Source organism: Brachybacterium sp., assembly GCF_052095815.1.
Lineage (GTDB): Bacteria > Actinomycetota > Actinomycetes > Actinomycetales > Dermabacteraceae > Brachybacterium.
This window is the reverse complement of record NZ_JBQDLF010000009.1, coordinates 68,124-118,131: the sequence shown is the minus strand read 5'-3', so window position 1 is coordinate 118,131 and position 50,008 is coordinate 68,124. Positions and strand designations below refer to the sequence as shown.

Sequence of the window (50,008 nt, the reverse complement as noted above, 5' to 3'; positions counted from 1 at the left end):
GCCTGGGCTCCTACCGCTCGTCCCTCGCAGCACGTCGCCCAGGCAGGACCAGATCGCCTGGGCTCCTACCGCTCGTCCCTCGCAGCACGTCGCCCAGGCAGGACAGGAAGGCGTCGGGCCGCGCCGCCGGGGCGGGTGACCGACGCGGTGGCGCCCTGGCGCTCCGGGTGCGCGGCCCGGTAGGCCTCCAGCCAGCGCTGCCCGAACTCCTCGGCGCCGTCCGTCGGCACCAGCGCCCAGACACTGCCCCCGAACCCTGCTCCGAAGGCGCTCGCTGCATGGGCGCCCAGCTCGCGGGCGAGTCGCTGCAGCGCGATCGTCTCGGGCACCTGGTTGCGCAGGCCCTGCTCAGCACCGGACTGGGACTCGTCGACCAGGCGGCCGAACTCCTCGAGGTCCCCCTCCTCGAGGGCGACCGCGGCGGCGGGGATCAGTCTCTCCGACTCGGTGAGGAACTGGCTCAGGCGGCCTCGAAGGTACTCGTCCTCCGCGGTGAGCTCTCGCAGCCGGGCCACCGCCGCGGGACCGCTCGCGACTGCTTCAGCGAGGGTGCGATCTTCGCGCCCGGAGTCCTCGCGCCAGCGGCGCAGCGTCTCGGTGACGGCGAGGGAGACGCGGTTGTAGGCGCCGAGCGCGGCGCCGGTCTTCGCCGCCTCGACCCCGCTGACGGCGACCACGAAGGCAAGCTCGGGGCCGAACGCGATGGTGCGCTCGTGCCGCACCGGGCAGAAGGAGTACTGCACCAGGGCGTCCTGGACCCCGCAGAGCATGGCGGTGTGGTCCTCGCTGCCACCGAAGGTCCCGACCCCGCGGTAGCCCTCGAGAGCGCCGAAGCTCTGACCGTTCTCGACGGTGCCGAGGTACTCGCCGAGCTGCTCCGGGGTCGTGATCTCGGCGGTGAACGCTTCGTCGTCGGCGATGTCGGCCAGGTCGATCAGCGTCAGGGCGAGCCCGACCACGAGCGCTGAGGAGCTGGACATCCCGGCCGCGAGCGGGAGGGTCGAGCTGATCGTGATGTCCGCGCCGCGCAGACGGCCCGGGAAGTTCGCATCGAGCCGGTCGGCCACGGTGCGGACATAGCCGCCCCAGTGACCGTCGGCTCCGGCGGGGCGTGCCTCGCGGTGGTCGAGGTCGACGGTGACGGTGCTGCCCACCACCTCCGAGTGCACGGTCAGCACCCGATCCGGGCGGGCCGTGGCGGTGATGGTGTGGCCGGCGTCGACGGCGGCGAGCAGTGAGCGTCCCCCCGCGTAGTCGGTGTGCTTGCCGAGCACCTCGATGCGGCCGGGCACGAACCAGGAGACGGAATCCCCCTCGATCCCGGCGGCGAGCTGTGCAAGCACATCGCTCACAGCGCCACCTCGATCCCGGCGAGCGCCGCCTGGACTGCGGCGACGTCGCCGCGGGAGGACATGTCCAGCACACCCACCGCAGCGGGGACCACCGTGAACGCCTCTCCCTCCTCCAGCAGCAGGCGGACGGCGTCGATGATCTCGAGCTCCCCGCGCACCGACGGCTCGATGCGCTCGCAGGCATCGAAGATGGCGGGCGTGAACAGCCAGGCGTTCATCGAGACCGGGGCGTCCTCACCGTAGGCGGCGAGGGTCTCGTCATCGGGCTTCTCGACGATGTCGCGCAGGTGGCCCTCAGCATCGGCTGCAATCAGCGCGAAGGCTCGGATGCGATCGGCGGGGATGTTCGAGCTCCGGACCAGGGCGGCACGGTCGAAGCCGACCAGTGCGCTGCCGGGAGCTGCGGCGAGAGCGGCGAGCGCTTCGCGCGGGTAGTAGTTGTCGGAGTTCAGCACGATCACGCGCTGGTCTCCGGCGAAGTCGCGGGCGGCGGCGACGGCGTCGGCGGTGCCGCGAGGCTCGGCCTGGATCGCGGTGGTCACGCTCACCCGGCCGCCGCTGATGCGGGCGGCGTACTCGCGCAGCATGTCGTGCTCCGGGCCGATGACCAGGCACAGCTCCGTGACGCCGGCGTCGGCGAGGACGGAGATGACGTAGTCGAGGAAGGGGCGACCCACGTCGATCAGGGCCTTCACCCCGCTGGCGGCCACCTGGGCCTGCTGCTCATCGAGCTGTGCGGTGTCGTCCGCTCGGCGCATGCGGGTGCCGAGCCCGCGTGCGAGGATCACGGCCCGGGTGGGGGCATCTGCGGGGATTTCCTGGTTCTGATCAGCCACGCAGGAAGTGTACGGGGGGACTGCGCCGAGTTCTCAGCCGCCCGGGATGATCTGCTCCTCGAGCGAGTCCGCGGGGAGCTGGCCCTCCTGTGAGGCGGCGATGACGTCGCTGGCTCGGGGCACCGAGTCCCAGGTGTTCCACAGCAGCACGCCCTCGACCGCGCCGTCCTCGAGGTAGTACACGACCGCGGCGCTGCGCTCCGCATTCCACACCTCGCGCATCTCCAGCTCGGCGTCGAGTCGTCCCACCGCCTCGTACCCGTCGTCGAAGAGGTCGGAGAAGAACAGCGGCGTATAGGAGTACTCCTCCGGCGCCAGCGAGTCGTCCAGCAGGGCGCGCGCCATATTCCTGCCGGCGACGGTGCCGGAGGCCTCGGCATGGTCGACGTGCTCGACGTGTCGCAGCCCCAGCAGCGGGTCGTCGAACAGAGCGATGTCGCCGGCGGCGTACACATCCTGCTTGCTGGTGCGCAGCTGAGGGTCGACCACCACCGCCCCCTGCTCGAGGTCGATGTCCGCATGTGATGCGAGGGTGGTGTTCAGTGACGCGCCCAGGCCCAGCACGACGACATCTGCATCGAGGCTGCGACCGTCCTCCGCACGCAGCACGAGCTTCTCACCGGCATCGACTCCGGCCAGGCGGAATCCGGGCACCATGGTGATCCCGTGCGCGGTGAAGGTCTGCTGGACATGGTCGGAGATCGAGGCGGGGAACAGATGCTCCAGGAGCCGCTCTCCGGAATGGGCGAGGGTCACCGCAGCACCGGTGCGGGTCAGCGCCGCGGCGACCTCGGAGCCGATATACCCGCCACCGACCACCACGACGCGGGCACCGTCCACCGCGAGCCGGCGCAGATGCCGGTAATCCCCGACGGTGCGCAGGTAGGCGACCCGGTCATCGCGAAGCCCCGGGAGCCGACGGGGCGAGGCCCCGGTGGCCAGCAGCACCTTCCCGAAATGGGTGCGGTTCCCGCGGGCGGTGACCACGCTGTGGGAGGCGGGCAGGAGCTCGGTGACCAGGGTGCCGGTGAACAGCTCGGCGCCGGTCTCCTCCGCGGTGTGCAATTCCTGGCTGCGAGGATCGGGGTCCTCGCCATGCCAGAGGGCCTTCGACAGGGCCGGGCGGTAGACGGGAGCGTGGGGATCCGCAGAGAGGATCGCGATGGTGGCGTCGGGGTCCGCCTCACGGATCGCCCGGGCCGCTCGGTCCGCGGCGATGCCGCCTCCGATGATCACGTGGTCGTAGCGGTGCTTGAGGTCCGACATCGCAGGCTCCTTCGCCGAACGGATGGGTGCTGCCACGATATTCCGCAGCGGTCACTTCAGCAACGTCTCCGGCCCCGGCCTCTCCTCCACAACGCCTGGTCATCCACATCCCGAACCCGGACGCGGCGCTGCGGACGGCTGCGATGGTGCACTGCCGTCATGACCGATACACCGCTGACGGCGGCCGAGGAGATGCTGCGGGATCTCTCGGCTCAGCTGACCGACCCCGTCCCGCCCGAGTGCCTGCTGTGCTACGTGTTCCGCATGCTCGAGCACGGCTGTCGCGGGCTGCGCTGGGCCCGCCGCTACCGAGACCTGCGGGCGCCGCAGGCGACCGCTCTGGTGCGGCGCCTGCGCCAGGTGGGCGCCGGCTGCGACTGCGAGATCTTCTGGAACGGGTACGTCCTGCACGATGAGCATCTGGTGCGCACGATCCAGCGTGACCAGGACGGCCGTGCCCATCCCGGCGAGCTCGAGTACCCCGAGCTGATGCCGGCCTGCCAGGGTGCCCGGACGGGATCGACCCGGCCCTGCGCGCTCTGGAGACGGCAGGGCCGGTACCGGCCCTGGTGAGGTGAGACGATCACAATAGCCATCTGCATACGTGCCCGCGGTGCGGACGTGCTTGGATGAGCGCCATCATCCCGCCACCAACTGGAGGTCACCATGGGACGCGAGATCGGCAGCACCGAGTACACCCGTTCCCAGCGCACGCGCTACCGCCGGGAGCTGCGTCGGAACCTCGACCTCTTCGAGACCTTCCTGGACACGGCCGAGTTCGTGGACGAGGGAACCGTCGGGGTCGAGCTCGAGATGAACCTCGCCCAGACGGACACCATGGCTCCAGCCCTGATCTCCGATCTGCTGCTCGAGGATCTGGACGACGAGGACTACGTCCACGAGATCGGCCGCTACAACCTCGAGGCGAACCTGCCTGTCTCCCGCCCGCAGGGTGAGGGGCTGCGCGCCCTCGAACGCGAACTGACCGAGAAGATCGACCGCGCAGATGCCGCCGCCCAGGCCCGTGGCGCACGGGTGATCCCCATCGGGCACCTGCCCACCATCACCGAGGAGCTCTTCTCGGGCGACGAATGGCGCGCCCCGGGCGCCCGCTACGAGGCGCTCGAGAAGAGCGTCCTCGAAGCGCGCGGGGAAGAGATCTACCTGAGCATCGAGGGCGAGGGGAAGGGCAAGGGCCTGGACGCGACGTTCGACTCGATCGCGCCCGAATCCGCCTGCACCTCGATGCAGCTGCACCTGCAGGTCCCTCCGGAGCAGTTCGCCGCCGCCTGGAACGCCGCTCAGGCGATCGCCGGACCACAGGTGGCGCTCGCCGCGAACTCGCCCTTCCTGCTGGGCAGGCGGCTGTGGCACGAGACGCGCATCCCCACCTTCGTGCAGGCTCTGGACACCCGCCCGCCCGAGCTCGCCACCCAGGGCGTACACCCGCGGGTGTGGTTCGGCGAGCGCTGGATCACCTCGATGTTCGACCTCTTCGAGGAGAACGTGCGGCTGTTCCCGGCGCTGATCCCCGAGTCGCGGGAGATGGCTGAGGAACCCCTGCTCACCGAGGGCTCCTCACCGCGGCTGCATGAGCTCATGCTCCACAACGGCACCGTCTGGCGCTGGAACCGGCCGATCTACGACCCCGGCGTCGACCTCCCGCACCTGCGGCTCGAGAACCGTCTGCTGCCGGCGGGGCCGACGCCCGCGGACATGGCCGCGAATGCCGCGTTCTTCTACGGCATCCTCCACTCGCTGGTCCATGAGCGACGGCCGCTGTGGTCCCGGATGAGCTTCGAGCAAGCCGCCGAGGCCTTCCAGCAGTGCGCCCGGTGGGGCCTCGAAGCCCGGGTGCGGTGGCCCAAGGTGGGGAGGGTGCGCGTGGCGGATCTGCTGCTCGAGCAGCTGATACCCCAGGCCATGGAGGGACTGCGGAACCTCGGTGCGGATGCGGACGTGGTCGAGCGCTATGACGGCATCCTCTCCGAGCGTGCCCGCACCGGCCGCAACGGCGCCCGCTGGCAGATCGACACCGTCACCTCGCTCGAGCTGCGCGGTGCGACACGATCCGAGGCTCTGGCGGAGATGACCCGTCTCTACCGGTCCGCGGTGGACACCGGCGAGCCGGTGCACGCCTGGCCGGTCCCGGCCCGCCAGCGCGGCTGAACCCGGCTCGTCCCGCCGTGGCGACCGATGGGGAGCTCTCCCCATCGCGCCGTCCGCTCGGCGCGCTTACCGTTGCGAACCAGCAGTGGGCGCACCAGGCGCACGCAGGGTTCATCAGGGGGATATACGGACATGGGCGAGTTCTGGGGGCGGACACCGAGCAGCTGCAGGACCTCTACCGCGATTTCGAGCGGGGCTCGGACTCGATGGAGGACGAGTTCAAGCGCGTCGGCAACAGCATGTTCGCCTTCAACCGTCCGTCCTGGGAGGGGCCTGACGCCGATGCGTTCTACGCGGAGTGGGAGCGCATCTCGAACGAGGCGCGCGATCTCTACACCGCCATCGAGGAGATGGGACGCCAGCTGCGCGACGAGGCGCAGGAACAGGACGACGTCTCGGAACCCGAGGACGGCCTCTGGGAGACCCTCAAGGACCTCGGCGGCACGCTTCTGGCCGGCTGGGGGATCCTCACGGACACCGCCCAGGCGATCTGGGACGGGCTCAAGGAGGGCAGGATCGACTGGCCCGCCTTCCGAGAGGGTGGGAGCCGCTTGAAGAACTGGTGGAACGGCGCCGAGTTCGACAAGAAGCTCGGCCGGCTGCTCGAATCCAAGGGATTCAAGCGGATCTCGAAGCTCATCCCGATCGTCGACATCCCCCTCACGATCGACGGGATCATCAACGCCGACGATCCGGTCGAGGCCATCTTGGGCGTCGCCGGACTGGTGGGGTACATCCCCCACCCCGTCACCATCGGCATCGGACTGGTCGCCGACGTCATCTCGATCGCCGACTGGGCAGGCGAGGAGTTCTTCGACTTCGACCTGAGCCGCGAGGTCGGCGACTGGTTCTCCGACACGATGAACGACGGCTTCGACACCAAGCGCTGGAACCCCCTGCTCGTCTGACGAACCCCACCCTCCCGTTCCCACCACCGTTCCCACCCCGACCCCGAGGCAGAGATGACCACGCCGCACACCACCACCGATCACGACACCCTTCACACCCGCCGCTCCCTGAGCGCCGCGGCCTCCGTCCTGCGAGACGGCACGCGCGAGCGCGTCGAGCTCGGATCCTTTCTGGACGAGGAGCTCGCTGTCCTCCTGCAGGAGACCGGGCTCCCCGACTCCGAGGTGTGGATGCCCTGGGCGGAGCAGCATCCCGGCGGGGTCGAGGCCGGTGCCGCGAGCGTGCGACGGATCCTGATGCGTCGCCACCAGCTGGTCCCCGAGGCGGTCGCCGCCGAGCTCGAGGAACGTGAGCCCGAGATCGCCGATGAGGCACTGGTCGCAGATCCCACGACCGCCGGGACGCTCGTCCTGCGCCGCAGCGCCGTCGCGGTGACGACCGCGCTGCGCACGATCTACGTCGAGGACGCACCCCGGGAGCTGCGCTGCTACTTCTACCATCAGAGCGTCGGGGTAACCCTCGAGGAGACGGTGACCGCCGAGGGTCTCCACTCCTTCGCCGTCCTGCCCACGCCTGCAGTCGGCGAACGCCTCGTGCGGGTCGTGGACCCCCGAGGCGTCGCCTCCACAGACTCGGAGATGCGGGAGGTCTCCGCGGGAGCGCCGCCCGAGGAGTGGGGCGCGGGAATCGCCGAGGGCACCCGCCATCTCACCCAGGTCGTCACCTCGACCCCCGACAGCGCGACGGCCCGCAGCGCCTCCTTCCACGCCACCGACGAGGCCGTGCACGTGGTCGTCGCCGACTCCGTCACCGCCACCCCGGATGACTCCGCCGTGCTCCGGATCGCGCAGGTCGGGCCCGAGTCGCTGCGGGATGCCCTGGGCCAGCTCATCACCGGCGAGCACGCCGCGGCGCCCGACCCCGCGTGACCTTCCCCGGCGCCCCGATGCCATACTCGGCTCCCATGGCACAGCAGACTTCTCTCGGCCCTCGGCTGCAGCGATATCGCACGCGGGTCCCGATCCTCGCGGCGATCGGCTGGCTGAGCGTCGGGCCCTTGATCATCCTGGTCACGCTCGTCGTGGCCGGGGTGTGGAGGCTGCCGGAGCTGCTGCTCGTCACCCTCATCGGCGTCATCATCACCGCGGCCATGGCGGCATATCTGCTGTGGAGCGGCTCTGCGCATCTGGATGTACATGCCGGCGGCGTGGTGGTGGGGCGGAGCATCCTCGCAGGCCGTCCCCGGGAGCTGCGGTTCACCGAGATCCACCCGGCGACCCTTCGCGTGCACACGGGGATCGACAGCCTCCAGCCGACATGGGACCGTCGCTTCCGTCGCCCCTCGAGCGCCCACCTCTTCCTGGGGCCGGGGGCTGACCACGCCGTCAGCTTCCTGGGCCCCGACCGCGACTCCGAGCTCTCCGGCACCGCACGGCCCCCGGTCCCAGGACGCGGGATCATCGTGTTCGCCTCCCCCGCAGCGGAAGAGATCGCCGATCAGCTGCGCGCCGGGCTCGAGCGGGCGGGATGTCCTCCCCCTCTGGCCCGGGAGTACCTGCGGCACGGAGTGCGGAAGCTGCCCGGCAACGGGCTCCGCGCGCGGCAGGAGATCCCCGGCATGGAGTATCGCTGACCGCGGTCGGGACCGCGGATCGGTGCCGCAGGCTCGAGTGACGTGATCCACACGCGGCAACTGGTGGTCCACATCATGGGACGCCATCTCATCGGGCGATACCATGCGGGGCATGAGCACTCCATCCCCCTCGACCACGGAGACGCGACCCCCCGCTGCGTCCACCGCCCGCACCTCAGAGGACCGCTCCGCGCGCATCGCGGTGACCGTCTTCCCCGCCCTGATCCTCGCTGCCGCGGCCTTCGGCTTCTTCGTGCCGAGCGTCGATCAGTCGCTGGCGCAGTTCACCAGCATCTACCTGGGCATCATCATGTTCGCCATGGGCCTCACCCTCACGGTGCCCGACTTCGCCCTGGTCGTGAAGCGACCGCTGCCGGTCCTCATCGGCGTCATCGCCCAGTACGTGATCATGCCGCTGATCGGACTCGGCATCGCCGTGCTGCTGCAGCTCCCGACGGAACTCGCCGTCGGCGTGATCCTGGTGGGCTCCGCCCCAGGTGGCACCAGCTCGAACGTCATCGCCTACCTGGCTAAAGCCGATACCGCCCTGTCGGTGACGATGACCTCCATCTCCACGCTGCTCGCCCCGCTGTTCACCCCGATGCTGACCCTGTGGCTCGCGGGCTCCTACCTGCCCGTGGATGCCGGAGCGATGGCGATGTCGATCGTGAAGATGGTGCTCATCCCGGTCATCGGCGGCCTCGTGATCCGGCTGATCGCCGGCACGCTGGTGGACAAGATCCTGCCCGCGCTGCCGTGGGTCAGCGTCGCCGGCATCTCGCTCGTGGTCATCGCCGTGGTCAGCGGCTCCACCGAGGCGATCGTCACCGCCGGCGGCATCGTGCTGCTCGCAGTGGTGCTGCACAACGGCGTGGGCTACCTGCTCGGCTACTGGGCCGCCCGCCTCCTCCGCCAGGGCGAACGCGCCGCCCGCACCACCTCCATCGAGGTCGGCATGCAGAACTCCGGCCTGGCCGCGACGCTCGCCGCGAGCGCCTTCAGCCCGACCGCCGCGCTGCCCGCCGCGATCTTCTCGATCTGGCACAACCTCTCCGGCGCCGTGCTCGCGATGTACTACCGCCGCAGCGCCGACAAGCATCAGGTCGATCCCTCCTGATTCGCGCCTCCGGCACGCAGAAGGGGCGACGCACCCCGCTCGCGGGGGGCGGCCCGTCTGCGTCGGGCGCGCCCGCCGGCCCACCCCCCTTCTGGCGCCCCCCCGGCCCGCTGCGGGGCCCCCCCCCCCCCGGGGGGGGCGCGCCCCCTTCTGCGTCGTGCTCTCCCGCCGCTCAGCGGAGCTCGGTCAGCGGGACTCGTCCCGCCCCTGCTCCGGAAGTTCTGCCCTCGCGCTGCCGGTGCGCGAGGGCAGGGTCCCGGTTCCCACCGCCGACGGATCGGCGCCGTCCTCGGCGGACTCCTCGTAGATGTCGCTCATCACCGGCACCTCCGAGGTGAAGGTCGGCTCCACGACGTAGTCGTCAGTGTCGTACTCCTCGTCCTCCTCGCGGCGCTCGTACTCCTCCGGCGGCAGCACCTGCGCCCATTCCCGGGTGCGGATCGGCGGCAGCTCCCCGGCGTCCTCGCGGAGGGCTCGCAGCAGGGCGTACATCTGGAACCAGCCCATGATGAAGAACGGCAGTCCCACCAGGATGATCGTCGACTGCAGAGCCTCCAGCCCGTCGGAGCCCGAGAACACCAGCAGCGCAGCGGTGACCAGCGCGATCGCCACGCCCCAGAAGATTCGCTGACCCAGCGGGTTGAAGTCCTCGTGACCGTTGGCCATCGAGTCCGTGACCAGCGCGGCGGAGTCCACCGAGGTGACGAAGAAGATGATCACCAGGATGATCGCGATCACCGAGATGACGAACGCGCCCGGGTAGTGGTCGAGGAAGGCGAACAATGCGCCGGGGATGTCCCCGTCCTCGACCACCCGCTCGACCAGCCCGCCCTCGCCGTTGAGCTCGATGTCGAAGCTCGCATAGCCGAAGACGCCGAACCAGATCACGGAGAAGGCCGAGGGCACGGCGAGCACCCCGGCGACGAACTGGCGGATGGTGCGGCCCTTCGAGATGCGGGCGATGAAGATGCCCACGAACGGCGACCAGGTGATGGTCCAGGCCCAGTAGAAGACGGTCCAGGTGTTCTGCCAACCAGTGTTCGCGAAGGTGTCGTTCCACAGCGCGAGCTCCGGCAGCGCCACCAGGTAGTTGCCGAAGGATTCGATGGTGCCCTTGAGGATGAACAGCGTGGCACCACCGGCGAACAGCACGAAGAGCAGCAGCAGCACGGCGACGACGATGTTGAAGTTCGAGAGCACCTTGATGCCCTTGTCCAGGCCCATCGACACTGAGATAAGTGCGAGACCGCAGACCACGCCGATGATGATGAGGTTCCAGCCGGCGCTCTCGGGGACTCCGAACAGCTGGTTCAGCCCGCCGTTGATCTGCAGCGTCCCCAGGCCCACCGAGACGGCGATGCCGAACACGGTGCCGATGATGGCGATGATGTCGATCGCCTTGCCGAGGGGTCCGTGGATACCCTCACCCAGCAGCGGCTGGAAGATCGAGCTCACGCGCGGCGGCAGGTTCCGCTTGTGGATGAAGTAGGCGAAGCACAGTGCCGGCAGGGTGAAGATCGTCCAGGTGTGCAGCGTGAAGTGGTAATAGGTGAAGTTCATGGCGTCGCGCGCGGCGGCCAGGGAACCGGCCTCGATGCCGAGCTCGGTGGCGCGCGGTGGCGCGCCGAAGTGGCTGACCGGCTCGGCGACACCCCAGAACATGAGGATCGAGCCGATGCCGGCGGCGAAGAGCATCGCGAACCAGGCTCCGCCGGAGTGCTCCGGCGGTTCGTCATCCGGCCCCAGCTTCACGCGGCCGAAGCGTCCCGCCGCGATGACGATCAGGAAGGCCAGGAACACGGTGACCCCGAGGATGTAGAACCAGCCCAGGTTCGTCAGCAGCCAGTCCGAGGCGGCGTTGGTCGCTCTGCCCATGGGCTCGGTGAAGGCGATCGTGCCGACCACGAAGGCGATGATGACCGCCGCCGAGCCGAAGAAGATCACGGGTGAAGTGCGCAGTCGCAGCGCATCATGCAGTCTGGTCAGCATGGCCAGTCTCCTCGTGGTGCGGAAGGCGTCTGGTGCGGTAGGGCGTCGTAGGGAGCGAACTCGACCGGACCGTTGCGCCGTGGCGAGGCAGTCCGGCTCTCCGACAGTACCGCAGAGGTCGGTCTGGTCCCGGGGGAGTTCTCCCCATCGCGCGCCGGTGGACCTGCCGATACCGTGGGCACCATCAATCGAGCGTCATCGTGGAGGAGACCATGAGCAACCCCTACGGCGTGCCGAGCGCACCTCCGCAGAAGAGCCGTACCGGCCTGTACGTGGGCGTCGCCTGCGGCTGTCTCCTGCTGGTGACGATCCTGGTGGTGGTCATCGGCGTCGGTCTCTGGCTGTTCTCCCGCGACGGCGGCGGCGAGGACCCCACCAGCGGTCCCAGCACCAGCCAGACCCCGTCCGAGGATCCGACCACGGACGATGATCCGACGGATGGCCCCACCAGCGATGATCCGACCGACGACCCGATCGAGACGCCCAGCGACGATCCCTCGGCAGATCCCACCTCGAGCGCGGGTTCCTCGTTCTCGATCCATGTCTCCGCACCCTCGGAGGGCGCCACGCTGGACACCCAGGACGAGACCCTGGAGACCGAGAACGGGAAGTTCATCGGCGTCGCCGTGACCATCACCAACAACGGCACCGAGGACATCGGCCTGGCGGGCGCGAACTTCCGCTTCTACGACGACGCGGGCACCGATCATCCGTTGCGCTACGCCTCGTTCTCGACCTCGGGGCCGCAGGTGGCTCCCGGCGAAGAGGCGACCGCGCTGCTGTACGCGGATGTGCCCGAGGACATGGTGCTCGAGAAGATCAGCTACACCGATGAGGTGGGCACGGGTGGCGAGGAGCTCAGCTTCCCCGTGGGCTGAGCGACCGACCGGTCTGGACCGGTCCCCGCGCAGGCCACGAGCACATCACGCATCGCCGGCCGTCGCACTCAGGGATTGACCAGCCTCACCCCAGTGGTTTTTCCGGAAGCCGGGGTCTACTGGTCTCAACGCGTCACCGGAGGACCTGCCGACTGAGGAGGAAGCAGGCTCCGACAATCCGGGGGCGCGGGGGAAAGGGATGGCCCCGGCTCGTGGGGACGAGCCGGGGCACTTTTCTGTCCCGGGACACTTTTCTGTCCTGAGACACATTTCCTGTCCGGGGATCGTGATGCGCCATCCGAGACCGCGATGCGCCGTCCGCGGAGATCTCCGGTCGGTCTCAGACGCCGGTGCTGCTGAGATCACCCTGCGCGCGCTGCGGATGCTGCCCGGCCGTCCGCACCACGCTGACGTGGACGAGGAGCACGAGGGCGCCGACCCCGAGAGCGGTGATCACCACGATCAACGGCTCGCTGCGCAGCAGCTGCGGGATCAGCCGCGCCGGGACCAGGGCGGCGAAGGCGAAGGCTGCGAGGGTCCCGAGATAGGAGCCGATCATGAAGCCGCGATGGACGCCCACGTTCCCGGCACGGATCCCGAGGATCGCCACGACCATGCACACCAGGGTCCAGATCGACAGCCCGTGCAACCACGAGAAGCCGTCGGGCGCGATCCAGAAGCTCGAGATGCACACCGTGAGGATCGCCGCCACCCAGGTGACCCCGACCAGCCGATGGGCGAGGTCTCGGCGGCGACGCAGGATCTGCAGCGGACCCAGCACCAGCACGTAGGTGGCCGCGAGGGCATGCAGGGTGATCACTGGCGTGAAGGCGTCCATGGGGTGCACGATAGTTCCGCTATCCCATGCCGCGCCATCAAGATAGTTGCTGGTCGGCACACTATCCACGGTCGCCACGACGCACAGACCCGGAGGTCCTGCGATGCTGTTGGCAGAGCTGTCCGAGGCCAGTGGGGTCTCCACCGCCTCGATCAAGTACTACCGGCGCGCGGGGCTGCTTCCCGCCGGGGAGCGGCTCACCGCGACCCGGCAGGACTACGGGCCCGCCCATCTCGAGCGCCTCGAGCTGATCCAGGTCCTGCGGGAGGTCGCAGGGGCCCCGATCACCCGCATCGCACAGCTCACCGCGATCCTGGACGACCCCGAGCAGACGCTGCTCAGCGCACTCGGCGCGGCCCAGCTGATCGTCCTGGGCCTGCCCGTCGAGGAACCGGACACCGCAGCGGAGGGCCACCTGGAGCACCCGTCGATCACCCCGCTGCTCTCGCACCTGGGCTGGCCGGATGCACATACCGCACCGCGGTGGGCGCTGGATGCGCTCCTGCGCTCGCTCGAGAGCTGGGGGATGCCGACGGATCTCGAGACGCTGCGCCGCTACGCCGAGCCGATGGCCGAGATCGCTCGGGCCGACATCGCCTCGATCCGGGATCAGTCCGGGCAGCCCGGCACGGAGGTCAGCGACGACGTGCAGGTGATGCGGGCGGTCGCCGGCGCGATCGCCTTCGACCGGATGATCCAGCTGCTGCGCGCCCTCGGGCACACGTCGTACAGCATCCTGCGTGCCCGAGGCTCAGGCTGAGCTGACGTCAGTGCCGCAGGTCGATCCCGAAGACGCGCCGGATCTGCGCGACCGCATGCCGGGTGAAGCGGCGGTCCGAGGGTGTCGAGGCGAAGGGCAGCACCAGCCCGGGATGCTGCGGATGGGTGACCCGGCCGTGCGTGGAGCCCGGGGTGACCACGAACCCCGCGCCCTCCATCCGGCGCAGCAGCTCGCGCCGAGAGGTGGGGTGGCGGGTCCCCTGCCCACCCCGGGTGCTCGGTCCGGCCGCTGCCTCGGCGATGTCCAGGGCGGGTTCGTACTCCGCTGGCCGCACGGACAGTGCATAGCGGGTCGAGAACAGGCCGATCACGGCGTTGTCCGCCCGGCGCACCTGCACCACCAGCTCCGCGCGGAGGAAGTGGTCGCTCGCGCCGGCGTCCGCGGTCCAGGCGTCCTCCGGATCGGCGACCGTCTGCACGATCTGCTCCGAGGGCAGCCCGGCCACCCCGACGGAGCGGATGTCCGCGTCGGTGATCCGCAGCGGCCGCGGCACGGGGCGCGGGTCCTCGGCGCTCAGCGTGTGCACGGCGCCCGGCGGCGCGCTCGGCACCGGGCGCGGGAGCTCGACGGTGCGGGCACGGCGCTGCGGCAGCTGGGCCGACGGGCTTCGTTCCCCGGCCGTGGCCCGTTCCCGATCTGAGCCCTGATCCGCTGCCGGCTCGCTCACCCGGTTCGTCTCGCTCCCGGGGGGCCGTCCGCTCGCACTCCAGTCCACCGGCCGCACTCGCCGCGCGGGATCGCTGATCCCGCGCAGGATCTTGGGGGTCGGTCGCGGTCGAGGTGTGCTCACCCCTGAGATGGTGGCATGCCGGAGCCGTCCGCTAGCGTTGCACTCGTCGACGTCGCCCTCCGTGAGGATCCGTGTGCCTGCTCGCTCCACCGTCATCCGTCCGTCCGCCGCCCGTCTCGCCGGGGCCCTGTTCGCGGTGACGCTGCTCGCCGCCGGCTGCGGGGAGAGCGCGCCGGGCCCGGAACAGCCGACTCCCGCCTCCGCGCCCTCCGCAGCCTCCGACGGCGGCGGCACCACCGATGCCGGGAGTGCCTCTGATGGCGGGAGTGCCTCTGATGGCGGGAGTGCCTCTGATGGCGGCGGGCAGACTGCGGCCGCAGTTCCCCCGGAGCCGTATCCGGTCACTCCCTCCCCTGAGGGCTTCGCCCCGCCGGCGGCCTGCTCGGGTGAGGGCGCCTACCTCGGGAAGGTCGGGAGCACGGCCACGCCTGAGCTGCCGGAGCGCGCCGGGGAGACGCTCACCATCGACGTGGTGGGCATCGAGGGCGAGGACGCCCAGCTGGCAGCCACCGTCGGTGAGGGCAGCCCGCGGGAGGTCGAGGCGGTCACCCTCGGGGAGAGCGTGACCATCGACCTGTGGACGATCTCCGTCACCAGCGTCTGCGGGGACACCCAGCAGGTCGAGTTCGACCTCATCGACTGAGCGCCCCCGCGCACCCTCCGCTCGGGGCTCAGGCCAGGCGGGAGCGACGGACCAGCCAGAACCCGCCAGCCACGAGACCCAGCGCCGTCGCAGCGATCGCCGCCGCGCTCACGCCGGTCCGGGCCAGCACTCCCGAGCGCGCCCCCTCGGAGCCCGCTTCGCCCTCGGCGCTGACGGAGACCTGAGCGCCACCCGGGGCCGCAGCCCCGGGACGGTCGCCCTCAGCCCCGGGAGATGCCGAGGGGTCGCCGCCATCGTTCGGCGTGGGTGCTGGCACAGGATCAGCATCCTGGCCACCCTCCTGGTCGCCCGCCTCGTCACCCGCGCCTGGTTCCGGGGCAGGACCGGGCTCCGGCGTCACCTCAGTCGCACGCTCGCATGCCGGGTCCAGCAGGCCGATCCCGCGCAGCGCGTGCCCGTCGGTATCCGCGTCATCGGCGAACCAGGCCCGGCGCACGCCGTCGGTGCAGACCTCGGTCGGCTCGAGAGCTACGCCCTCGTTCGCGAACTGGGCGGGCATGCCGTCGGCGCGGGCGAACACCGCGGAGGCGACCACTGGAGCCGCACCGAGCTGGTACTGCACGGAGACGCCGTCGAGGGCCTCGTCGGCGAAGGCCCACAGGGTGTTCGAGGCGGCGTCATGGTCCAGTGCCATCAGGCCGGGCAGCGGAGAAGGCAGGGTCGCCACCAGCACGGCGTCGCCCCCGGCCTGCAGGGCGAGGGCGTAGACGTCGCCGGTGTCCTCGAGGACCACGAAGGCGTAGGCCTCGGCGACCGGGACCTCGGCGCCCAGCTGCGCGAAGGCGCTCGCAGGCACCATCTCGATGCCCTCGAGGCCACCGTTCGCGGAGGTCGCCGGCAGCACGGAGGTGAGGTCCCACTCGGAGGCTGCGGTCAGCACGTCCCCCTCGGCGCTCGTGTCATAGGCGAGCACGGTGTTGCGGGAGGCACCCTTGGCGGCGTTGTCCCGCTCCACGGAGAGGTAGATCCGCCCGTCCGCGCCCACGGAGATGCCCTCTCCGTCGGGCTCTCCGGTGCCATCGGCGAAGAGCGTGTGCTTGCCGCCGGTGGGCCAGCCTTCCGACTGCTGCCAGGTGCCGTCAGGCGCCGGGACCAGGCGCGAGATCTGGCCGGCATCGTTGTTGACACCCCAGAGCACCGTGCTGCCGTCCTCGAGGATCTGCAGGTCCAGACCCGAGAGGTCCTCGCCCCACTCCCCCGCGTCGTCGAGGACGGTGACGTCCCCGTCGGTGGGCAGCGCCGTGGTGACCACGGGCTCGGCGGTGCCGCAGTCGTTCTCCTCGCCCGGGGTGGCGGTCCGGGAGGGGACGTGCTCGCCGTCGCACAGGGCGTTGGACTCGGTGACGTGCTCGGTCCAGGAGACCTGGCCGAGCAGCGTGCCGTCGGCGTCCTGCAGGCGCACCTGGTCCTCACCGCCGAGTCCGTAGCCGAGCTCGTCGCCGGTGATCAGCAGCAGCGCACCCGGCGCGAGCACGGTGCCGGCGGGCAGCGTGTGGACGTGCTCGTCGTCGGAGTCGAGGATCCGGTGGCCGCTCAGGTCCACGGGCTCGGAGCCGAGATTCTTCAGCTCCACGAAGTCATCACCGCTGGAGTTCGTCTCGTTGATGACCCCATCGCCGCAGGCGTTCGGAGCCCCAGGGGTCGCGACGTGGCTCCTGCCGAACTCGCCCTCGCCCCCGCCGCAGCGCTGCCAGGACGGGAAGGCGTGAGTGTCCTCCGGCCACTTCGTGCCGTCGACCAGGTAGCCGTTCGGGGCGAAGATCCGTGCCTGGTCACCCTTGCCGAGCCCGAACGGCATCCCCTGGAACAGGTAGCGCTCACCGGGGGCGAGCTCGGTGCCAGCGGGCACGACGGCGGGGACCTCGGCGGGGAGGTCCTTCTCGTCCAGCAGGTACCAGGCGGAGAGGTCGATCGTGCGGTCCGAGACGTTCATGATCTCGGCCCAGTCATCCCCCTCGGAGACGACCTCGGTCACGCGGATCGCCTCGGCGTCCGGGTGCTCCTCGGCGGCCGGCGGTGGGACGTACGGGCCGGAGTTCGCCGACCCCTTGGTGACCTCGGCGGAGGCGGTGACCTCGCCGTCGATCACGATGTAGCTGGTGGGCGCGTGCTCGGTCCAGGCGAGGGAATCGATCAGCGTGGTGCCGTCGGCGGCGAAGAGCCGGGCGATGTCAGCCTTGCCGAGCCCGAAGTCGAAGCCGCCAGGAACCGCATCCGCATGGTCCAGGACCAGGTGCTCGCCGGCGACGAGCACGGTGCCGGCGGGGATCGTCCAGTCGCGGGCATCGTCGTCGTCCTTGAGGAACCAGCCGGAGAGATCCACCGGCCCGGCACCGGTGTTCACCAGTTCGACCCAGTCCTCGCCGCCGTCGGGGTCATCAGACTCGACCTCGGAGATCTGCACGTCGGCCGGGGCGGCGAACGCGGGGGCCGACGGCGCGAGCACGACGGCGGAGACCAGTGGTGCGGACAACGCGAGAGCGCCGGTCAGCGCACCGAGACGGTGAAGCGTGGGACGCCGGACGGCGACGTCCGACGGCGAGGGGGCAGGGCTGGGGCGCACAGATACTCCTGGGTCATCACGAGGGGGCCTGCGCATCCCACCAGCGCGCGATGAACGGCGGCCGAGGCGCGCATGTCCGGGAGATGGCGCCAGGAGGGCGAGCCCGAGAGCCGCCAGGAGGGCGAGCCCGAGAGCAGAGCCGAGGAGCACCCCCACCCGCCGGCGCGGCATGATGGGAGGATGCCCGTCCCGCCGACCGTCCCGCCCGCACCGCACCGCTTCGACCTCGACGCCATCGGCACAGGGCTGCCGGTCGCCGCCGCACGGAGCGAGCTCGAGGCGGCGGCCCGCAGCGGCGCGATGGTCGTCACCGCGCCGCCCGGCACCGGCAAGACCACGCTGGTGCCGCCGCTGGTCGCGAACCTCTCCGAGGGACTGACCCTGGTCACCCAGCCGCGCCGGGTCGCAGTCCGGGCAGCCGCGCGCCGTATCGCCCAGCTCGACGGCTCCACGCTCGGCGGGCCGGTGGGCTTCACGGTGCGCGGGCAGCGGGAGGTGGGCGCCGGCACGCGACTGGAGATGCTGACCCCGGGGGTGCTGCTGAGGCGTCTGCTCGCGGAGCCGGAGCTGCCCGGGGTCGCCGCGGTGCTGCTCGATGAGGTCCATGAGCGCTCCCTGGACACCGACCTGCTGCTGGGGATGCTCGCCGAGGCCCGCTATCTGCGCGAGGACCTGCTGGTCGGAGCGATGTCCGCGACGCTCGACGCCGCGGCGGTGGCGGGGGTGCTGGACGGTGCGGCGATCGTCGAGGTCCCCAGCGCTCTGCATCCGCTCGCGGTCTCCTATGCCCCCTCCCCTGCCCCGCGGCTCGACGCCCGTGGCATCACACGGGAGTACCTGGACCATCTCGCCCGCACCACGGCCCGCGCACAGCGGGAGCACGGCACCGATGCACTGGTCTTCGTGCCCGGTGCCCGGGAGGTCGACGAGGTGGTCGCCCGCCTGCAGGGCCTGGTGGGAGGCGAGGTGGAGGTGCTCGCCCTGCACGGCCGGCTCCCCGCCAGCCAGCAGGACCGTGCCACCGGTGGTCGGCGTCCCGGTGAGCTGCCACGCATCGTGGTCTCGACCGCGCTCGCGGAGAGCTCGCTGACCGTGCCGGGGGTGCATCTGGTGGTCGATGCGGGGCTCTCCCGGGAGGTACGGCGGGACCGTGGCCGGGATATGTCGGGCCTGGTCACCGTCAGCGCCTCGCGCGCCGCGGCCGAGCAGCGCGCGGGCCGTGCCGCCCGGCAGGGCCCGGGCGCGGCGGTGCGGGTCTTCGCGCAGTCCGACCTGGCCGGGATGCCGGCGCAGTCCCCGCCGGAGATCGCCTCGGCAGATCTCACCGATGCGGCGCTGTCGCTGGCCTGCTGGGGAACACCCCGTGGGGAGGGCCTGCCGCTGCTGACCCCGCCACCCGCCGGGGAGATCGCCGCCGCGGAGGCAACCCTGCACGCCCTCGGTCTGGTCGATGACGAGGGCAGGCCCACCCCCTCCGGGACCCGCGTGGCCCGCCTGCCCGTCGGGGTGCGGGAGGCGCGTGCGCTGGTCGACGGGGCGCAGCGCCTGCCGGGCAGGGACGCGGCCCGCACCGCTGCGGAGGTGGTCGCGGCCGTCTCCGACGACCATCGGCCGACGGGAGCGGACCTGCCCCGGCTGCTCGCAGACCTGCGTTCCGGTCGCGCGCCCGGCGTCGAGCGCTGGCGCCGCGAACGCGACCGCCTCACCCGCATCGCCCGCACTTCCGGCGAGCCGCACCGAGCCGAGCCGCGCCGCGGAGCCGCTCCGCTCCTCACAGCCACCGATGCGGCGCACCAGGCCGGCGCCGTCCTCGCCCTCGCCCGCCCCGAACGGATCGCCCATCGCACCGCCGAGGGGTCCCGCTCCTACCTCCTGGCCTCCGGCACCCGGGCCGCGCTGCCCGAGGGCAGCGGCCTGCTGGGCCGGGACTGGCTCGCCGTCTGGGAGGTACAGCGGGCGGAGGGCCGCGCGGCCGACGGCACCGGAGCGGTGATCCGTGCCGCCGCACCGCTGAGCGAGGAGGACGCCTTCCTCGCCGGGTCCGAGCTGCTGGTCTCCGAGCGCACCGCCCGCCTCGAGGGCGGGACCGTGCGGGCCCGGCAGCGACGCCTGCTCGGGGCGATCGAGCTGACCTCGACCCCGGTGACCGCGACCGCCGCAGACACGCTGCCCGCGGTGCTCACCGAGGTGCGAGCCCGGGGCCTCGCGGGGCTGGCGATGAACGAGCCGGCCACGGCGCTGCGTGCCCGGCTCGGGCTCGTGCATCGCGAGCTCGGCGAGCCCTGGCCCGCGATGGACGAGGCCTCCCTGCTGGAGAGGCTGGAGACCTGGCTCGCCCCGCAGCTCTCGGCCCGCACCACGAAGCTCTCCGGCATCGATGTCACCGGCGGGCTGCGGCTGCTGCTGCCCTGGCCGGAGGCGTCCGAGCTCGCCGAGCTGGTCCCGGAGCGACTCGCGGTGCCGTCGGGGAACACGGCTCGCATCGACTATCCCGCGCCGGATGCCGAGGACGGCCGCCCGGTGGTGGCGGTCAAACTGCAGGAGCTGTTCGGCCTGGCCGAGACGCCGCGCCTGGTGCGGGGGCGGGTGCCGGTGCTGTTCCACCTGCTCTCCCCGGCCCGTCGGCCGCTCGCGATCACCGACGACCTGCGCTCCTTCTGGGACGGGCCCTACCGCGAGGTGCGCAAGGAGATGCGCGGCCGCTATCCCCGCCACCCCTGGCCGGAGGATCCGTGGACAGCGCCCGCGACCGCGCGGACGAAGCGCGCTGCGGGGCGCTGAACGAGATCAGGTCGCGATGCTCGCAGTGGTGGTCACCATCAACACGGCGGTCATGTCTTCCATGATCTTCTTGACGGCCTTTGCCGCCGGGTGGTTGATGTCCAGCGCCGTGATCCGCTGGTCGAGCTCGCGGCGGGAGAGGTCCGGCAGGTCAGTCTTGAGAATGCGGTGGGCGATGCCGAGGGCGCGCAGCAGCTCGAGCAGGATGCCGTCCTGCAGGCTCGCCGTCCCGGGATCGGTGACGGCGGCGGCGAGGCGGGCGCGCAGGGCCGTCTCGAGGGTGTCGTCGTGGGTCGGCCAGCTGGTGGTGAACCAGCCGTCCTTGCGCTGTACCGCACCCACGGCGGCGAAGCCCTCTCCGATCACCTCGGTGAGGTCCATGGTGCGGTGGGAGATCACGTGGGTGACCTTCTTCCCGTCGAGCTCGGTGAGCGCGCCGAGTGCCTGATCCAGCACCGGGAGGCCCGTCGGCGCGGTGTCGCGCACCTGGACCTTCGGCGCTCGTTCCTCGCTGAGCGCGAGCTTCTCGCGCAGCGCCAGCTCCGCCACCGCGGCGGCGGCGAGCGCCTGCTTCCGGTAGGAGGTCGAGTCCTGGCGGCCCGCGTCGTTGGTCAGCAGCAGGAAGAGTTCTCCGGGGATGGTGTGCGTCGCCATCCCCCTACTGTGACGCTCGGCACGCGGCCCTGACACCCCAGATCGTCCACCAGCGGGTCCGCCTTTCGTCGGGCCTCGCATCCAGCGGATCCCGAGCACCAGCTGGCACCATCGACCCCATGCGCCTGTTCTCGACTCCCTCCCGCCTCTACCGGGTGCTCGCCTTCGCCGAGATGATCACCTGGACCCTGCTGCTGGCCGGCATGTTCGTGAAGTACGTGCTGGAGTCCACCGAGCTGCTGGTGCGCATCGGCGGCGGGCTGCACGGCTTCACCTTCCTCTCCTACGGGGTGGTGACGGTGCTGGTCGCGATCGACCAGAAGTGGCGGCTGAAGGATCTGCTGCTGGGCATCGGATCGGCGATCGTCCCCTACCTCACGGTGCCCTTCGAGCGCTCGGCGATGCGACGCGGCCTGCTCAGCGACACCTGGCGGCTGCGCGAGGAGCGGGGCCGCACGGCACCGGAGCGCCTGGTCTCCCTCGCGCTGCGCCACCCGGTCCCGGCAGTGCTGATCGCCGTCGTCGGCGTCGCGATCGTGTTCTCGGTGCTGCTCTCCCTGGGCCCGCCCACCGAGTGGTTCGCCTGAACGATCAGCCTGCCCAGCGCTCGTTCAACCTGCCCAGCGCTGCTGAGAGGTGAAGCGCTGCTGAGCAGCGCAGGGCAGGCGTCCTGCTGAGCAGATCACCGCGAGCCCGCCTCAGCGAGGAGGCACGATCGGATCGATGCGCACCACCTCACCGCCGCGCAGGTGGAGGCGGCTGATCTGAGCCACCGGCATGCGGTGGGAGAGCCGCGGGACCGGCGGCTGATCGGGCTCCGGCGGCAGAGCCTCTCCGAAGCACACCCCGCATCCCTGCACGGAGAGCGCCTGGGAGCGCCGTGCCTCCCAATCCACCTGTGCCGCATGCGCGGCCCGGATCCAGGGCCCGCCATGGGGCCGGCAGGGCCCTGCTCCGTCCTGCCCCTGCAGCGGGCACTGCGCAGGCCGGGCCGTGACCAGCAGGTCCAGGCCCTCGAGCTCCGGGACCCGAGGGTCGGCACCGGTGGGAATCACGTCCAGTCCGCCCGGCCCGATCCGCAGCACCGCCCCCTGCCCCTGCTCGACAGCGATCAGCAGGGCGCTCTCGAGCGCCTGATCCGGGTGGGAGGCGAACAGGTCCTCGCGGGCGGCGGCGGCCGGTTCGAACCAGTCTCGCTGGGTCCCGACCAGCGCTCCGAGGGCCACCGGCCCGCCACGGCGGCGCAGCGCGGCGGCCACGGCGGGCCGGCGGTACCAGCTCAGCCCGGGCGGACGGACCGCACGGGCCCTGCCCTCGACGGGAGCACCGGCCCGGGCTCCTTCCCGGCTGGGTCGGGCGAGCTGCTCGGGCGGCTGCGTGCGCACCTCGAACGGTGCCTGGCCGCCGCTGAGATCAGCGACGATCGTGCCCTCCGGGCTGAGGGTGGGCAGCACCGGCCCCAGCGCCGGCACCACCAGCCAGGAGTGGGCGAGCTCGAGCGGTCGACGATCCCGCAGCGTGGACCGCACGATCTGCGGTGCGGGCGGGGTGGTGGGGCGGCGCCGACGATAGACGAGCCCCTCCTCCTCATCGGCGCCTCTCTCGAGGTCCTGCTCGTTCCCGCCTGTGAACTCGTTCCCGTCCGCGGAGGGCTCCACGTCGAGCAGCAGCTGCGGGTCCGCGCTCGCGGTGATCGGGCCGACGCCCGGCAAATCCAGCTCGATCAGCTGGTCGCGCCAGGTCTCGGCGAGGGGGTCGAGGTCCAATCGGTCATTGTCCCGAGTCATGTCTTCTGCCTTCCGACGTGGGCCCTCACGGGCCGCCTGACCGGACGAGCGGCTGCTCTCCGGCCGGGTCTTCCTCGACGGGCACCGAGTTCGGTTCCGGTTGCCGCGCGGCCTCTGTCGAAGAAGTGCAGCCGCGTCTCATGACCCACCTGCGACGGTAGCGGAGGGGTCCGACAGTCGAAGCCCCCACCGGCGCCTGCCGCTGCCCCATGCCTCGTAGACTCCTGGGGTGCGGTGCCATCATTTCGAGTCCGGTGAGTGCAGGTCCTGCACCCTCCTGGACCTCCCCCGCCCCCGCCAGATCGCCGAGGGCCGTGACCGCGTCGAGCAGCTGCTCGCACGCTTCCTGTCCCCCGGCACCACCTGGGGCGCTCCGCTGCTCGGCGCCGACTCCGGATTCCGGGCACGCGGGAAGATGGCCGTGGCCGGCACCGCCCAGGAGCCTCGGCTCACCCTGCCCGGTCAGGCCCTGGGGGTCGATCTCAGCGACTGCCCGCTCTATCCGGACGGGGTCGAGGAGGTGCTCGAGGGGGCCAAGGCGCTGATCCGGCGGGCACAGGTGCCTCCGTATGACGTCGCCCGTCGCCGCGGCGAGATCAAGAACGTGCTGGTGACCGCCTCGCCCGACGGCGAGCATGTGCTGCGGCTGGTGCTGCGCAGCGAGCAGGCGCTCGAGCGGATCCGCGAGCATCTGCCCCGGCTGCTCGAAGCCCACCCCTCCGTGATCGCGGTCTCGGCGAACGTCCATCCGGACCACACCACCGCGGTCGAGGGCGAGCAGGAGATCCCGCTGGCCGGCGCCGCATCGATCGCTGTGCGCACCGGGGACGTCACCCTGTTCGCCCGCCCGCAGTCCTTCCTCCAGACCCACACCGAGGTCGCCGGGAAGCTGTACCGCCAGGCTGCGGAGTGGGTCGCGGAGATCGCCGCCGCGCACGAAGGATCTCCGCGGCTCTGGGACCTCTACTGCGGGCTCGGGGGATTCGCGCTGCACGCGGCGCTGGCCGCCCCCGCCGCCCGTGTCACCGGGGTGGAGGTCTCCGCGCAGGCCATCGACGGGGCCCGCGAGGCCGCCGCCGCTCAGGGCATTGCAGCGGACTTCCTCGCGGCGGATGCCACCAGCTGGGCGATTGAGACGGCCACCGGCGCCGAGGGCCCGCCCGAGATCGTGATCGTCAACCCGCCCCGTCGCGGGCTGGGGCCGCGCCTGGCCACGTGGCTCGAGGACTCCGGCGTGCGCGACGTCCTCTACTCCAGCTGCAACCCGACGACCCTCGCCACCGACCTCGCCGCCATGCCCTCGCTGCGCATCACCGCCGGCCGCTTCGTGGACATGTTCCCGCACACCGAGCACGCCGAGGTCATCGTGCGGCTGCGCCGCACCGATCCGGCCTGACACCCACCCGGCCCCACCTGACCTGACACAGTGGGCCCTGTACATCGCCTTCGAAGGAGCCCCATGACCGCCACGCCCACCAGCCAGCTGACCGACGTCACCCGCACCGTCACCCTCTCCACGGACGGCAACACCGTCACGCTCGAACAGACCTTCCCGGTGCACCCCGAGGAGCTGTGGTCCGCCCTCACCATCGGCTCGCACCTCGAGGTGTGGTTCGGCCGGGCGAGCGGCGAGGTGACCGAGGGCGGCCGCTACGAGCTGCCCGATATGGAGACCCGCGGCGCCGTGCTCGCCGTCGAAGAGCCCTCTCGCCTGCTGCTGAGCTGGGACGTCGGCAAGAGCACCAGTCAGCTGGAGCTGCTGGTCGCCCCGGTCGACGCATCAGGCGCAGCAGAGGCAGCACCAGCAGCAGGTGCCGATGAGGAGGGAGTCCAGGCAGCCCCCGCCGGATCCCGCTTCACCCTGCGCCACACCGTCCCGGATGACGCCCACTGGAAGACCTTCGGCCCCGCAGCCACCGGGCTCGGCTGGGATGCGGCGCTCTATGCGCTCGCGCTCCATCTGCAGGACCCGTCGGTGGACCTGATCCCCCAGCTCGGGGACTTTGCCGGCTCTGAGGAGGGCGAGACGTTCACCCGCTCGACCGCGGAGGCCTGGTTCGAGGCGCACGCCGCCACGGGGGCGGACAAGAAGCCTGCCCGCAAGGCGTCGGTGCGCACCGCTGCCTTCTACCTGGGCGAGGAGCCGGAACTGTCGTGACCAGCACGTCGGACCCCTCGCAGGCAGCACCGGACGGGTCGTCAGCACCGGTGGCGGCAGCGCAGGACGGTTACGCAGCACCGGCAGCGCCGACGGCGCAGGAAACAGCTGCCGTCACCCTGCTGACCCTCGGCGGCACCATCTTCATGACCCAGGGGGCCGACGGCGGGCATGCCGTCCCGGACGAGGCCGCCGGTCAGCGCCTGCGCGGGACGCTCGTGGACGGTATCGACCTGACCGCTCTGGCGATCGCGAACATCTCCTCCTCCGATGTGCGCCCGCGGCATCTGCGCGAGGTGCTCGAGCATGCCCGGCGCGCGGTGGACGAGGGCGCCGCCGGGGTGGTGCTCACCCACGGCACCGACACCCTCGAGGAGACGGCCTTCGTGCTGAACCGGTACTGGGACCGCCCGGCACCGCTCGTGGTCACGGGCGCGATGCGGCCGGCGAGCGTTCCGGGGGCTGACGGCCCGGCGAATCTGCGCGACGCGGTGCGCGCAGCGACAGCCCCCTCGGCCCGGGATCAGGGGGTGCTGGTGGTGTTCGACGGCCACGTGCACCTCGCGGACCAGGTCACCAAGGCGTCCTCCCGCTCCGTCTCCGCCTTCGCCTCCGCCCCGTCAGGGCCGTTCGCGATGGTCGACGAGGGCGACCTCCATCTGCTGCACCGGCCCTTCGACCGCGCCGCTCGGGTCATCCGGGAGAACAGCGTGCCCCCGGACCGGTTCCCCGAGGTCCCGATCCTGACCGCGGGCCTGGACGAAGACTTCACCCTGCTGGATCACCTCCCGCCGCACGCCACGGAAGGGCTCGTGATCGCCGGGGTCGGGATGGGGCACGTCTCCCCCGCCGCGATGCCGCGCCTGCGCCGCCTGCTCGAGGCGGGCACGCCCGTGGCTGTCGCGACCCGCATCGCCGCGGGCGGCACCTCCACCCACCACTACGCCTACCCGGGCAGCGAGGTGGACCTGCTGGAGGCAGGTGCGCTGATGACAGGGTTCCTGCCCCCGGCGCAGGCCCGTCTCCTCCTGCAGGTCCTCCTCGCCGACGATGCCGGCCCGGACCGGATCCGCGAGTCCTTCCAGGCCTACGCCAGCTGAATCCTCAGACTCGCGGCGCCTGCGCGAGCTGAGCCCTCAGACTCGGGCCCGCAGGATCTCGCCGAGCACGGCGCCGTCGGCCTCGGGGAACTCCAGGCCCAGCAGATGGGCGAAGGTCGCCGCCTCGTCGGGGACGGTGCAGCGGTGGAAGCGCACGCCCTCGGCGATGTCGGGGCCGGCCATCGCGAACACGGCCTGGATGTCCTGCTCGGGCAGGTGACCGTGCTGGGAGATGAGGAAGGTGTAGTCCTCGTCGAAGCGGCCGTACAGCGAGCGGCCCTCCCACAGGTTCTGGAAATTCGTGCCGCTGGTGCCCTCGAGCACGCCGAGGAAGGGGCCCGCGTAGCCGTAGTCCTCGGTCATGTCCGCCAGCGGGTGGAAGGCCGCGACGGGGATCTCGGGATCCTCGACCCAGTCCTCGACCAGGGCGAGCACCTTCTCGAGCGTGGTCTCGTCGGCCTCAGGGTTCAGATACAGCTGGCCGGTGAGCCCGCAGCCGTGCACCCAGGCGTCCCAGCTGCTGACGTCCCCGGACTCGTCGAGTCGCACGAAGCCGCGCTCGACCAGCAGGTTGTTGCCGCGGAAGCAGCGGCCCACCTCGACGTGCCCGTGATCGGAGACGATCGCGACGTTGGTCTCCTCCGCGATGCCTGCGTCCTCGAGGGCGTCGAGGATCTCGCCGATCCAGCCGTCGACGCGCTCGAATGCCTCCTTGACCTCGGGGGTGAAGCGGCCGGTGGAGTGGCGTGCGGAGTCCACGTCGACCAGGTGCACGAACAGCACGTCGGGGCGGTCGGTGCGGAGGATGTCGGTGGCGACGGCGGTGTTGAAGCGGCCGAAGACCTGCTTGCGCTCCCAGCTGATCTCGCCCGCGTGGCGGTCCACGTACTCACGCCCACGGGGCGTGGAGGCGTCCCTCAGCACGGCGAGGGTCTGCTCGAGCCCGGCCCGGTCCCAGATCTCCGGCACCGCGATGTCGATCGAGGGCGACCAGCCGGTGACCGGCCAGCCCACGCTCGCAGTGGTGAGACCCTGCTCCTTCGCGAGGTCGAAGATCGTGGGGCTGGCGATGTCGCGCGCGTCCCAGAACCAGTCGGGCACGCGGACACCCGGGGAGACCTTCTCGTTGGCGTAGATGCCGTGCCCGTCGGCGGTGCGGGCGGTGGTCTGCGCGGTGTGGTTGGGGTAAGTCACCGTGGGGTAGATCGCCTCGGCGCTGCCCCAACCGCCGGCGAGGATGCGGGCGAAGTTGGGCAGGGTGCGGGCGAAGGGCACGTCGACGTCGCTCATCGCATCGACTGAGAGCACCACCAGGCGGCGGCGTCCATCGGGGGCGGTGCGGGCGGGGCTCTCGGGACGGGCGGTCTGGACGGTATCGCTCACGGGGACTCCTCAGGGGCGGCGCGGGTGGAAGCGCTCCCACGCTAGGAGCACCCGGTCACGCCCCGGGGACGCCGCGGTGAACGTGACGGGAACAGGTCCCTCGGATCCGTTCATCGTCGCCCGGGCCGCTCCACCCGTCCGGAGGTGGAACGGCCCGGAGTCAGGGCTCCGGCCCACGCGGGAGTGGTCGCCCACCGGGGGCGGTCGCTCACCGGAGGCGGCCACTCACCGGAGGCGGCCACTCACCGGAGGCAACTACTCACACGGAGCGGCACAGGCAGAACGGGTGGCCCGCCGGGTCGAGGTAGACCCGGAAGCCGCCCGATCCGGAGGGCTGATGATCGTGGACGACAGCGCCGAGCGCCAGTGCGCGCGGTTCTGCGGCGTCGATGTCCGAGACCGCGAAGTCCAGGTGGAACTGCTGGGGATGCTCCCCACCCGGCCAGGTCGGGCGCTGGTAGTCGTCGATGCGCTGGAAGGCGAGGGTGGCCTGCCCGCCTGGCTCGTCGGCCGAGATCCGGCCGGTCGGCGGCAACAGCTCGGCCCAGTCGGAGTCGCTGCCCTCCTCCACGCGCCAGCCCATGAGCTTCGCGTAGAAGGTCGCGAGCTGCAGCGCGTCGGGGCAGTCCAGAACGGTGACATCGAGCAGGGGGATGACGGGTTCCTGATCCGGGTTCTCCATGCGCCCACCGTAGGAGCCGGACGGGCGCATGGGAAGGGGTGCGGGCTGCCCGCTCCGAGCGCAGGGAGATGCGGCATGGACTCTCCGCCGCGAGCGAAGGGGGCGAGGCGAGGGCTGTCCGCCGAGGGCGAAGGGCTCGGTGCGCCATTGGCCGCGCTCCGGTGACAGACTGGGGGTACATGTCGCGCGCCATCGACCGTCGAAAGGTGAACTGATGACCGTTCCTGTTGATCCCACGCCTGCCCTGCAGGAGTACACCCACCCCGAGAAGCTGGTGACCACGCAGTGGCTCGCCGACCAGCTCGCCGCCGGGCGCCCTGATGGGCTCGTGGTCGTCGAGTCCGATGAGGATGTGCTGCTCTACGAGACCGGCCATATCCCTGGCGCGGTGAAGATCGACTGGCACCTGGATCTCAACGACCCGGTCACCCGCGACTACGTGGGCGGCGAGGGCTTCGCGAAGCTCATGGACGCCTCCGGCATCACCCGCGACACCACCGTGGTGGTCTACGGCGACAAGTCCAACTGGTGGGCCGCCTACGCCCTGTGGGTCTTCGAGCTGTTCGGCCATGCGGACGTGCGCCTGCTCGACGGCGGCCGTGCGGCCTGGCAGGCCGAGGGTCGAGAGCTGACCACCTCGGAGGACGGCAAGCCCGCCCCCACCAGCGGCTACCCCGTCATCGAGCGCGAGGACGCCCCGATCCGCGCCTACCGCGAGGACGTCCTGGACTTCCTCGGCGGGCCGCTGATCGATGTGCGCTCCCCCCAGGAGTACTCCGGCGAGCGCACCCACATGCCGGACTACCCGCAGGAGGGCACCGTGCGCGGCGGGCACATCCCCACCGCGCGCTCCGTGCCGTGGGCCCGCGCCGCCGCCGAGGATGGCCGCTTCAAGCCGCGCGCCGAGCTCGAGGCGATCTACCAGGGAGAGCTCGGTTTCGAGACCTCAACTCCCACGATCGTGTACTGCCGCATCGGAGAGCGCTCGGCGCACAGCTGGTTCGTGCTCACCTACCTGCTGGGCTTCGAGAACGTGCGCAACTACGACGGCTCCTGGACCGAGTGGGGCAACGGCGTGCGCCTGCCGATCGCGCAGGGCACCGAGCCGGGCGAGGTCCCCGCGCGATGACCGACGGCACGTCCACCTCCGACACTGCGTCCGGCGCAGGTCTCCCCGAGTCGTTCGCGGAGATCGCCGACGACTTCCACGCCCTGACCGGGCGGGATCGGCTGCAGCTGCTGCTGGAGTTCTCCCACGGCCTGCCCGCCCTGCCGGAGCGCTACGCCGAGCATCCCGAGCTGCTCGAGCCGGTCCCGGAGTGCCAGTCACCGATCTTCCTGATCACCGAGGTGGAGGGCACGGGCCGCGAGGCGACCGCGCGCCTGTTCTTCTCCGCCCCGCCGGAAGCGCCGACCACCCGCGGCTTCGCAGCGATCCTCGCGGAGGCGCTGGACGGCCGCAGCGTCGGCGAGGTGCTCGACACCCCGGAGACGGTCACCGGCGCGCTGGGCCTGGCCGAGGTGGTCAGCCCGCTCCGGCTGAACGGCATGGCCGGGATGCTCGCCCGGATCAAGCGCCAGCTCACGGTGAAGGCCGGCCTCTGACCTGACGAGGCTCTGTGCAGTGAATCAGAGCGGCGGGGTGCGGGGCGTGCCCCCCGGCGGCTTCTGCTCCCCGCCCGTCGTGCCGCGGTGGCCGTACCGTTCGTACGCCCTGCCCGCGGCGCGCTCCGCGCCCGAGCGCAGCACCCCGAAAGCCGCGCGTCCCGCCTCGGACTGCGCGAACTCGAAGGCCGATCGCGCCCGACGGCTGAAATCGGCGCGCTCCTCGGCAGTGGCGTGCTCATCCCCGGGGCCGCCGGCCGGCGAGGCGAAGTCCCCGTCGTCCTCGCCGCTCTCGACCCGGGCATGCCGGTCCCGCGCCACCTTCAGCTCGAGCGGCACCCGCACCTGCCGCACCAGGGCGGTGCGCATGTCCTCGCGGATCTGGGAGGCCTGCTCGTCCAGATAGTCGTCGAGCGCGATCGCCCCATCCTGCAGCGCGAAGGCCCTGCCCAGCAGGAACGACGCGAGATCAGAGGCGACCTCGGGCGAGAGGCCGTAGGCATCGGAGGAACCGCGCGCCTCGCGGAGCTCCACCGCGTCATCGCGCTCCAGCGGGCTGGGAGCGATGTCCACGGCGCTCAGCACGTCCTCCACAAAAGCGTGGAAGGCGGCATCCCCGGGCACATCGGCCTGGCGCAGCTCCACCCGGCTGGTCCCGTCGGGCAGACGCAGCCGGGAGATGCCCTCCCGCGCGAACTCATCCTTCGCAGCGCGGCGCAGCAGGCGCCGTGCGGCCCGCTCCAGATGACCGGCATCCGCATCACGGGAGATCTCCGGCGCGACCGCCCTCGCGTCGGCGATCAGGGAAGCACGGGCGCCCGAGGCTTCGGCGCGCCTGCGCACCGTGCCCGGCAGCGCGGCGAGCCGTTCGCGGAACGTGAAGATCTGCACCATGGGCGCACCTCCTGGAGGAGTAGGCGTGAGGTCCCCATCGTACGGACGCCAGAGCCGGAGGCCGAGACCTGAGACGGAACGGCCGGACACCGGCTTCCCGGCCGCCCGCCTCGAGGACTGATCCCTTCCGCGCGGCCCGGGTGCCGCCGAGTACGGTGAGGACACCCGACCCGAGGAGGACCCCGGCATGCCGATCGCCGCCCCCACCGCCGACGAGCTCATCACGCTGCAGGACGAGGCGGTCCGCTTCACCCGCGAGCTGATCCGCATCGACACCACCAACTTCGGCGGGAACGACCCCGCCACCTGGGGCAAGGGCGAGACCGAAGCTGCGGAGCACGTCGTCGCGGCGCTGCGCGAGGTGGGGCTCGAGCCGACGGTCATCGAATCTGCGCCCGGCCGCCCCAGCGTGATGGTGACGATCCCGGGCGAGGATCGCTCGCGCGGCGGGCTCATCCTCCACGGCCACCTCGACGTGGTGCCCGCGAAGGCGGAGGACTGGTCGGTGGATCCCTTCGCCGCCGAGCTGATCGACGGCATGATCTACGGCCGCGGCGCCGTGGACATGAAGGACATGGTCGCGATGCTGCTCGCGATCGCCCGCCATCTCGCCCGCACCGGACAGGTCCCTCCCCGGGACCTGATGTTCGCCTTCTTCGCCGACGAGGAGAACGGCAGCGTGTGGGGCGCGCAGTGGCTGGTCGAGAACCACCCCGAGCTGTTCGAGGGCATGACCGAGGCGATCAGCGAGGTGGGCGGATACTCGATCACCCTTCCCGAGAAGGAGACCGGCCAGGACGTGCGCGCCTACCTGGTCCAGACCGCCGAGAAGGGGATCGCCTGGGGGCGCCTGCGCGCCCACGGCCGGGCCGGCCACGGCTCGGTCCCGAACGACGAGAACGCGATCGTGCGCCTCGCCCGCGCGATCACCGCGATCGACGAGCACGAGTTCCCGATCGAGTTCATCGCCAGCGTGCGGGCCCTGTTCGACGGGATCACCGAGATCACCGGGGTGGGCTGGGACGAAGAGGACATCGAGTCGTTCCTGCCGTTGACCGGCGGGGCGCGCCACTTCGTCTCCGGCACCCTGCGCGACTCGGCGAACCTGACCATGCTCGACAGCGGCTACAAGGTCAATGTCATCCCGCAGACCGCGGAGGCCGGCATCGACTGCCGCTTCCTGCCGGGCCACCAGGAGCAGCTGCTGGAACTGCTGGACGAGCTGGTCGGGGAGCATGTCGAGGTGGTCATGGACCACATCGGCGTCTCGGTCGACTCGCCACGGGAAGGACCGCTGGTGGACGCGATGACCGCCGCCATCCAGGCCGAGGACCCGGGATCCCGGGTGCTCCCCTATGCCCTGAGCGCGGGGACGGACAACAAGCCGCTGAGTGCGCTGGGGATCACCGGCTACGGCTTCGCACCGCTCCAGCTGCCAGCCGATCTCGACTTCGCCCCACTGTTCCATGGAGTAGACGAGCGGGTGCCGGTGGACGCGGTGCGCTTCGGCGCAAGGGTCCTGCTGCGCCTGGTCAGCGACTGCTGAGCCGGCCGCTCAGACGCTCAGTCCTCGAGGGCGTCGTCCGGGTCTGCGGTGCGGCACAGCGCGAGCAGCTCGGCCGCCGCGATCGGATCCTCCGGACCGATCCCCGTGTACCAGCTGGGCGCGAAGGCCAGGACCGTCTCCAGCAGGGAGGTGGCGTCGAGCGACTCGCCTTCGGTGGCCCGCTGCTCGGTCTCCACCAGCCACTGCGCGGCCAGGGCCAGCGCCGAGCCCGCGATGGAGCGGCCTGCCGACTCCGTCCGCAGGCGGACAGGCACCCGATCGCCGAGGCGGGTCAGGGCTTCCCCGTGCAGCTTCGTCATCGTGTCGACCAGGATCATGAAGGTCCGGTGAGAGAACTTCCAGTCCAGCGCACCGCGCAGGAATGCATGATGCCGCTCGACATAGGCCACGAACATCCCGAAGCCGAACTGCACCGCGTCCTGCAGGCTCTGCTTCTCCTGGGAGAAGACGACCCCGCGCTTCCAGGCGGCATCGAACATCTGCTGGAGCATCGCACCCATCAGGTCATCGAGCCCGGAGAAGTGGCTGTAGAACGCGGCCCGGCTGACACCGGCTCGCTTCGCGAGGGCATTGACCGTCACCTCCCCGTCGAGGGCGGTGAGGTCTCGGGCGGCGGCGAAGATCGCGGCCTTGGTGCGTGCCGGTCGGGGATCCGGGGCGCGGTCGCTCATGCTGGGCATCTGCCCATAGTAGCCCCGAGAAGATGTCCAGGGCCTGCACCGATACGTCGACCACTGCGGCAGGATGGGGGCATGCGCTCCTTCCTGTCCGGCCTGACCGGACACCACCCGCCGCAGGGCCACCCGCTGCTGGAGGGACTGCGGGGACAGACGATCGTCCACACCCGTGTGGCCTCCCGCGGCACTTGGACCATCACGGCCAGAGGCTGGGTGCTGCAGTCCCGGATCCAGCAGCTGGACGGCCCCGCGCTGACTGATGATCCCCCGGCTGCCGTCGGCCTGCGAGACCCCCGTCTGGTGGGGGCCGCGATCCACGGCACCGAGCTGCTCGGCGACGGCCTCCTGAGGCTGGCCCTGCAGAGCCCGCAGGGCCCGCTGCGGCTGAGCACCGTCCCCCGCTGGAGGCTCGAGGCCCCGCGCGGGGCTCTGCTCCAGATCGCGGACAAGGGCGAGATCACCTCCCGCCCGGCCGGGCCGCCGCTGCACGCCACCCCTGCCGCCCTCGCCGAGCACGCCGCGTCCACCCGCAGCGGCATCGAGGAGCGCCTGCTGGCGATGGGTCGCGAGCAGTGGCTGCATCCCGGGCATGTGGTCACCGTCCTCGCGAATGCGGGGGCGCTGGACGATGCCGAGTTCGAGCGGCGCGGACCGCTGCTGCTGGCCCGGCTGATCGCCCGTGAGGAGATCCGGGCCGGTTTCGTGACCGCGGGCCGCTTCACCCCCTGGAACCTGCCGACCCAGGACATCATCGAGCACATCGCCACCACCTGGACAGCGATCGGCGGGCGTACACCAGACGCCGACATGATCGCGTGGTTCGAGCTGACCGACCTCGGCCGCGCGGCCCTGGGCCCCACCAGCGACCAGACCATGCCGCCGGGGATGTCGGGATACGACTCCCCCGGCGTAGTCGGCGGCGCCCGGTGAGCATCCCCCTGCGCTCCCCGGTGCCCGAGCCCTTCCTCGACGCTCGGCCTGACGCGCGGCCCGGCGCCCTTCCTGGGCGCGCTTCCCGCCGCCCCCTCGGCGCTCCCCCGATGCTTCTGAGCCCGACACCCCTGACGGTTCCCCTTCACGATAATCGTGGCGGACGCCCGGTCCGGGCCAATTCTGGTCGGCTGTAAGGTTTCTCTCTGGTCACCAGAACAGCTGGTGAACAGCGGCCGAACCATGGGCGAGTCACCGTCGGCGGGTGAGCGGCGTTACGCTGAGGGTCGTCCCACGTCGAGAAAGGCGTCCCGATGCCAGCACGTACCGTGAAGGTCGCGAGCACCAGCGGCCTCCATGCCCGCCCCGCGGCGATCTTCTCCCAGTCCGCCAGCGAGCAGCCTGTCGCCGTCACGATCGAGACGGCAGCCGGCGGCCCCGTGAAGGCCTCCAGCATCCTCATGCTGCTCACGCTGAACGTCGACCACGGCGACGAGGTCACGCTCCGCGCCGACGGCGAAGGCGCCGAGGAATCCCTCGAGAAGCTCGCATCCCTCCTGGAGACCAATCTCGACGAAGAGTTCCGGGACCGCTGATCACGCAGTCGCCTCGCGGGCATGCTCGCGAGGATGGGGCGCGGGTATGACGAAGGCCCCCGTCGAAATCCGACGGGGACCTTCGTGAACCTGGCATATCTCCAGGTCAAGAGCGGTAGCGGCGGGATTTGAACCCGCGGTGGCTATGAACCACACATCATTTCGAGTGATGCACCTTCGGCCGCTCGGACACGCTACCGTCGGACAGCTTAACTGCCACGGCACCGTGCGTTCAAACCCGCCGCCCGTGGACGCGAGTCACATCACTCGTCCGAGGTCCCCCGGACCACCGTGACATTGCCGGTGGCATGCAGCACGGTCGCCTGCGCGGTCGAGCCGACACGGCCGCGGCTGAGACCGCGATGGCCGAGGACCAGCATCCGGGCACCGTCCGCCGCAGCCAGGAGCCCTTCGGGCACGGTGCGGTCTTCGAGCATCCGCGCCTGGACCTCGAGTCCCTTATGCCGTGCGGCCGCTCGCGCCGCACCCTCGTCGAGCATCTCCCGCGAGCGGCTGCCTGCGCTCCAGGCCTCCGCCCCGCTGCCGTAGGGAGCGTGGCCCCCGATCTGGACATGGACCACCCGGAGCACGCAGCCCCAGGCCGCGGCGAGATCCGCAGCCACATCGATGGCCTCGCCCGCCGCCTCGGAACCGTCATAGGCGGCGAGCACAGGACCCGCCCGGTACTGATCAGAGCGGATCACCACGACCGGGCAGCCTGCGTCATGGAGGATGCCGCGGCTCACCGAGCCGAGCAGAGCACCCAGCACCACGCCGAGGCCCCGGGTGCCCACGACCAGCAGATCGGTGCTGCCGGAGATCTCCGCGAGCACCTCCCGCGGCATCCCCGCCAGCAGCTCGGCGGTGACCGGCACCTCCGGGAACTGTGCGGTGACCTTCTCCGCAGCGTCGTCGAGCAGGCGCCTGGCCTGATTGCGGGGCCCGGCCGGATCGATCACAGGGATGCCGGACATCCCCTGCCCGAGCAGCGGCCAGGACCAGGCATGGACGAGATGCACCCCCGAGCCGGTGCTCTGCGCGAGCTCGGCGGCCCAGCGCACGGCGGCCATCGCCGCGGTGGTGTCGTCGTATCCCACCACGATGTTCGAACCGGTCAGAACCATGACCCACACCTCCCTGTGCGGCCCACCGACAGTCACTCCACAGTACGCCGCCGCCTGCGTCCTGACGAGGAGCGGAGACCCGAGGGAACGCGCGGTCCGCACCTCGCGGGCAGCAGCTCGCGAAAGCACCTGGCGGGCAGCACCTGGTGGTCAGCACCTGTCAGTACATGCCCTCATCGTCCTCGTCGTCGTCGAGGTCCCCCCAGTCCCAGCGCAGCCCGAAGGTGCCCGGGCCGAAGCGGGCCTCGCTGACCTGGAGTCGATCACGACGGTCCAGCCGCACCGGCGTCACCGACTCCCCTGCCTCCGTGCGCCGATACCGCTCGCACCCCAGCGGCTTGCGATCACCTCGGAATTCGACCTCGAGGAGCACATCGTTCGCACGGCGAGGCACGCTGTACATCGCCGCGGTCAGGTCGGTGGCCTTCGCCTTCATCTCCACGCGATACGCGAGCGTCGCCACCTGGCCGGCGTCGAACATCCCGTCCACCTTCAGCTCCACGCCGTAGGCACGGTGCTCGGGCCACACGACCCGCCGGCCCACCGTGCAGCCTTCGAGAGGGATGAACTCGGGGGCCACGTTCGGCTCGGAGGGCTCGAGCAGATGCACTGCGGGAAGCCGGCAGGTCCCCGACTCGAGCGCACGCACGGTCAGTCGGTAGTCGAACCTCTGCACCTCGCGTGTCGAGTCGATGACGACGTGCTGGTGGAACACCCGTTCGTGGGCGTACTGCTGCGGTGCCTCGAACCCCAGCTCGCCGAGCGCTCGATGGAACACCTCTCGGCGGCCGCCCCGGCCCACGAAGCTGGCGGGCTGGACGGATCGTCCGCGCAGCCGCGGCGCACCTACCAGGTCCGCGAGCGCGTCCGGCGCCTTGCCCAGCAGCTCCTCGAGCGCCGCGACCACGCCCAGCGACTGCTCTCCGCCGGGCAGGCTGCGTCCGGACTGCCAGTTGCTCAGGGTTGCGACGCTCACCGGGCGGTGCCGGGAGCGCAGCCGTTGGGAGATCACGGTCAGGGACAGGCCGCTCTGCTCGATCGACTCGCGCAGCACGGAGGCGAAGCGTTCGCCCTCGCCCATCGCCACCTCCTCGCCCTTCCTCTGCGCGCCGACGTTCTCGGACCTTCCGTCCGGCCTCGACGAATCTGCTCGTCCGGACAGCCGTTCACCATTTCTTACAAACCTCTAAAACCCTGAGCGTACCGTTCATGACGAACCTCACACCCGAGTCCCAGCAATGAGTGGAACGGAAGGTCAGAGCGCGATGCATCTTGCAGTCTCGTCTTGGCGCGGCTCTCCGGCTCACCGTGTGCTCGCCACTCGGCAGCTCCAGTTCAACCGGTCGCAGCGCTACGACCCCTCCCCGGCCACGATGGCTCATCGTCGAGCCACCGTCACGGTGAAGGGTGGCTCCATCATGCACCCGATCTCCCTGCGCAGTCGACCCTGCACGATGCCGTACGGCGACGGAGCCGTCGGTTCCCGTGATCCCTGAGCCGCAGCAGGGTGCCTGCCATCTGATACACCACGATCCATGAGGCCGACGTGACCGTGGGGTGACGCAGTTCGACGACACGGCCACCCCGAGAGGAAAGCCGCACCATGACTCAGCACACCGTCTCCCCGACGGACTCCGCCCGCATCCCCCTGGACAGATCCGCCTTCGCTCCGCCCCGCCCCGCCCCGCATGCCCTCGAACGCACCTTGTTCGACGACACCACGCCCGTCCCCTATCGCTGGCTCCGTGATTCCCGCGCCCCCGAGGTCATCGACCATTTCGCGGCGGAGAACGCGTACACCGACCAGCACACCGCCCACCTCGAGGCGCTGCGCATCGAACTCGCCGCCCGGACCGATCAGCCCACTCCCCACCTCGAGCTCTCCGCCCCGGTGCTGCTGGACGGCTGGTGGTACATCGACCGTGCAGATCCCGCCGACGGCGCGACCTTCTCCCGAGTCCGGGACCATGACTCACTGCGCGGCCCCTCCGGAACCCCGCAGATCGTCCCTGGCAGGCTTCTCGACGGCGAGAAGATCCTGATCGAGGACTGCGTGGGGACGATCGGCATCGCGATCTCTCCCGACCATCGGCTGGTCGCTAGGGCCGAGGCCTCGCTGGGCGGATGCCGCGTCATCGTCATCGACGCCGAGAGCGGCGAGGAGGTCGACCGCTCGATCGTCGGCGCCGGGCCGGATCTCGTGTTCTCGGCTGATTCCCGCAGCCTGCTGCACACTCGGCTCGACGATCTCGGCCGCCGCCATCAGGTCCTCTGCGACCAGCTGGGCACCCCGGCCGCGGAGGACGCGGTGCTGGTCGAAGAACGGGACCATTGGGCACAGCTCTCGCTGTCCCGCGCACGGGACGGCTCCGCGGCGCTGATCCGCTCCTCCTCCCCGACCGGCAGCGAGGTGTGGCTCGTCGACCTCAGCTCTCCCCGCACAGCGCCACGCTCGGTGACCGGTCGGGTCCGCAATGCGCATCCCGTGGTCGAGCACGCCGGGGACAGACTGCTGGTGATCACCGAGGAGCGCGGGAGCCGCCGCAGCGTTCTCCGCCAGGTCCCTCTGGGCGCCGAGGGGAAGCTGCCGAGCGGGCCGGCGCTGCTGACCGCTCGCGACGGCGAGCACTTCGAATCCGTCGAGGCCTTCGCCGGCGCCGTCGCCCTGCAGATGCGGTGCGACGGGCTCCCCGAGGTGCGGATCCTTCCGCGCTGCCCCGACGGCTCGCTCGACATCCTCGGCATGTATGTGATGGGACGCCGCGGCGAGCTGGATGCGGTGAGCATGGAGCCCACCCCGGACTGGCATCAGCGGACGCTGCGCTACCGGCTGGACAGCTTCCTCACCCCGCCCACGATCATCGAGCACGACCTGGACACCGGCGCCAGCACCGAGCTGCTGCGCGTCGATCTGCCCGGCTACGACGCCTCGCGCTACGTCGAGCGCCGGCTGTGGGCGACCTCGGCCGACGGCACCCGGGTGCCGATCTCGCTGTTCGCGCGGAGCGACGTCCCGGCCGACGGCACCGCCCCCTGCCTGCTCTACGGCGAGGGAGCTTTCGGCACCGCGGTCGATCCGATCCTGCAGCTCGAGACGCTGGCGGTCGCGGACCGCGGGGTCGTCATCGCCGTGGCGCACGTGCGCGGCGGCGGCGAGCTGGGCCCGAACTGGCACCGCCAGGGCCGAGGGCTCAGCAAGGCCAACTCCTTCGACGACTTCGTGGCGTGCGCGGATCATCTCGTCGCGACCGGTTGGGCGGCCGAGGGCAGGCTGGGTGCCGTCGGCGTCGGCGCCGGCGGTCTGCTGGTGGGCGCCGCGGCGAACCGTGCCCCGGAGCGCTTCCGGGCGGTGGTCGCCGGCACCCCCCTGGTGGATCCGCTGGAGACCCTGCTGGATTCCGAGGTGATGCTCACGCTCGAGGAATGGGCGGAGTGGGGCGATCCGGCGAGCGATGAGGCGACCTATCGCTCCCTGCGCGGATACAGCCCCGCGGAGAACATCCGTGAGACCGAGTACCCGGCGATCTTCGCCTGGACCGCGCTGGAGGGCACGGACGTCCCGGCAGCCTGCGCCGCGATCTGGGTCGCACAGCTGCGCGAGCGGGTCACCTCCGATCCCGCCCTGCGACCGATCCTGCTGCGCGCCACCGCCACCATGGGCTCCGCCGGCGACCCCCGGGTCGAAGGCGTGGCCTGGCTCCTCGACCAGCTGGGCGCGGCTACCCTCGGGGAATGACCAAGGAGCACCCCACCGCCCCCGTTTCGTCCCCCGCCCCCGTCAAGCGCCCCACCGAGCGGACCTTTCACGGCGACACCGTGGTGGATCCGTATGAGTGGCTGCGGGAGAAGACCGACCCCGAGGTGATCGCCCACCTCGAGTCGGAGAACGCCTACGCCGATGCCCGCACCGCCCATCTGGAGGGGCTGCGTGCGACGCTGGTGGAGGAGTTCATCGGCCACACCCAGGAGACCGACCTCAGCGTGCCGGTGCGCCGCGACCACTGGTGGTACATCACCCGCACCACGGCGGGCGATGATTACCCGAAGTTCACGCGGGTCGCCGATACCGGCACCCTGCCCCAGGTCGAACCGGGGGCGATGCTCGAGGGCGAGCAGGTTCTCCTGGATGCGCAGGCCGAGGCCAAGGATGCCGAGTTCTATTCGCTCGGCGGGCTGGCCCCGTCCCCCGACCACACCCTCTACGCCTCGGCGGTCGACACCGCAGGCGATGAACGCTTCACGCTCCGGGTCAAGGACCTCACCTCCGGGGAGATCATCGACGAGGCGGTCACGGGCGCCGGCTACGGGCTCGCCTTCTCCGCCGATCAGCAGTGGCTGTTCTATGCCCGGGTGGACGACTCCTGGCGCCAGCACCAGATCTGGCGGCACCGGATCGGCTCCGACGCGAGTGAGGACGTGCTGGTCATCGAGGAACCCGATGAGCGGTTCATGATCGGCTTCGACCGCTCGCGCGACGGTTCGACCCTGGTGATCCAGGCCGGTTCCACCTCCACCACCGAGGCCTGGCTGCTGGACCTCACCGACCCGACCGCGGCCCCCGTGCCCGCAGGCGGGCGCCGCGAGGGGGTGGACTACGGGGTCGAGCACGCCGGCGACCGGCTCCTGATCGTGCACAACGACGGCCACCGCGGCTTCGCCCTCGCCCAGGCGCCGCTCGCGGCGCCGGATGCCTGGGAGGAGCTGCTGGTCGCGGCCGACGGTGAGCGCCTGCTCGCGGTCGAGGCCTTCGCGAGCTTCGTCGCTCTCGAGCTGCGCAGCGGCGGGCTCGCGAGCGTACGGCTGATCCCTCGGGCGGCCGACGGGTCGCTGCTGGTCGCCGAGGCCGCCGACATCACCCACGGCGGGGAGCTGGACACCGTTGAGCTGGACGCGAATCCGAACTGGGACCAGAGCACGGTGCGCTATCAGCTCACCAGCATGCTCACCCCCACCACCGTCGCCGAACGGGACCTCGCCAGCGGCGAGAGCACCGTCCTGCGCGTCACCCCGGTGCCGCACTACGACCCCTCCCTGTACGTCGAGCGTCGCGAGTGGGCACGCGCCGAGGACGGCACCGCGATCCCGCTCAGCGTGGTGGCACGACGGGATGTCCCCGCCGACGGCACCGCTGCGGGCTACCTGTACGGCTACGGCTCCTACGAGGTCTCGATCGACCCGTCGTTCGTCCCCACCCGGCTCTCCCTGCTGGACCGCGGAGTGGTCATCGCGATCGCGCATGTGCGCGGCGGCGGCGAGATGGGCCGCGACTGGTACGAGCACGGCAAGCTGCTGGAGAAGAAGAACTCCTTCAGCGACTTCGTGGCCGCCGCGAAGCACCTCACCGACTCGGGCCTGGTGGCTGCGGGCCGGCTCTCCGCCGAGGGTCGCAGCGCCGGCGGCCTGCTCATGGGCGGCATCGCGAACCTCGCCCCGGAGCAGTTCCGTGCGGTGATCGCGGGTGTGCCCTTCGTGGACGCGCTGACCACGATCCTGGATCCCTCGCTGCCGCTGACCGTTGGCGAGTGGGAGGAGTGGGGCGACCCGCTGCATGATCCGGCGGTGTACGAGTACATGCGCGAGTACACCCCGTACGAGAACATCGCCGCGGTGGAGTACCCGGCGATCTTCGCCTCGACCTCGCTGAACGACACCCGGGTGTTCTTCGTGGAGCCCGCGAAGTGGGTGGCGCGCCTGCGCGAGACCGTCACCAGTGATCAGGCCGAGCGCCCGATCCTGTTCCGCTGCGAGATGGTCGCCGGGCACGGCGGCCGCTCGGGCCGCTATCGCAAGTGGGAGCAGCGCGCGGACGAGCTCGCCTGGCTGCTGGATCAGCTCGGAGCGACCGAACTCGTCAGCTGACCAGGTACCCGCCGTCGACGGGGATCTCGGCACCGTTGATCATCGAGGCGGCGTCAGAGGCGAGCCAGACGGCGACGTCGGAGACCTCGCGGGGCTGCGCGAAGCGGGAGAGCGGGATGCGGGCGAGCATCGGCGCGGCCTTGGCCGGCTGCTCGCCCCACACCGTCCGCCCCATATCGGTGAGCACCACGGTGGGGCAGATCGAGTTCGCGCGCACGCCGTGCTCGCCGAGCTCGAGAGCGAGGGTGCGGGTCGCCATGACCAGCCCGGCCTTGGCGGTCGAGTAGGCGTAGTGCTCGGCTAGGGGACGCAGCGCGGCGGCGGAGGCGATCGTGAGGATCGCCCCGCCGCCGGAGGCCGCCATCGCCGCCCCGGCGCGGGCGGCGAGCAGGGCGGGGGCCCGCAGGTTCACCCGCAGGGTCTCGTCGAAGTGCGCAGTATCCAGTGCTGCGACCGACTCGGGGTGGGAGAGGCCGGCGTTGTTGACCAGCACGTCCAGGCCCTCCATCAGGGCCGAGGCCTCGCCCCAGAGCCGGTCGGGGACGTCGGGGTCCGCGAGGTCCGCAGCGAGCACCGCGGTGACGATGCCGTGCTCCTCGGCGAGCCGCGCGGCTGGCTCCTCGAGCGAGGACGCGTCGCGGGCGCTCAGGACCAGATCGGCACCGGCGGCCGCGAAGGCGCGGGCGATGTCCGCTCCGATCCCACGGCTCGCACCGGTGATCAGGGCGCGGCGGCCGAGAAGGGGACGGGGCTGATCCTGGGAGGTCATCTCCTCAGGCTAGCGGCCGTCCCCTCGTCGGCTCAGACGGCTGGCGCAGAAGGCCGGTTCAGAGGGCCCGCTCAGAAGGCAGGGATCACTGCGCCGGAGTAGGTCTCCTCGAGGAAGGCGCGCACGTCCTCGGAGTGGAGCAGCTCGTCGAGCTTCTTCAACGCCGCGTTCTCGACGTCCTCGGTGCGGACCACGAGCATGTTGGCGTAGGGGTTGTCCTCACCGGACTCGAGGGCGAGGGCGTCCTCGGCGGGGCTGAGGTCCGCCTCGAGGGCGTAGTTGCCGTTGATCACGGCGATCGCGTAGTCGCCCAGGGTGCGGGGCAGCAGCGCCGCGTCGATCTCCTTGAACTCGAGCTGCTTCGGGTTCTCGGCGATGTTGTCGATCGTCGCCTCGGTGGGCTCGATCCCGTCCATGAGCGCCAGCAGGCCCTCGGAGGCGAGCAGGGCGAGGGCGCGGCCGCGGTTGGTGGGATCGTTCGGAACGCCGACGGCGGCGCCCTCCTCGATCTGATCGAGGCTGGTGAGCGACTCGGAGAAGATGCCCAGCGGCTCGATGTGCACGCCCTCGAAGGGGGTCAGCTCGTAGCCGTTCTCCGCGATCTCGGTCTCGAGGTAGGGCAGGTGCTGGAAGAAGTTCGCATCCACCTCGCCCTCGCTGAGCAGGCGGTTCGGGATCGGGTACTCGGTCTGCTCCTGCAGGTCGAGCTCGAGCCCGGCGTCGGCGGCGAGGTTGTCCTTGACGAAGGTCAGGATCTCCATGTGGGGCATGGGGGTGGCGGCGATGCGGATCGTGGTGGTGCCACTCTCCTCGGTCAGCGGGGCCTGCTCCTCCCCGCCGCAGGCGGCGAGGGTGAGGGCGGCCAGGCCGGCGCCGGAGGCGAACAGGGTACGGCGGGAGATGGTGCTCATGGCGGGGTCCTCCAAGGACGGTGGGGTGGGGTTCAGGCGGTGCGGGCGCGGTGGTCGACCGCGCGGGCGAGGCGGGAGCCGAGCATCTGCACCAGGATCACGATGGCGATCAGCAGGATGACGGTCACGATGATCATCTCGGTCTGGTAGCCGGTGTAGCCGCGGTTGTACGCGAGCTGGCCGAGACCGCCGGAGTTCACGGAGCCGGCCATCGCGGTGTAGCCGATGACGGCGATCGTGGTGGTGGTGATCGAGCCGATGATGCCGGGCAGCGCCTCGGGGATCAGCACCTGGCGGATCACCTGCCAGCGGCTCGCGCCCATCATCCGCACCGCCTCGATCTTCCCGGCGGGGATCTCCCGCAGGTTCAGCTCGAACAGCCGGGCGGCGAAGGGCACCGCGGCGATGGTCAGGGCAATCATTGCGGCGTTCGGGCCGGTGGAGCGCCCGGTGATCGCGGAGGTGACCGGGATCAGCGCGATGATCAGGATGAAGAACGGGAACGAGCGCAGCACATTGACCACGAAGCCGACGACCTGGTTGATCGTGCGCACCAGGGGGGAGGCGGACCCTTCGGTCTCGAACAGGGCGATGCCCAGCGGCAGGCCCAGCAGCACCGTCAGCAGCATCGTCACGGCGGTCATGTAGAGGGTGACCAGAGTGGCCTCCCAGGGGCCGCCGTCCCAGCGGGTCAGCAGCGGGTTCGACAGCCACTCCTGCAGGATCTCGATCATGCGGTCACCTCCGTCGCGACCACGCCGGCCGCCTCGAGCTCGGTGAGGAAGGCGGCGAGCCCCTCGGCGCTGATCGCGGCGCCGGAGCTGTTGCGCAGGGCGAGCTGCACGCGACCCACCTGGCGGCCGCCGATGGTCTCGATGGTGCCGGCGACGAGCGTCGCCTCGGCCTCGTAGGTCTCGGCGAGCTGGATCAGGTCCTCTGTGGTGCGGAAGCGCTCGGAGTTCCCGTAGTCGCAGTTCACCACTAGGGCGTCGATGCCGGTGGGCGCCGGCGGCAGCGGGATCAGCTCGGCGCTCAGCGGGCCGTGGGGATCTGCGGCGACGTCGAGCAGGTCACCGGTCTGGGTGATCCGCCCGTCCTGGAGCAGGGTGACGGTGTCGCAGACCTCACGCACCACCCCCATCTCGTGGGTGATGATCACGACGGTGATGCCGAGGCGCTCACGCAGGTCACTGATCAGGCGCAGGATCTGGCGGGTGGTGGAGCCATCCAGGGCGCTGGTGGGTTCGTCGCACAGCAGCACCTTCGGCTCGGCGGCCAGTCCGCGGGCGATGCCCACGCGCTGGATCTGCCCGCCGGAGAGCTGCGCGGGGTGGTTGTGCTCGCGCCCGGTGAGGCCCACCAGCTCGACCAGCTCGGCCACGCGCTGCTGACGCTGCGCGCGGGGCACGCCGGCGATCTCGAGCGGGTGGGCGATGTTCTGGGCGGCGGTGCGGGAGTCCAGCAGGTTCGCGTGCTGGAAGACCATGCCGATGTTGCGGCGGGCGGCGCGCAGGGCGGCACCCTCCAGCGCGGCGATGTCGGTGCCGTCCACCTCGACGCGCCCGGAGCTGGGCTTCTCCAGCCCGGTCAGGCAGCGGATGAGGGTGGACTTGCCGGCACCGGAGCGGCCGACGATGCCGTGCACGCGGCCCGGCTCGAGGTGGAGGTCGATACCGTCGAGCGCGACGACGGGGTCTCCGCCGCCGGGTGCGGGGAAGACCTTCGTGAGGCTGTCGAGAGTGATCACCAGGGCAGTACAGCACCCGCGACCGGATGCACCGAAGCATCCCGTCATATGGCGAAACAAACGTCACAGACCTGCAGGTCCGTGTGTGGAGGAGGTCACGCCCGGGGCTCTGTAGAGACCTCCTGAAGCCTCGTCTGACATTTCTCATGGGTGGGCCATGACGTTCCCACTCCAGGCGGTGAGGTGGCGCCCTACTGGCCGGAGCCGGTTCTGGGGAGAGTGGGGGCATGACATCGACACACCGCACCGACCCTCCCGCCGACCGCTCCGCAGGTCGCTCCTCCGAGCGATCCGTCCTGATGGACCTCATGGCCTTCACCCCCTCCGCGACCCTCGGCCGCGAGCTGCTCGCCCTGTTCGCGAACCTGGCTCTGGTCGGGCTCATCGTCCTGGTGCTCCAGCCCGAGACCCTCGTCACCGCCGTCATGTTCGCCGTCGTCGGCCTCTTCATGGGGGTCCGACTGGTGGTCGGCTTCCGCACCCGTGGCTACGCCGCTGATCTGACGGGAGGGCGCTGAGATGACGACCCTCGATCAGAACCCCCTCCCCGTCGGCCCCGCCGCGTCGGGCCCCGGCCTCACCGACCAGGCGTCCATCGCTCCCGCCGCCATCGCTCCGACCGCCGATCCCGCCGCCGACGTCGTGCTGGAGGCACGCGGCCTCAGCCGTCGATATGGGCGGGGCAGGGACTCCTACCTGGCCGTCGATGGTGTGGACCTCACCCTTCGCCGCGGCGAGCTGTTCGGCCTGCTGGGCACGAACGGCGCCGGGAAGACCTCCACGCTCGAGGTGCTCGAGGGCCTGGCCCGACCCACCTCCGGCACGGTGAGCGTATTCGGTCACGACCCCTACCGTGAACGGCGCGCCGTACGCCCCCGCCAGGGGCTCATGCTGCAGACCGGTGGCTTCCCCGCAGACCTCACCGCCCTCGAGGCGCTGACCATGTGGAGCAGGACGCTGAGCACCCCGCGCCCCGTGCTGGACGTGCTGGCCGACGTCGACCTCACGGACCGGGCCAGCACCCGCATCTCCTCCCTCTCCGGCGGCGAGGTGCGTCGCCTCGACCTCGCCTGCGCGATCGCCGGCGACCCGGAGCTGCTGTTCCTCGACGAGCCCACCACCGGGCTGGACCCGGAATCGCGGGCCCGGGCCTGGGAGCTCATCGCCTCCCTCAAGGCGCGCGGCACCACGATCGTGCTGACCACGCACTACCTCGATGAAGCAGAGACCCTCGCCGACCGGCTCGCGATCATGCACCGCGGACGCATCGCGCGCGAGGGCACGGTCGCCGACGTCGTCGCCGGGCACGCCGCCCGGATCCGCGCCACGCTCCCGGCGAGCGCCCCCGCGCTTCCCGCCGTGCACGGTGAAGCCTTGCGCAGCCCCGAGGGTCACCTCGAGGTGTCCACCACCTCCCTCAATGAGGACCTCCACACCCTGCTCACCTGGGCACGCGGCGCGGGTGTCGAACTCACCGGGCTCGATGCCCGCGCCGCCAGCCTCGAATCGGTGTTCCTCGAGATCGCCAGCTCCACCCACACCCTCGAAGGATGATCATGACTGCCTCACCCGCCCTCGCGTCCGCTCCCCTCACCAGCTCCCCGCACTCCGCCTCCCCCGTGCGCCCCCGCCGCATTCCTCGCCTGCTGGGGCTCGCCGCCGCGGAGCTCTCCCTCCTGCGACGCAATCGCATGCAGCTCGGCACCGCCATCCTGCTGCCGCTCGCGCTGCCGTTCTTCTTCCTGCCGCTCGCGCAGAACGGTGCCTCCGGGGCCGCCCTGGCCAGCGTGCTCGGCACGATGTTCGTGATCGTGCTGCTGTTCGTCGTCTACTACAACCTGCTCTCGTCCTACGTCGCCCGCCGCCAGGACCTGGTGCTGAAGCGCCTGCGCACCGGCGAGGCCTCCGACGCGACGGTGCTCGCCGCGACGGCCACCCCGGCACTGCTGCTCGCCGCAGTGATGATCGTCCTCACCACGGCGCTCGCGATCCCGCTGCTGGATCTCCCGCTCCCCCAGAACCCTCTGGTGCTCGTCCTCGGCCTGGGTCTCGGCGCACTCATGCTGGTCCCGCTGGCCCTGGTCACCGCGAACATCACCCGCACCGTCGAATCCGCGCAGATCACCTCGCTGCCCGCGATGGCGGTCCTGATGATCGGTGCCGGCGGCATCCTGCCCGTCGAGCTCCTGCCCGACTGGGTGGCCCGGCTGATCACCTTCCTCCCCTCCGCCCCCATCACCGCGCTGGTGCGGCTGGGCTGGCTGGGCATCGACGCCGACGGAGCCGCTCTCGCCGGCCCCGATGCGTGGATGCTCATGGCCGGACAGACCGGGATCCTGCTCGGCTGGACCCTCGTCGGCGCCCTGATCGTGCGCGAGCACTTCCGCTGGGAACCGCGCGGCTGAGCCCGCTCCTCCCCACTGCACCTCTCCCCCACCACACCACGCCGCCACTGCGACACCAGACAAGGACATCTCTTGTTCCAGGACCTCCTCTCCCAGCTCCACACCCTCGTCTCCGGCCTCGAGCCATGGCAGCAGGTGCTCGCCCTCGTGCCCGCCGGCGCGATCCCGTTCATCGAGAGCTACTTCGGCAGCTTCCTCGGCGCCGCGCTCGGCATCCCTCCGGCGATCGCGATCCCCGCCGCCGTGGCCGGGAACCTGATCTCCACCTTCGCTGTGATCGCCCTGTCCGGCAGGGCCCGCGACGCTGTCACCGACGGCAGGAGCCGCCGCAGGGGTGGGATCCAGGCGGCGCCCAGTGTCGAGGCGGGGCCCGGCGCCGAGGCGGAGCGCGGGGTGAAGCCCTCGCGGTTCCGCACGAAGATCGCCGCCGCGCTGGACAAGTACGGAGTTCCGGGAGTCAGCCTGCTGGGACCGCTGCTGGTCGCCTCCCAGATCACGGGACCGACCCTGGTGGCCCTCGGCGCCACCCGCGGAAAGGTCTACCTGTGGATGGGCATCTCGATCATCGCCTGGGGCATCGCGTTCGGCCTCTTCGGCAGCCTGTTCCTCGCCACGATCGTCTGAGCGGATTCGAGCCGATAGGCTCCCGACCTGGCCGCCCTTCTGAAAGGTGGCCGCGAGAGGAATGACATGGAGTCGACCGTCGGCCGCCAGTGGAGCGTGTTCTACGCCTACACGGCCTGGACCGTCGTCGGGGTGGTGGTGCTGCTCCCGCTGGGTATCGCCCTGTTCCTGGACCTGCGGATCCCAGCCGCCTTCGCCGCCGCCCCGCTGAGCGCCGCGGCGCTGTGCGGGCAGATCGCGCTCGCCGCCTGGTCCGCCTGGCGCGCCATGGAGGCATGGGCCGCCGCCGACGCCTCCACCGCCCGGGACCGCTGGGGCATCCGTCAGGTGGGGACCCTCCCCTCCGACCTGTCGCTGGTGGCCGCCGCAGCCCCGTCGGCGCTGATCGCCGGGACCACGCTGCTCGGCGGCGGAGATCTCCGCTTGTTGATCCTCTCGCTGTCCGCGCTGGTCACCACGGCGACGATCCGGTGGCGTTGGGAGTTCGGCCTCGTCCTCACCCTGGGGTTCACAGCGGTGGCGGCGCTTCTGATGGGCTCCCTCCCGGCGAGCCTCCCCACCGGAATCCTCATGGTGGCGGCTGTGCTCACCACTCGGCTCTCGCTGTGGCTGGCGGCGATGGTGCGCGAGCTCGATGACGCCCGCCAGGCGCAGGCCCAGCTGGCCGTCGCCGAGGAGCGCCTGCGCTTCGCCCGCGATCTGCACGACGTCTCCGGTCGGGACCTGTCCGTGATCGCGGTGAAGGCCGAGCTGGTCGCGCAGCTCACCGAGCGGGAGGATCCCCGCGCGGTGGAGCACAGTCGCGAGGTCGCCCAGATCGCCCGCACCTCGCTGGCCGAGATCCGCGGCCTGGTGCGCGGCTACCGTGAGGCGGATCTGGCCACCGAGCTGCGCGGCACCGCCTCGCTGCTGCGCTCAGCTCATGCTGAGGTCACGATCCACGGCGAGGCGGACGACATCCCAGCACCGCACGCAGGCACCGCCGCCTGGGTGCTGCGTGAGGGCGGCACCAACATCCTGCGCCACGCGAACCCTTCCGTCGTGACGATCACCCTCACCTCCGGCGGTGTCACGCTGGTCAACGACGGCGCCCCGGGCGACGACGACGTCCACGAGGGCAGCGGGCTGACCGGGATGCGTGAGCGCCTCGGCACCGACTCCGCGCTGAGCATCCACCGCGAGCGCGGCACCTTCACCCTCGACGTCCGCTTCGATGCCGCAGGAGGCACCCGATGATCCCCGACCCCGTCCCTGCTGCATCTGCTGCCACGTCTGCGCACTCCGGTCCCGCTGCCGCCGCGCTGCGCGTGATCCTCGTCGATGACGAGAACCTGATCCGTTCAGCGCTCGCCACGATGCTCTCCCTCGAGGACGACCTCGACGTGCGCGGAGAGGCGGCGACGGTCGCGGACGGTGTGCGCCTGGCGCAGGCGGAGCAGCCGGATGTCGCCGTGCTGGACCTGCAGCTGCCCGACGGTGACGGCCTCGAGCTGGCCAGCCGGATCGGCGAGGTCTCCCCCGCCACGCGCTGCCTGATCCTCACCTCGCACGCCCGGCCCGGCTATCTGAAGCGTGCCCTGGCCCAGGGCGTGCTGGGATTCCTGCCGAAGACCACCTCGGCCGATCAGCTGGCCCGGGCGGTGCGCTCGGTCGCCGCCGGGCGCCGAGTGATCGACCCCGAGCTCGCGGCGGAGACGATCTCCTCCGGCGACTCGCCGCTCACCCCGCGCGAGGCGGACGTGCTCGAGTTCGCCGCAGATGGCGCGGCGATCGAGCAGATCGCCCGCCGCGCGCATCTGGCCGAGGGCACCGTGCGCAACTACCTCTCCAGCGCGCAGGCGAAGCTGCAGGCCGCGAACCGGCACGAGGCGGTCGCGATCGCCCGCCGCCAGGGCTGGATCTGAGGTTCGTCCTTTCCGGCGAGACAGCCGACCGTTGCGCAGTGGGCGTTCTGAGCGCCCAGAACGCCC

General features: G+C 71.2%; 46 protein-coding genes, 1 tRNA gene and 1 riboswitch. Of the genes, 27 read left to right on the top strand and 20 right to left on the bottom strand.

Annotated elements, in window-relative coordinates:
* Positions 1 to 65: 65 nt before the first annotated feature.
* Genes ACTH43_RS06030 through ACTH43_RS06020 form a run of 3 tightly spaced genes read right to left on the bottom strand, consistent with a single transcriptional unit; the run spans position 66 to position 3,454 of the window.
* Positions 66 to 1,352 carry a galactokinase family protein gene (locus ACTH43_RS06030; RefSeq protein ID WP_441444022.1) on the bottom strand — a complete coding sequence of 429 codons (1,287 nt, stop codon included), beginning with the start codon at positions 1,350 to 1,352 and terminating at the stop codon, positions 66 to 68.
* Entirely contained in the window at positions 1,349 to 2,188 is an 840-nt protein-coding gene (locus tag ACTH43_RS06025; protein WP_441444021.1) for a nucleotidyltransferase family protein, read from the bottom strand. The genes ACTH43_RS06030 and ACTH43_RS06025 overlap by 4 nt, the downstream gene beginning before the upstream one ends.
* Positions 2,189 to 2,221: 33 nt before the next feature.
* Positions 2,222 to 3,454 (bottom strand): NAD(P)/FAD-dependent oxidoreductase, encoded by a 1,233-nt coding sequence (locus tag ACTH43_RS06020; RefSeq protein WP_441444020.1) that lies wholly within the window; start codon positions 3,452 to 3,454, stop codon positions 2,222 to 2,224.
* Between the two features lie 159 nt (positions 3,455 to 3,613).
* Between ACTH43_RS06020 and ACTH43_RS06015 the strand changes: the two genes are divergently transcribed.
* The 6 genes from ACTH43_RS06015 (at position 3,614) to ACTH43_RS05990 (ending at position 9,282) form a co-directional block, all read left to right on the top strand.
* Positions 3,614 to 4,027: a DUF2695 domain-containing protein gene (locus tag ACTH43_RS06015; RefSeq protein ID WP_441444019.1), complete on the top strand. Its 414-nt coding sequence runs from the start codon at positions 3,614 to 3,616 to the stop codon at positions 4,025 to 4,027.
* Between the two features lie 93 nt (positions 4,028 to 4,120).
* Positions 4,121 to 5,623, top strand: a complete 1,503-nt coding sequence (locus tag ACTH43_RS06010; RefSeq protein WP_441444018.1) for a glutamate--cysteine ligase — start codon at positions 4,121 to 4,123, stop codon at positions 5,621 to 5,623.
* 17 nt (positions 5,624 to 5,640) lie between these two features.
* Positions 5,641 to 6,531: a WXG100 family type VII secretion target gene (locus tag ACTH43_RS06005; protein ID WP_441444017.1), complete on the top strand. Its 891-nt coding sequence runs from the start codon at positions 5,641 to 5,643 to the stop codon at positions 6,529 to 6,531.
* Positions 6,532 to 6,585: 54 nt separating this feature from the next.
* The gene (locus tag ACTH43_RS06000) at positions 6,586 to 7,461 is read left to right on the top strand and encodes a hypothetical protein (RefSeq protein WP_441444016.1); all 876 of its coding nucleotides are present in this window, start codon (positions 6,586 to 6,588) and stop codon (positions 7,459 to 7,461) included.
* Positions 7,462 to 7,496: 35 nt separating this feature from the next.
* Positions 7,497 to 8,165: a hypothetical protein gene (locus tag ACTH43_RS05995; protein WP_441444015.1), complete on the top strand. Its 669-nt coding sequence runs from the start codon at positions 7,497 to 7,499 to the stop codon at positions 8,163 to 8,165.
* 112 nt (positions 8,166 to 8,277) lie between these two features.
* The gene (locus tag ACTH43_RS05990) at positions 8,278 to 9,282 is read left to right on the top strand and encodes a bile acid:sodium symporter family protein (RefSeq protein WP_441444014.1); all 1,005 of its coding nucleotides are present in this window, start codon (positions 8,278 to 8,280) and stop codon (positions 9,280 to 9,282) included.
* A 186-nt stretch (positions 9,283 to 9,468) separates the two neighbouring features.
* On the opposite strand, the gene ACTH43_RS05985 is transcribed toward ACTH43_RS05990, so the two are convergent.
* Entirely contained in the window at positions 9,469 to 11,271 is a 1,803-nt protein-coding gene (locus ACTH43_RS05985; protein ID WP_441444013.1) for a BCCT family transporter, read from the bottom strand.
* A 212-nt stretch (positions 11,272 to 11,483) separates the two neighbouring features.
* Between ACTH43_RS05985 and ACTH43_RS05980 the strand changes: the two genes are divergently transcribed.
* Positions 11,484 to 12,149: a DUF4352 domain-containing protein gene (locus ACTH43_RS05980; protein ID WP_441444012.1), complete on the top strand. Its 666-nt coding sequence runs from the start codon at positions 11,484 to 11,486 to the stop codon at positions 12,147 to 12,149.
* A gap of 340 nt (positions 12,150 to 12,489) precedes the next feature.
* Here the strand turns inward: ACTH43_RS05980 and ACTH43_RS05975 are convergent, their stop codons facing one another.
* A complete protein-coding gene (locus tag ACTH43_RS05975; protein ID WP_441444011.1) occupies positions 12,490 to 12,987 on the bottom strand; it encodes a DUF2306 domain-containing protein in 498 nt (165 codons plus the stop codon).
* Between the two features lie 103 nt (positions 12,988 to 13,090).
* On the opposite strand from ACTH43_RS05975, the gene ACTH43_RS05970 reads away from it, so the two are divergent.
* Positions 13,091 to 13,747 (top strand): MerR family transcriptional regulator, encoded by a 657-nt coding sequence (locus tag ACTH43_RS05970; protein WP_441444010.1) that lies wholly within the window; start codon positions 13,091 to 13,093, stop codon positions 13,745 to 13,747.
* A gap of 7 nt (positions 13,748 to 13,754) precedes the next feature.
* Here ACTH43_RS05970 and ACTH43_RS05965 read toward each other — a convergent pair whose 3' ends face one another.
* Positions 13,755 to 14,558 carry a hypothetical protein gene (locus ACTH43_RS05965; RefSeq protein WP_441444009.1) on the bottom strand — a complete coding sequence of 268 codons (804 nt, stop codon included), beginning with the start codon at positions 14,556 to 14,558 and terminating at the stop codon, positions 13,755 to 13,757.
* Positions 14,559 to 14,631: 73 nt separating this feature from the next.
* Between ACTH43_RS05965 and ACTH43_RS05960 the strand changes: the two genes are divergently transcribed.
* A complete protein-coding gene (locus ACTH43_RS05960; RefSeq protein WP_441444008.1) occupies positions 14,632 to 15,201 on the top strand; it encodes a hypothetical protein in 570 nt (189 codons plus the stop codon).
* A 28-nt stretch (positions 15,202 to 15,229) separates the two neighbouring features.
* On the opposite strand, the gene ACTH43_RS05955 is transcribed toward ACTH43_RS05960, so the two are convergent.
* Positions 15,230 to 17,785: a lamin tail domain-containing protein gene (locus ACTH43_RS05955; protein WP_441444007.1), complete on the bottom strand. Its 2,556-nt coding sequence runs from the start codon at positions 17,783 to 17,785 to the stop codon at positions 15,230 to 15,232.
* A gap of 180 nt (positions 17,786 to 17,965) precedes the next feature.
* Here ACTH43_RS05955 and hrpB point away from each other — a divergent pair, with 180 nt between their 5' ends.
* The gene (gene hrpB, locus ACTH43_RS05950) at positions 17,966 to 20,566 is read left to right on the top strand and encodes an ATP-dependent helicase HrpB (protein WP_441444006.1); all 2,601 of its coding nucleotides are present in this window, start codon (positions 17,966 to 17,968) and stop codon (positions 20,564 to 20,566) included.
* Between the two features lie 6 nt (positions 20,567 to 20,572).
* Here hrpB and ACTH43_RS05945 read toward each other — a convergent pair whose 3' ends face one another.
* Positions 20,573 to 21,220, bottom strand: a complete 648-nt coding sequence (locus ACTH43_RS05945; RefSeq protein WP_441444005.1) for a GOLPH3/VPS74 family protein — start codon at positions 21,218 to 21,220, stop codon at positions 20,573 to 20,575.
* 119 nt (positions 21,221 to 21,339) lie between these two features.
* Between ACTH43_RS05945 and ACTH43_RS05940 the strand changes: the two genes are divergently transcribed.
* Positions 21,340 to 21,807: a DUF3817 domain-containing protein gene (locus ACTH43_RS05940; protein WP_441444004.1), complete on the top strand. Its 468-nt coding sequence runs from the start codon at positions 21,340 to 21,342 to the stop codon at positions 21,805 to 21,807.
* A 111-nt stretch (positions 21,808 to 21,918) separates the two neighbouring features.
* On the opposite strand, the gene ACTH43_RS05935 is transcribed toward ACTH43_RS05940, so the two are convergent.
* Positions 21,919 to 23,007, bottom strand: a complete 1,089-nt coding sequence (locus ACTH43_RS05935; protein ID WP_441444003.1) for a hypothetical protein — start codon at positions 23,005 to 23,007, stop codon at positions 21,919 to 21,921.
* Positions 23,008 to 23,036: 29 nt separating this feature from the next.
* Positions 23,037 to 23,153, bottom strand: a riboswitch (SAM riboswitch).
* An 83-nt stretch (positions 23,154 to 23,236) separates the two neighbouring features.
* Here ACTH43_RS05935 and rlmC point away from each other — a divergent pair.
* The 3 genes from rlmC to ACTH43_RS05920 all read left to right on the top strand — a co-directional run bounded on the left by rlmC (position 23,237) and on the right by ACTH43_RS05920 (position 26,265).
* Positions 23,237 to 24,403: a 23S rRNA (uracil(747)-C(5))-methyltransferase RlmC gene (gene rlmC, locus ACTH43_RS05930; protein ID WP_441444002.1), complete on the top strand. Its 1,167-nt coding sequence runs from the start codon at positions 23,237 to 23,239 to the stop codon at positions 24,401 to 24,403.
* A gap of 63 nt (positions 24,404 to 24,466) precedes the next feature.
* On the top strand, positions 24,467 to 25,165 hold the full coding sequence (locus ACTH43_RS05925) for an SRPBCC domain-containing protein (RefSeq protein WP_441444001.1): 699 nt from the start codon (positions 24,467 to 24,469) through the stop codon (positions 25,163 to 25,165).
* On the top strand, positions 25,162 to 26,265 hold the full coding sequence (locus ACTH43_RS05920; protein ID WP_441444000.1) for an asparaginase: 1,104 nt from the start codon (positions 25,162 to 25,164) through the stop codon (positions 26,263 to 26,265). The genes ACTH43_RS05925 and ACTH43_RS05920 overlap by 4 nt, the downstream gene beginning before the upstream one ends.
* Positions 26,266 to 26,301: 36 nt before the next feature.
* On the opposite strand, the gene ACTH43_RS05915 is transcribed toward ACTH43_RS05920, so the two are convergent.
* Complete coding sequence (locus ACTH43_RS05915) at positions 26,302 to 27,648, bottom strand: alkaline phosphatase family protein (RefSeq protein WP_441443999.1); 1,347 nt, start codon at positions 27,646 to 27,648, stop codon at positions 26,302 to 26,304.
* Positions 27,649 to 27,907: 259 nt separating this feature from the next.
* Positions 27,908 to 28,330, bottom strand: coding sequence for a VOC family protein (locus ACTH43_RS05910; protein WP_441443998.1), 423 nt, complete (start codon positions 28,328 to 28,330; stop codon positions 27,908 to 27,910).
* 214 nt (positions 28,331 to 28,544) lie between these two features.
* On the opposite strand from ACTH43_RS05910, the gene ACTH43_RS05905 reads away from it, so the two are divergent.
* Positions 28,545 to 29,459 (top strand): sulfurtransferase, encoded by a 915-nt coding sequence (locus ACTH43_RS05905; protein ID WP_441443997.1) that lies wholly within the window; start codon positions 28,545 to 28,547, stop codon positions 29,457 to 29,459.
* Positions 29,456 to 29,935: a SufE family protein gene (locus ACTH43_RS05900; RefSeq protein ID WP_441443996.1), complete on the top strand. Its 480-nt coding sequence runs from the start codon at positions 29,456 to 29,458 to the stop codon at positions 29,933 to 29,935. The genes ACTH43_RS05905 and ACTH43_RS05900 overlap by 4 nt, the downstream gene beginning before the upstream one ends.
* A gap of 24 nt (positions 29,936 to 29,959) precedes the next feature.
* Here the strand turns inward: ACTH43_RS05900 and ACTH43_RS05895 are convergent, their stop codons facing one another.
* Positions 29,960 to 30,829: a hypothetical protein gene (locus ACTH43_RS05895; RefSeq protein WP_441443995.1), complete on the bottom strand. Its 870-nt coding sequence runs from the start codon at positions 30,827 to 30,829 to the stop codon at positions 29,960 to 29,962.
* A gap of 187 nt (positions 30,830 to 31,016) precedes the next feature.
* Here ACTH43_RS05895 and ACTH43_RS05890 point away from each other — a divergent pair, with 187 nt between their 5' ends.
* Positions 31,017 to 32,375, top strand: coding sequence for a M20/M25/M40 family metallo-hydrolase (locus ACTH43_RS05890; RefSeq protein WP_441443994.1), 1,359 nt, complete (start codon positions 31,017 to 31,019; stop codon positions 32,373 to 32,375).
* 17 nt (positions 32,376 to 32,392) lie between these two features.
* On the opposite strand, the gene ACTH43_RS05885 is transcribed toward ACTH43_RS05890, so the two are convergent.
* Complete coding sequence (locus tag ACTH43_RS05885) at positions 32,393 to 33,076, bottom strand: TetR/AcrR family transcriptional regulator (RefSeq protein WP_441443993.1); 684 nt, start codon at positions 33,074 to 33,076, stop codon at positions 32,393 to 32,395.
* 72 nt (positions 33,077 to 33,148) lie between these two features.
* On the opposite strand from ACTH43_RS05885, the gene ACTH43_RS05880 reads away from it, so the two are divergent.
* Both ACTH43_RS05880 and ACTH43_RS05875 read left to right on the top strand, forming a co-directional pair.
* The gene (locus ACTH43_RS05880) at positions 33,149 to 34,003 is read left to right on the top strand and encodes a hypothetical protein (protein WP_441443992.1); all 855 of its coding nucleotides are present in this window, start codon (positions 33,149 to 33,151) and stop codon (positions 34,001 to 34,003) included.
* 314 nt (positions 34,004 to 34,317) lie between these two features.
* Entirely contained in the window at positions 34,318 to 34,599 is a 282-nt protein-coding gene (locus ACTH43_RS05875) for an HPr family phosphocarrier protein (RefSeq protein WP_441443991.1), read from the top strand.
* A 113-nt stretch (positions 34,600 to 34,712) separates the two neighbouring features.
* Here the strand turns inward: ACTH43_RS05875 and ACTH43_RS05870 are convergent.
* The 3 genes from ACTH43_RS05870 to ACTH43_RS05860 all read right to left on the bottom strand — a co-directional run bounded on the left by ACTH43_RS05870 (position 34,713) and on the right by ACTH43_RS05860 (position 36,804).
* A tRNA-Ser gene (locus ACTH43_RS05870) sits at positions 34,713 to 34,798 on the bottom strand.
* Between the two features lie 64 nt (positions 34,799 to 34,862).
* A complete protein-coding gene (locus ACTH43_RS05865; RefSeq protein WP_441443990.1) occupies positions 34,863 to 35,723 on the bottom strand; it encodes a universal stress protein in 861 nt (286 codons plus the stop codon).
* A gap of 160 nt (positions 35,724 to 35,883) precedes the next feature.
* Positions 35,884 to 36,804, bottom strand: a complete 921-nt coding sequence (locus ACTH43_RS05860) for a helix-turn-helix domain-containing protein (protein WP_441443989.1) — start codon at positions 36,802 to 36,804, stop codon at positions 35,884 to 35,886.
* Positions 36,805 to 37,326: 522 nt separating this feature from the next.
* Between ACTH43_RS05860 and ACTH43_RS05855 the strand changes: the two genes are divergently transcribed.
* Positions 37,327 to 39,459, top strand: coding sequence for a prolyl oligopeptidase family serine peptidase (locus ACTH43_RS05855; RefSeq protein ID WP_441443988.1), 2,133 nt, complete (start codon positions 37,327 to 37,329; stop codon positions 39,457 to 39,459).
* Positions 39,456 to 41,582, top strand: a complete 2,127-nt coding sequence (locus ACTH43_RS05850) for a S9 family peptidase (protein WP_441443987.1) — start codon at positions 39,456 to 39,458, stop codon at positions 41,580 to 41,582. The genes ACTH43_RS05855 and ACTH43_RS05850 overlap by 4 nt, the downstream gene beginning before the upstream one ends.
* On the opposite strand, the gene ACTH43_RS05845 is transcribed toward ACTH43_RS05850, so the two are convergent.
* The 4 genes from ACTH43_RS05845 to ACTH43_RS05830 all read right to left on the bottom strand — a co-directional run bounded on the left by ACTH43_RS05845 (position 41,575) and on the right by ACTH43_RS05830 (position 45,009).
* Positions 41,575 to 42,351 (bottom strand): SDR family NAD(P)-dependent oxidoreductase, encoded by a 777-nt coding sequence (locus tag ACTH43_RS05845; RefSeq protein ID WP_441443986.1) that lies wholly within the window; start codon positions 42,349 to 42,351, stop codon positions 41,575 to 41,577. The genes ACTH43_RS05850 and ACTH43_RS05845 overlap by 8 nt on opposite strands.
* Positions 42,352 to 42,422: 71 nt before the next feature.
* Positions 42,423 to 43,262: a MetQ/NlpA family ABC transporter substrate-binding protein gene (locus ACTH43_RS05840; RefSeq protein ID WP_441443985.1), complete on the bottom strand. Its 840-nt coding sequence runs from the start codon at positions 43,260 to 43,262 to the stop codon at positions 42,423 to 42,425.
* Between the two features lie 32 nt (positions 43,263 to 43,294).
* Positions 43,295 to 43,996: a methionine ABC transporter permease gene (locus ACTH43_RS05835; RefSeq protein ID WP_441443984.1), complete on the bottom strand. Its 702-nt coding sequence runs from the start codon at positions 43,994 to 43,996 to the stop codon at positions 43,295 to 43,297.
* Positions 43,993 to 45,009 (bottom strand): methionine ABC transporter ATP-binding protein, encoded by a 1,017-nt coding sequence (locus ACTH43_RS05830; RefSeq protein ID WP_441443983.1) that lies wholly within the window; start codon positions 45,007 to 45,009, stop codon positions 43,993 to 43,995. The genes ACTH43_RS05835 and ACTH43_RS05830 overlap by 4 nt, the downstream gene beginning before the upstream one ends.
* Positions 45,010 to 45,236: 227 nt before the next feature.
* Here ACTH43_RS05830 and ACTH43_RS05825 point away from each other — a divergent pair, with 227 nt between their 5' ends.
* From ACTH43_RS05825 to ACTH43_RS05800, 6 genes are all read left to right on the top strand, one after another.
* On the top strand, positions 45,237 to 45,527 hold the full coding sequence (locus tag ACTH43_RS05825) for a hypothetical protein (protein ID WP_441443982.1): 291 nt from the start codon (positions 45,237 to 45,239) through the stop codon (positions 45,525 to 45,527).
* 1 nt (position 45,528) lies between these two features.
* Positions 45,529 to 46,563: an ABC transporter ATP-binding protein gene (locus tag ACTH43_RS05820; protein WP_441443981.1), complete on the top strand. Its 1,035-nt coding sequence runs from the start codon at positions 45,529 to 45,531 to the stop codon at positions 46,561 to 46,563.
* Positions 46,564 to 46,565: 2 nt separating this feature from the next.
* Positions 46,566 to 47,414 (top strand): ABC transporter permease, encoded by an 849-nt coding sequence (locus ACTH43_RS05815; protein WP_441443980.1) that lies wholly within the window; start codon positions 46,566 to 46,568, stop codon positions 47,412 to 47,414.
* A gap of 72 nt (positions 47,415 to 47,486) precedes the next feature.
* Complete coding sequence (locus ACTH43_RS05810) at positions 47,487 to 48,038, top strand: hypothetical protein (protein ID WP_441443979.1); 552 nt, start codon at positions 47,487 to 47,489, stop codon at positions 48,036 to 48,038.
* Positions 48,039 to 48,104: 66 nt separating this feature from the next.
* Positions 48,105 to 49,274, top strand: coding sequence for a sensor histidine kinase (locus tag ACTH43_RS05805; protein WP_441443978.1), 1,170 nt, complete (start codon positions 48,105 to 48,107; stop codon positions 49,272 to 49,274).
* Positions 49,271 to 49,942, top strand: coding sequence for a response regulator transcription factor (locus ACTH43_RS05800; protein WP_345081495.1), 672 nt, complete (start codon positions 49,271 to 49,273; stop codon positions 49,940 to 49,942). The genes ACTH43_RS05805 and ACTH43_RS05800 overlap by 4 nt, the downstream gene beginning before the upstream one ends.
* Positions 49,943 to 50,008: the final 66 nt, after the last annotated feature.

Excerpts from the sequence above, each read along its gene's own strand:
- ACTH43_RS06020 (WP_441444020.1), bottom strand. The coding sequence starts at position 3,454 with ATGTCGGACCTCAAGCACCGCTACGACCACGTGATCATCGGAGGCGGC.
- ACTH43_RS06015 (WP_441444019.1), top strand. The coding sequence starts at position 3,614 with ATGACCGATACACCGCTGACGGCGGCCGAGGAGATGCTGCGGGATCTC.
- ACTH43_RS06010 (WP_441444018.1), top strand. The coding sequence starts at position 4,121 with ATGGGACGCGAGATCGGCAGCACCGAGTACACCCGTTCCCAGCGCACG.
- ACTH43_RS06000 (WP_441444016.1), top strand. The coding sequence starts at position 6,586 with ATGACCACGCCGCACACCACCACCGATCACGACACCCTTCACACCCGC.
- ACTH43_RS05995 (WP_441444015.1), top strand. The coding sequence starts at position 7,497 with ATGGCACAGCAGACTTCTCTCGGCCCTCGGCTGCAGCGATATCGCACG.
- ACTH43_RS05990 (WP_441444014.1), top strand. The coding sequence starts at position 8,278 with ATGAGCACTCCATCCCCCTCGACCACGGAGACGCGACCCCCCGCTGCG.
- ACTH43_RS05985 (WP_441444013.1), bottom strand. The coding sequence starts at position 11,271 with ATGCTGACCAGACTGCATGATGCGCTGCGACTGCGCACTTCACCCGTG.
- ACTH43_RS05980 (WP_441444012.1), top strand. The coding sequence starts at position 11,484 with ATGAGCAACCCCTACGGCGTGCCGAGCGCACCTCCGCAGAAGAGCCGT.
- ACTH43_RS05975 (WP_441444011.1), bottom strand. The coding sequence starts at position 12,987 with ATGGACGCCTTCACGCCAGTGATCACCCTGCATGCCCTCGCGGCCACC.
- ACTH43_RS05970 (WP_441444010.1), top strand. The coding sequence starts at position 13,091 with ATGCTGTTGGCAGAGCTGTCCGAGGCCAGTGGGGTCTCCACCGCCTCG.
- hrpB (WP_441444006.1), top strand. The coding sequence starts at position 17,966 with ATGCCCGTCCCGCCGACCGTCCCGCCCGCACCGCACCGCTTCGACCTC.
- ACTH43_RS05945 (WP_441444005.1), bottom strand. The coding sequence starts at position 21,220 with ATGGCGACGCACACCATCCCCGGAGAACTCTTCCTGCTGCTGACCAAC.
- ACTH43_RS05940 (WP_441444004.1), top strand. The coding sequence starts at position 21,340 with ATGCGCCTGTTCTCGACTCCCTCCCGCCTCTACCGGGTGCTCGCCTTC.
- ACTH43_RS05935 (WP_441444003.1), bottom strand. The coding sequence starts at position 23,007 with ATGACTCGGGACAATGACCGATTGGACCTCGACCCCCTCGCCGAGACC.
- ACTH43_RS05925 (WP_441444001.1), top strand. The coding sequence starts at position 24,467 with ATGACCGCCACGCCCACCAGCCAGCTGACCGACGTCACCCGCACCGTC.
- ACTH43_RS05910 (WP_441443998.1), bottom strand. The coding sequence starts at position 28,330 with ATGGAGAACCCGGATCAGGAACCCGTCATCCCCCTGCTCGATGTCACC.
- ACTH43_RS05905 (WP_441443997.1), top strand. The coding sequence starts at position 28,545 with ATGACCGTTCCTGTTGATCCCACGCCTGCCCTGCAGGAGTACACCCAC.
- ACTH43_RS05900 (WP_441443996.1), top strand. The coding sequence starts at position 29,456 with ATGACCGACGGCACGTCCACCTCCGACACTGCGTCCGGCGCAGGTCTC.
- ACTH43_RS05895 (WP_441443995.1), bottom strand. The coding sequence starts at position 30,829 with ATGGTGCAGATCTTCACGTTCCGCGAACGGCTCGCCGCGCTGCCGGGC.
- ACTH43_RS05890 (WP_441443994.1), top strand. The coding sequence starts at position 31,017 with ATGCCGATCGCCGCCCCCACCGCCGACGAGCTCATCACGCTGCAGGAC.
- ACTH43_RS05885 (WP_441443993.1), bottom strand. The coding sequence starts at position 33,076 with ATGCCCAGCATGAGCGACCGCGCCCCGGATCCCCGACCGGCACGCACC.
- ACTH43_RS05880 (WP_441443992.1), top strand. The coding sequence starts at position 33,149 with ATGCGCTCCTTCCTGTCCGGCCTGACCGGACACCACCCGCCGCAGGGC.
- ACTH43_RS05875 (WP_441443991.1), top strand. The coding sequence starts at position 34,318 with ATGCCAGCACGTACCGTGAAGGTCGCGAGCACCAGCGGCCTCCATGCC.
- ACTH43_RS05865 (WP_441443990.1), bottom strand. The coding sequence starts at position 35,723 with ATGGTTCTGACCGGTTCGAACATCGTGGTGGGATACGACGACACCACC.
- ACTH43_RS05860 (WP_441443989.1), bottom strand. The coding sequence starts at position 36,804 with ATGGGCGAGGGCGAACGCTTCGCCTCCGTGCTGCGCGAGTCGATCGAG.
- ACTH43_RS05855 (WP_441443988.1), top strand. The coding sequence starts at position 37,327 with ATGACTCAGCACACCGTCTCCCCGACGGACTCCGCCCGCATCCCCCTG.
- ACTH43_RS05850 (WP_441443987.1), top strand. The coding sequence starts at position 39,456 with ATGACCAAGGAGCACCCCACCGCCCCCGTTTCGTCCCCCGCCCCCGTC.
- ACTH43_RS05845 (WP_441443986.1), bottom strand. The coding sequence starts at position 42,351 with ATGACCTCCCAGGATCAGCCCCGTCCCCTTCTCGGCCGCCGCGCCCTG.
- ACTH43_RS05840 (WP_441443985.1), bottom strand. The coding sequence starts at position 43,262 with ATGAGCACCATCTCCCGCCGTACCCTGTTCGCCTCCGGCGCCGGCCTG.
- ACTH43_RS05835 (WP_441443984.1), bottom strand. The coding sequence starts at position 43,996 with ATGATCGAGATCCTGCAGGAGTGGCTGTCGAACCCGCTGCTGACCCGC.
- ACTH43_RS05825 (WP_441443982.1), top strand. The coding sequence starts at position 45,237 with ATGACATCGACACACCGCACCGACCCTCCCGCCGACCGCTCCGCAGGT.
- ACTH43_RS05820 (WP_441443981.1), top strand. The coding sequence starts at position 45,529 with ATGACGACCCTCGATCAGAACCCCCTCCCCGTCGGCCCCGCCGCGTCG.
- ACTH43_RS05815 (WP_441443980.1), top strand. The coding sequence starts at position 46,566 with ATGACTGCCTCACCCGCCCTCGCGTCCGCTCCCCTCACCAGCTCCCCG.
- ACTH43_RS05805 (WP_441443978.1), top strand. The coding sequence starts at position 48,105 with ATGGAGTCGACCGTCGGCCGCCAGTGGAGCGTGTTCTACGCCTACACG.
- ACTH43_RS05800 (WP_345081495.1), top strand. The coding sequence starts at position 49,271 with ATGATCCCCGACCCCGTCCCTGCTGCATCTGCTGCCACGTCTGCGCAC.